Raw genomic sequence first — 56,478 nt, forward strand, 5'->3', positions numbered from 1 at the left:
CGAGGCGAACCCGTTGAGCTGGTCCACCATCGTGTTCATGGTCTCTTTCAGCTCCAGGATCTCCCCTTTCACGTCCACCGTGATCTTGCGGGAAAGATCCCCGCGGGCGATGGCGGTGGCCACATCCGCGATGTTTCGCACCTGCGCCGTCAGGTTGGACGCCATGGAGTTCACGTTGTCCGTCAGATCCTTCCACGTCCCAGCCACGCCACGCGCCTGGGCCTGACCGCCCAGCTTCCCCTCCGTACCCACCTCACGGGCTACACGTGTCACTTCCGAGGCGAACCCGTTGAGCTGGTCCACCATCGTATTGATGGTGTTCTTGAGTTCGAGGATCTCCCCTTTCACGTCCACCGTGATCTTCTTGGAAAGGTCCCCGTTGGCCACGGCTGTGGCCACATCGGCAATGTTACGCACCTGCGCCGTCAGGTTGGAGGCCATCGAGTTCACGTTGTCCGTCAGATCCTTCCACGTGCCCGCCACGCCTCCCACTTCCGCCTGGCCGCCCAGTTCCCCTTCCGTGCCCACTTCACGGGCCACGCGGCTCACTTCCGAGGCAAAGGAGTTGAGCCGGTCCACCATGGTATTGATGGTGTTCTTGAGTTCGAGGATCTCACCCTTCACGTCCACCGTGATCTTGCGCGAAAGGTCACCGAAAGCGATGGCCGTGGCCACATCGGCAATGTTGCGCACCTGCGCCGTCAGGTTGTTGGCCATGAAGTTCACGTTGTCCGTCAGATCCTTCCATGTGCCCGCCACACCGCTCACCTCCGCCTGACCGCCCAGCTTGCCCTCGGTCCCCACTTCGCGGGCCACACGCGTCACTTCGGCGGCAAAGGCGTTGAGCTGGTCCACCATGGTGTTGATGGTTTCTTTGAGCTCCAGGATCTCACCCTTCACGTCCACCGTGATCTTGCGCGAAAGGTCCCCACGAGCCACTGCAGTGGTCACGGCGGCAATGTTGCGAACCTGCGCCGTGAGGTTGGACGCCATGGCGTTCACGGAGTCAGTAAGATCCTTCCAGGTGCCTGCCACACCGGGCACCACCGCCTGCCCACCCAGTCGGCCCTCGGTTCCCACTTCACGGGCCACTCGCGTCACCTCAGAGGCGAAGGAGCGAAGCTGCTCCACCATCGTGTTGATCCCCTCCTTGAGCTGAAGAATTTCCCCACGTACGTCCACGGTAATTTTCTTAGAAAGGTCCCCATTGGCCACAGCCAGGGTCACATCCACAATGTTGCGCACCTGGGCGGTCAGGTTGCCGGCCATCTGGTTCACACTCTCCGTGAGGTCTCGCCAGACCCCGGACACCCCCTTCACCTGGGCCTGACCACCCAGCTTGCCCTCGGTACCCACCTCTCGGGCCACACGCGTCACTTCTGAGGTGAAAACTGAGAGCTGATCGATCATGCGGTTCACCAGCTGGGCAGAGTGCAGGAACTCGCCCTCCAGTCCCCGACCGTCGGCCTCCAGCGCCATGGACTGGCTGAGGTCGCCCTTGGCCACGGCACCAATGGTGCGGGTCACCTCCGTTGTGGGACGCACCAGATCGTCCATCAAGTCATTGAGGGCATCCACCTCCTCTGCCCACTCCCCGATCAGACCCGGCACGCGCAAACGTTGATTGAGTTTGCCCTCCTTCCCCACCACCCGACGGATTCGGGCTGTTTCCTTGACCCGTCGCTCGTTGATTCCCAGGATCTCATTAAACGCATCCGCCAGTTTTCCCTGAATGCCTGTCCACCCTGAAGGCAGGCGTTTTGAGAAGTCTCCGCTGCGCAAGGCCAGCATGGAGTTCAGAATTTCGATGAGGTACTCATCTCCGTGGCTGGAGACTCCAACAGGCTCGGTTGAGGCGGCGGACTTCATGGGCACACTTGCGGCAGCGGATGAGAGAGAGGACGAAGAAGCGAACGCGAAAAAACGGAATCGCGCGACGGGCGGCCGCCGCGCTGGCGGAAGAGAGCAAAGCTTTACCCCAATACGGCTGCCGTCGCCCAACACTTTAATTTGCAACACCCACAAAATAAACCCATCCAGTGAGAAACCGGTCTGCGAACCATGGTCCCAACCATCTTCAGACTCGGAGCCACAGACCCATTCACCAACCCCACCCGTTCATCGGACAGCCTATTCACGTGGCAGAAGGAGCACTCACAGACCGCATCCGAAACTTCGTCGAGCACTATGTGTTTGCCGTAGAGCATCTGGAAGTGATGCTCCTCCTGGAGGCGACACCCGAAACGGTCTTCACCGCGGATGAAGTGTACAGCAAGATTCTGAGCTCCCGCGGTTCCATCACCGCGTGGTTGGAGACCATGGTGGAGCATGGTCTGGCTTCGAAAAATGGGGCGGGCGGACAGACACCGACGACCTATCAGTTTGCCCCCCGCACTCCCGAACTGAGGGAATACATGCAGGAACTGGCCCAGGTCTATGGGGCCTACCCAGTGAGGGTCATCGAGGTGATCTACCACCCTGGACGACGCCAGCATTCACAAGACCCCGCTCAATCTTTTGCCAACGCCTTCAAATTTCGCCAGCACCCGTAAACCGCCATGGTGGAGACCGTTTACATCCTCTGCTCGCTGTCGGCTTTTGCCTGCGCCATCCTTCTCTTCCGCGGCTACCGGGAGACCCGCCTCCCTCTGTTGTTATGGAGTGCGCTTTGCTTCACTCTTCTGGCCGCGACGAACGTGGTGCTCATCCTGGACATGATCGTGTACCCCTCCAGAGACCTTTCTCTGCAACGGAACCTCCTGACTGGTGCGGCCATGGCCGTGCAACTCTACGGACTGATCTTCAATTCCCGCTCTTCGTAGCCTCCTTTCGCCCCCGCTCTTCTGACCATGTCCGAAGCTTTTCTTTCAGGAATGATTGCGGCCGCCAGCCTGACCATCGCTGCGTTCTTCTGGCGTTTCTGGCAACGCACAAGAGACCGGCTCTTTCTGTACTTCTGCACCGCCTTCGTGCTCATGATGTTGGAGCGCATCATGCGCACCCTGCTGCATCTGGACGATGAGATGGCCCCGCTGGTGTACGCTGTAAGGCTTGCCTCCTACCTCGCCATCATCGCTGGCATCATCGACAAGAACCGGCGGTTGAGGTGAGGACAGGTTCACGGAAGCTTCACGGCACGGGAGTGAACTTCCAGCCCCTGACCGACCACAGCCCATCAGGACCTCGGAGACAGACGAAGCAAGGCATAGTCCGGCACGAGATTCCGACTGTCCCCTTTGATCTCATCCTCCAAGCTCACCCTGGAGAGTGATTCCCCTGCCTGCCCTACCCCAACTTGGCGGATTCGCGGCCGATTTTGGCATTTTTGGGCCTGCCATCGAGCTGCAACCCTTGATTTTGCGAGGGTCCGTTTCAAAAACGGCTTGTAGTGCAGACCTTGGTGGTTGCACGCGCGTTTTGCTGGCTAACTTCTTGGGCCATCATGTTCCTGCGTTCCACCAAACGGCTCAAGGATGGCAAAGAGCACCTCTACTGGAGCATCGTCGAAAACCGGCGGATCAGTTCCCGGCAGGTGGTCCAGCGGCACGTCCTTTATCTGGGTGAACTCAATGGTCGTCAGGAAGCCTCCTGGCGCAAGACGGTTGAACTCTTCGGCAAAGACCAGAGCGCTCCTCAACAGGTGGCCCTCTTTGCCGAAGATCATGCTCCCGAGCAGGTCGGTGTTGATGAGTTGCCCATTGTGCGTCTGCGCCTTGCGGCCATGCGGCTGGAACGGCCCCGGCAATGGGGGGCCTGCTGGCTGGCCTGCCTGCTCTGGGAGCAGTTGCTCCTGGCTGACTTCTGGCGACCACGTCTGCCGCCCAGTCGTGAGGGCACCCGCTGGGATCTGGTGCTCCAGACCCTGGTGCTCTACCGGCTCATCGAACCGGGCAGCGAATGGCGGCTGCACCGCCACTGGTTTGACCAGACGGCCATTGCCGACCTGCTGGGCGCGGACTTCGCCCTGGCCGAGATCCACCGTCTCTACGAATGCCATGACAAGATCCTGGCCCACAAGCGTGCCTTGTTTGATCATCTCACCGAGCGCTGGCGCGACCTGTTTGGAGCCCGTTATGAGGTGCTGCTGTATGATCTGACCAGCACCTACTTTGAAAGCAACCCGCCGGACAACCCCACCGGTCTGCGCCGCTTTGGTTACAGCCGCGACAAGCGCAGCGACTGCGTGCAGGTGGTCATTGCCCTCATCGTCACCCCCGAAGGCTTCCCGCTGGCCTATGAGGTGCTGCCGGGCAACACCACCGACAAGAGCACCCTCAAGAGCTTCCTGGCCAGGATCGAAGACCAGTACGGCAAGGCCCAACGCATCTGGGTCATGGACCGGGGCATCCCGACTGAAGAGACCCTTGAACAGATGCGGCAGAGCACTCCGCCGGTGAGCTATCTGGTGGGCACGCCCAAAGGACGCTTGAGCAAGCTGGAGGAGTCACTGGCCCGGCAACCCTGGCAGCAGGCCCGCCCCCAGGTGCGCGTCAAACTGCTGCCGCATGAAGGGGAGACTTATGTACTGGCCCAAAGCCAGGACCGTGTGGCCAAGGAACGCTCGATGCGTCGGCGCCGGCTGCGCAAGTATCTGGATGCCCTGGAAGGGTTGCGCAAGCGCAAGCGCCCCCTGCACCGTGATGCGATGTACGAAGCGTTGGGTGCCGCCAAAAAGGAGGCGGGGCGGGATGCGCGCTTTGTCAAGGTCAGCGTGCAGTTGCAGCCAGCAACAGGCAAAGACCAGAGCAAGAGCAAGAGCAAGGGCAAGGGCCGGCAGCGGGCGACTCTGAGCTGGGAGCTGGACCGCAAGCTGTTGCGTGAAGGATGGCGGCGGGAGGGGCGTTACCTGCTGCGCACCAATTTGACGGAGACCGATCCCGCGAAGCTCTGGGAGTATTACCTGCAACTGGTGGAGGTGGAGCAGGCGTTCAAGGAGCTCAAACACGATCTGGGGATCCGGCCGGTGCACCACCAGTTGGACCATCGCATTGAAGCGCACCTCTTCGTGTCGTTCCTGGCGTACTGCCTGCAGGTGACGCTCAAGGCGCGCTTGAGGCTGACGGCCAGCGGGCTGACACCGCGAAGTGTGCTGGAGAAGTTCGCGACGGTGCAGATGCTCGATGTGCATCTGCCCACAACTGATGGAAGGGAGGTGGTGATGAGCCGCCACACGCAGCCTTCAAAGGATCTGCAACTGCTGCTGGACCAGCTCAAGATCACGCTGCCTGAACAGGCCCCGCCCAAAATCACTGGTTGAAGCAGACCCCGGAAGGTCGCGAAATCAAGGGCTGGAGGATCATCAACCCCGGCAATCCGCCAAGTCGGGCTACGGATTTCTCGTGAATGAAAGCCCCTCTGCCTGACCACGGTCCGGACAAGATCATGACACGTTCTCCCAACCGGTACGGCCCGCCATTCCATCGTTCACAAGCCCGCATTATCCGCCGTCCCATAAACCCCACAGCTACGACATATCCGACCGGCCAAAGGGCAAGCAGGCAGATCAAAAGCAGAACAACTGCGGTCCAGTCTGAACTCAAAAGTTCGATCACCCCATGCCCAGCAAGCCAAATCATGAGCGGTGCCCAGGTGATCAACGCCCCCAACATCCAGGCGATAATTATCGGCTCTGCGCAGAATCGATGAAAACAGTAGCGAAGGCGTTGCAGGTTCATAGGAAAGGGGCGCAACACGTACATAGTGGGCACAGAGGAACCTCCACAGGGAGGCTTCAATAAATCTTGGAGCCATTCCTTGCTCGAATAACTTGTCGGACAACCAGCAAGGATACGCCCGAAAAAACTCCCGCCAAAGCAAGTGCCGCCATCGCATTCCACAGCTTCGCCTGCGTTGGATGTTCAGTAAGTCCGCCTCGGCCATCACATGGACAGTTTTCGATCAGCCAAGGGTAGGGAAAACCGTAGGCCTTTGTCGTGCAGTACTCAAAGTAGCCATTCCGGGCATTGCGCTGGGAGCAAACGAGCAACGACCCGGCCAGCAGAGACGTTAGAAAAATGACGAGCGTCGAGGATTTCATGTAAAAAGCCATCCATTGGTCAGTGATCGTCAAATCTCTCATTCACACACTTCGATTCAACCCTTTTTCTCGAATGAAGCTTGCACCAAAAAGCTGGACTCACGATCGGTTGCAAGATGTCCGGTGGATGGTGCTGGCAACGTTATCTGGTAGCGCATCTCTTCCATTCTGGTCCCATTCATCACTTCGTGCTTCACGGCACCATCGTGTTCAAAGCCGATCGCTTCGTAGAAACGCCGCCCAAGATGGTTTCCCGACAACACCCAAAGCGTCACCCGTAAATAGCTGCGCTCTACGGCCGAGTGGAGGGCCGTCGTGCACAGTTTGCGCCCTATCCCCGTTCTCCAAGCTAAAGGGTTCACGTAGATGGCGGCAATCTCTGCCGTGCCCGTGGCACCAGGATCACGCGACGGGATGAGGTGACAAAAGCCCGCGACGCCGCCCTCAAGATCGGCGACATAGAGGTCCCCTTTCGCATCGAGTGAGAATCGTTGCCAGAGAGGAATGCGACTGGCCACATCGAGTCCGTCGAGGACCTCGTCGGGAACAATCCCGCGATAGGCGGCCTGCCAGCCTGCGACCTGGATTTCGGCGATGCCTGTCGCATCGGATGTGTTCGCCCGTCGGATCTCGATCATCATCTGGTGGGGGGTCCACTGCATGATTCCACGAGCCAGAGGCGATGTCCAATGCAACACCGACAAACGCAGCCAAGTCTGCCTTCCTTCGCCGACTCGACAGGGACTCGTCCAACGTTGGGCTGTGGGTAGAGTTCGATACATCCGCAGAGGCTCCCAGCTCTGTAAGCGTTGTGTAGATAGTCCATCTCCAGAGACGCATCGTTCCTGCCCCAGCTCATTTGCTCCACGCGACCAGGCAACAACATACACCCGCCAATTTCGACTTCCCTCTTGAATCTTTGCGCCATCCGAAATTCAAGGCATCCCTCGCACGCTTTGCCTGCGTAAGTCTCTAAAAATCGAGCACCTTGAGGGCTCACCATTTGCCCCTGCACTCTCTTGCTAACCCGGCGACTTTTCGCCCTCCGGCAGAAGAGCCCCGTCATTATTATTCCAGGCTATTGCTGATCCTCAATAAATCTGCAATGCTTATCCAAATAAAAAAGGAGGCACAGCCCAACCTGGTCTGAAAAGCCGCCTTTTTGCCAAATTGCAACATCATGAAAACGCTTCCTCTTGCAGCGCTTGCGCTGGGGCTCACAGCCCCGTTCGCCCTTTCCGCAGAAGTCCAACCGGCGCAACCCGGCGGCAAACTTCCCGGTAATCCCGCCATTCAGCTGGTCAAAGTTGCTGACGGACTCGTAGATCCGGTCCATGTGGCCTCCCCCAAGGACGGCACGGGCCGCCTCTTTGTGTGTGAGCGTCATGGCATCATCCGCATCGTCAACAAGGACGGCAAGCTGCTCGACAAGCCTTTCCTGGACATCCGGGACAAGACCATTAGTTCCTTCCTGGAAGTGGGGTTGTATGCCATTGAGTTTCACCCCAAGTTCAAGGAGAATGGCATTTTTTACATCTCGTATGCCGACCTCTGGTTCAACAGCTCCACGCTGATCACCCAGTACAAGGTCTCTGCCAAGAATCCAGACCGCGCCGATCTGGATAGTGCGAAGGTCATCATGCAGATTGACTTCCCCTACCCCAACCACCACGGTGGCAAGATTGCTTTCGGACCGGATGGCTACCTGTATGTTGGTGTCGGCGATGGCGGATGGGAAGGCGACGTTCTGGACGCGGGGCAGGACAAGAGCACGCTACATGGCAAGATGTTGCGGATTGACCTGTCGAACACCTCACCTGATCGCGCGTACTCGATCCCGAAGGACAACCCCTTCCTGACTCCGCTCCAGCAGATGACTCTGTTCGGCATCTCAGAGAAGCAATTCTCCCAGATCAAACCGAAAGCCCGCCCCGAGATCTGGGCCTATGGCTTGCGGAATCCGTGGACGTTTTCCTTTGACCGCGAAACGGGAGACCTCTACATCGCCGATGTGGGGCAGAACCACTGGGAGGAAATCAACTTCCAGCCCGCCGCGAGCAAGGGGGGTGAAAACTACGGCTGGAGCTTCATGGGCGGCAGTCACACCTTCCCCATTGAAGATGAAGCGACCAACCCTCGCGTGGGCATCCTGCCCGTGGCAGAGTACAGCCATGTGGACCAGGGCATCTGCGTCACCGGCATCGGCGTGTATCGTGGCAAGAAGTATCCCAGCCTGAATGGTATCTACTTTGTCTCCGACTGGGGCAGCGGGAAGATCTGGGGCATGAAACGGGATGATGCCGACAAGTGGCAGATGCAGGAGCTCCTGGATCTGGACACGCCCCTGCGCCCCACCAGTGGTGGGGAAGATGAAGACGGAAATCTCTACATCACCCATGCCACGGCCAACTATGGCGGCCCGGTGGATCCCACGGTGAGCGAGCGTGGAGCGCTTTGGAAAATTGTGGCGGCGGATGATGTGCCCAAGGGTGCCAGCCTGGCTCCGCTACAGAAGAAATAAGGACCCCGGGAGATCCTTGTTCAAACCATTGGCCCTCGCCGTGGCGTGCCCACGGTGAAGGCTGCTCCTTCTCCATCTATGAAAACCAGCCTTGCCGTGCTTTTTCACGGTTTACTCCTCGCACCCATGGCCCTGATCCAGGGCCAGACTCCGCCCCCCGCAGGACATGAGCATCACGCTCCCGCTACCGGGGGCGGACGAAAGATCGAGTTAATCAAAGACATCACCTCCGATGACTTCCTGCGCCTGGGCAAGGAGCCCAAGACGGTGGAGGTCACACTGGTGGCCGTGTACAACGACGACAACTATGGCATGAACTTCAACGGCTATGCCAAAGGGGCAGCCGTGTACACCATTCCGAAGGACTGGAAGGTCCACGTCACCTTCATCAACCCCAGCCCGGTCCCACACAGTTTGATCGTGGTGGAGAAGGACGATGTGAGAAAACTCCAGGTGGCGGAGCCCTACTTCAAAGGTGCCGGCATTGAAAAACACCTTCAGGGCATTGCCTTTGACAAGCGGACCTTTGAGTTCACGCCAGATGAGGCCGGTGAATTCGCATTCGCCTGTGGTTTTCCCGGTCACACCATGAACGGCCACTGGCTTACACTGCTTGTTTCTGACACCGCAGAGAAGCCCACGCTCAAGCTGGGCGAGGAGCCGGTCAGGGACGCAAGCCCTGCCAAATAACCTGCTCTTCTGCGATCCTGAGTCATCTGCTATTTCCATGAACTTTCTCAGCCGCGAAAGCACTGTCGCCCCGCCCGGCTACTCCCGCTGGATGGTGCCGCCTGCCGCCATCGCCGTGCACATGTGCATCGGCCAGGTCTATGGATTCAGCGTCTTCAATGTGCCCTTGACCAAGTTGCTCGGGGGCGATGCTTCCGTGGCTGGGGACTGGACCATTCCGCAGGTGGGTTGGGCCTACCAGATCGCGCTGATCATGCTGGGCCTCTCCGCCGCCGTCTTCGGAAAGTGGGTGGAACGCAACGGCCCCCGCATGACGATGGTGGCCAGTGCAGCCTGCTTCTGCGGCGGGCTCCTGCTGGCGGCCCTGGGGGTGAAGCTGCACCTGCTCTGGCTCGTGCTGTTTGGCTACGGCTTCGTGGGCGGCATCGGCATGGGCCTCGGTTACATTGGCCCCGTATCCACCTTGGTGAAGTGGTTCCCCGACCGCCCCGGCATGGCCACGGGCATGGCCATCATGGGCTTCGGCGGCGGAGCACTCGTGGGCTCACCGCTGGCCACGGAACTGATGGCCCACTTCCGCCCCGTGAGCAGCCAGGGTGTGGCTCCCACCTTCCTCACCATGGCAGCGATCTACGCGGTCTTCATGAGCTTCGGAGCCTGGCTGGTGAAGGTGCCCGCCGCGAACTGGAAGCCTGAGGGCTATGTCCCTCCAGTCAAGGCGCAGACCCTCGTCACCAATGCCAGCGTGGGGGTGGATCAAGCCTGGAAGACTCCCCAATTCTGGCTGCTGTGGATGGTACTGTGTCTGAACGTCAGTGCGGGCATCGGCATCCTGGGGCAAGCCTCGCTCATGTTTCAGGACATGTTTGGCGTCTCTGTCGCAGTGGGAGCTGGCTTCGTAGGCGTGCTGTCCCTCTTCAACATGGGCGGGCGTTTCATCTGGTCCTCCGTCTCCGACCTCACTGGACGCAAGGTGGTATATTGCATCTACTTCTTATTGGGTGCCGCCCTCTATGCCTCGCTCCCATTCGTCCAGAACACCGGGCAGAAGATGGTATTTGTCGCCGTGACTGCGGTGATTATTTCCATGTACGGAGGCGGCTTCGCCACCATCCCGGCTTATCTCCGAGACCTCTTCGGCACCGCCCAGGTGGGGGCCATTCACGGCCGCCTTATCACCGCTTGGTCCGCCGCCGCCGTCATCGGCCCCACTTTGATCAACTACATCTCCACGGCCAACAAGAAGGCCGGCATGCCCGCAGCGGAGGCCTACAACAGCACGCTCTATCTCATGGCCGGATTGCTTCTGCTCGGTTGCTTTTGCAATCTGCTGGTGCGCCCGGTCGATCCCAAACATCATCAACCCACTCCTCCAGCAAAATGAAGCCCTCCCAGATAAAGGTCGTCATCGTCTGGCTGATCGTGGCCATCCCTCTGGGCTGGGGCGTGCTGAAGTCCGTGCAGAAGGCCAGTCCTTTGTTTACTGCCGGACACGAGGCCGATGCCAAATGACCGTTGGCATCCTCTTCACTTCTTCGGTCCCGTATCAACCTCTCCTCCAGTAGCGATAGGCGATGGATTCACTCATCTCAGGTCCAGTCACGGTCCAACTCAACCTGATCTCATCCGTCAGGTTTAAAGTAGTTAGTTGGTGGTCTACTGCTTTACTGAGTCACCGAATTACCGGGTTACCGCCCTACCTTCCCGGCGCATACCGGTTCAGCTTCCGCTGCAGCGATCTGCGATGCACCCCCAGGATGGTGGCAGCCTTGGTGATGTTGCCTTCGCAGTCATGGAGCACGCGCTGGATGTGCTCCCACTCCACGAGATCCAAGGAAGGCACCGTAGCCGGGGCGGCCTCCGCATTGGCGGGGAGGCCCTCAATGGCAGCCACGACTTGGTCAGCGTTGACGGGCTTTGTGAGGTAATCCGCCGCCCCCACTCGCACCGCCTCCAGGGCGGTGGCGATGCTGCCATAGCCTGTCAGCACCAGGAGGCGAGCCCGAGGGGCAATCTGATGAAGAGCCTTCACCGTTTCAATGCCGGACATGCCCGGCATGCGCAGATCCACCACCGCGACATCCGGGGTCTGCTGTCGGGCCATGGTGACAGCGTCCTCCCCAGTGGGAGCCATCTGGCAGGCATAGCCCCGTCGCAAAAGCGCGCGGGAGAGCTGCTCGCGAAATGTCTCGTCGTCATCCACCAGAAGAAGGTTTTTCATCGCGAGGGTCAATCAACGAGTTCCGGGATCAAGATCAAGACCCTTATGCGCGCCGATCTCACGGGGCTCCAGCCAGCGCTTGATACGCGTCAAAATGCCGCAGCCGCCCTCCTGGCGAAAACTCCAACTCCAAAGTCCAAATTCTCAGCCTGTCGCGCCTACCGGAAGGACCAGAACGAAGCGCTCCCCTCCCCCATCTGCCGGGGTGGCCGTGAGATTGCCCCCCATCTGGTGCGCCAGCAAGCGAACGAGATGCAAGCCCAGCCCCATTCCCTGGCCGGGCGACTTGGTGGTGACAAAGGGCTCCCCAAGATGGTGCCGCATGCCTGCGGGCAGACCTGGACCATGATCGCGCACCTCAAACCGGATAGTCCCCGCCTCTGTGGTGGCTGAGATTTCCACAATCGAGGGAACAGATGCCGCCTGCAGGGCATTGCGCACCAGATTGGCCAGCGCCTCGCGAACGGCGTCCTTGGGCAGGAGAACGGTCTGCTTGGGAGCCCAGTGGAACCGCACCCGGGCCCGATCCTCCATTCCCAATGAGGCAGAGAGAGAGCCTTCCAGTTCCTCCAGGGTGAAGGGCTCCCTAGCGCCGGACGTATCCAGGGGGCGAAGACGCTCCAAGATGGCGCGACAGCGCTCCACCTCCTGCCGGATCGTGCGGGACATCTGGACCAGATCGGCGTCTTCGGCCCCCGTCGCCTCCAACTCCAGCTCCAGTTCCCGGCTCACCAGAGCGATGGTGGAGAGCGGGGTGCCCATCTCGTGCGCCGCGCCCGCTGCCAGCGTGGCCACGGCGTGGAACCGACGCTCCTCCTCCAACCGCAGGTGAGCACGTCGGCGTTCATCCGTCTCCGCCTGAAGCTGCCGCAGCAGCCGCTGCACAAAGTGGATGAGCGTCCCGCTGACAAGCACGAAGGACGTGATGCGCCCCACCCCCAGCACCTGACCAGGCAGTGGCCCGCCTTGAATCGTGCGCAACGGGTGATGATGGGTGAAAAGGAACATCATGCACACCAGCCCGAGTCCGAGGAGCAGCCAGGCGGCCACCCGCCCCAGCGTCACGGCGGCCAGCACGGCGTTCACCAGCAAGAAGAGGGCAAACGGATTCTGAGCGCCCCCAGTCCAGTACAGCAATCCTGCGAGCAACAGGGTGTCCCACACCATGACATGGGGTACCGCCGCATTGATCAGCCCGCTGCCCGCCCGGCGCAGGGCCATGAGCAGCCCGTTGGTGAGCACCGTCACCGCCGGAAAAACGAGCACCGCCCCCCAGGGAATGGACACCTCAAACTGGCTCCGCGCGACGAACAGAGCCCCCAACTGCCCCAGCACGGCCACCCAGCGCAGGCGCACCAAGGCATCGGCCGAGAACGAAGAAGGGGCGTAAGTCATGCTATACACCGAGATTCCCGGCCCGGCCAATAAACCCGGCGAATGCCGACCCGCAATAATATGAATTGGCCCTTCGGCGAAGTTCGGCAAGAGTACGTAGCCTCAATCCTATTCCCGTTCACACGATCTATGCCCACCAGCCCGCTCCTCGACTACATCGCCCAGACGCCCGCCGACCAGCTCGACAATGCCACGGTGGCCTACTTGGCCAATCTCACGGAAACTGCCAAGGTGGCCCCGGGTCTCGCGGGCTCGATCGTCCAGGAACTGGCCGACCAGCGCAGCCACCTGAAGCTCATCGCCAGTGAGAACTACTGCTCCCTGGCCACGCAGCTCACCATGGGCAACCTGCTCACGGACAAGTACGCCGAGGGTTTTGTTTTCTCCCGTTTCTATGCCGGCTGTGACAACGTGGACCAGATCGAAGACTACGCCTGCCAGCAGGCGAAGCAGCTTTTTGGCGTGGAGCACGCCTATGTGCAGCCCCACAGCGGTGCGGATGCCAACATGGTCGCCTACTGGGCCATTCTGAGCGCCCGCGTGGTCACCCCGAAACTGGCCGAGATGGGTGAGCCCAATCCGAGCAAGCTGAGCGTGGAAGACTGGAACAAGGTCCGCGCCATCACCGGCAACCAGAAGCTCCTGGGACTGGACTACTACTCAGGCGGCCACCTCACCCACGGCTATCGCCACAACCTCTCCGCACAGATGTTTGAGGCCCACTCCTATGCCGTGGACAAGGCCACCGGCCTCCTGGACTACGATGCGATCGAGAAGCAGGCAGAGGAAATCAAGCCGCTCATCCTTCTCACCGGCTACAGCGCCTACCCGCGCAAGATCAACTTCCGCCGCATGCGTGAGATCGCCGACAAGGTCGGTGCCGTCTTCATGGTGGACATGGCCCACTTCGCCGGCCTCGTGGCCGGTGGCGTGTTCAGTGGCGACTTCAATCCCGCTCCTTTTGCTCACGTTCTGACCACCACCACGCACAAGACCCTGCGCGGCCCCCGTGGCGGCATGGTGATGTGCACCAAGGAATTCGCCGAGTACGTGGACAAGGGCTGCCCCCTTGTGCTGGGCGGTCCCCTGCCCCACGTCATGGCTGCCAAAGGCGTGGCCTTTACCGAGGCCAACCAGCCCGAGTTCAAGGAGTACGCCGCCAAGATCGTGGAGAACTCCCAGGCCCTCGCTGAGGCCCTCGTCGCCGAAGGCATGACCATTCCCACCGGCGGCACGGACAACCACCTCCTGCTCATCGACGTGCGCTCCTTCGGCCTCACCGGCCGCCAGGCAGAGACGGCGGTGCGCCGCTGCGGCATCACCCTGAACCGCAACTCCCTCCCCTTCGACCCCAACGGCCCCTGGTACACCAGCGGTCTTCGTGTCGGCACCCCGGCCATCACCACGCTGGGCATGGGCCCGGCCGAGATGAAGGAGATCGCCGCCGTGCTGAAACTCATCCTCAGCAACACCGAGGCCGACATCGTGAAGGCCGAGGGCAAACCCGACGCCCGCAGCAAGGCCAAGTTCACCATCAAGCCCGAGGCTGAGAAGGAAGCCCAGGACCGCATCCACGCCCTGCTTTCCCGCTTCCCCGTTTATCCGAATCTCGACCTGGGCCTGCTGCAGAAGCACTTTGCCCCGGCCGCGGCCTAGTCCAGACAATCTCCGTTGCATGGAGTTGCAGTTTACAGATCGTGAGAAGCTCCGGCCGCCCATCGAGGGCGGCCGGGTGCTTTTGCACTCCTGCTGCGCCCCCTGCTCCGGAGAGGTCATGGAGGCCATCGCCGCCTCTGGCATTGAGTTTTCGATCTACTTCTACAATCCCAACATCCACCCGCGTGAGGAGTATGAGCTGCGCAAACAGGAGAACATCCGGTTCGCGGAGAAACACTCCATCCCGTTTGTGGATGCGGACTATGACAAGGACAACTGGTTCCAGCGTGTGAAGGGTCTGGAATGGGAGCCCGAGCGGGGAGCCCGCTGCACCGCGTGTTTTGACATGCGTTTCGAGCGGACGGCCCTCTATGCCCACGAGCACGGCTATCCAGTGATCACCAGCTGTCTGGGCATCTCCCGTTGGAAGAACCTGGCTCAGATCAACGACTGCGGCGTCCGCGCCTCCGCCCGCTACCCAGGGATGAAGTACTGGGAGATCAACTGGCGAAAGAAAGGCGGCTCCAGCCGCATGCTGGAGATATCCAAGGAAGAGCGCTTCTACCAGCAGGAATACTGCGGCTGCATCTACTCCCTGCGGGATACGAACAAACACCGCCTGGCCCAGGGCAGGTTAAAGATCGTGCTGGGGGAGAAATACTATGGCCCCGAAAGCACCGGGGAGTAAGGGGGGAATGCGAGATGGCGAAGGCGGAAGGCGGAATGTTTTTTGAAGCGTAAGGACACCACAAGGGCCATGGAATGTTCGGCGAAGCATCCGTCTCAGTTCGTTCGTCACGCCCCACTGACGGGTAACAGGAAGCCCCTGTCCCGGAGGGACGCCAAATCGCCTCAAAATATCACATCAGTCCGCAGTCGATCCACTCATCGGCAAGTAGATGTCTAAGGGCTTGCTCCCGCCAGGCCTCGCGGCAATAGGGCACCCCTTGGGCACTTGGCAGCACTCCACGTGCAAAACATCGCATACCGGGAAGCTAGTGCCTCCTCACGTCGACAACTACGACCGGTGTTGTTGGCCTCATGGCAGAGGGCATCCTCAAACACCCTCTGTCTCCGCGCCCCCCCGATGGCTCCCGCCACAACTCCCACCCACTGGTATTTGATCACCAACCACTCAGCGCCCCTGTAGTTGTTGACGTGAGGATAACGGACCAACCGCGCGCGTTTTTGGGTGGATGCCAAGGAACCAGCCTTGAGGCGACCGCCCCAGATCGAAGCTGATCCCCAGCGGGGATCTCTAACACAGCCCAACGTTGGACGAGCCCTAAGCGAGTCAACGTTGGGTACCCCCAGCAGAGGAGGATCAGGTGGGAAGGCCGACAGCATCCGATTCCTCCCCACCGCCATCAACACCTCCACGTCAGTTGGGCCTGATGTCATGCCCTGACTGACGTTCGCGGCAAGATGCCGCAAACAGCACGCAGGATGCGTGTGCTCCCCGAGCTTCCCGGGCACAGGCCATCTGAAGCCTGTCAGTCTATGCTTCCCCCCAGTTTCCTTGGCAGGCACTAGCTGAAGCGTCTGCAAGCTACTCCTTCAAGCCTTCCGTCGCCAGCAGCCCCTGCTCAGCCCTCCTGCGGCCGGTCCACCATGAGCGACTTCCGCACTTCCTGCAGACAGCGGATCCACACCCCACTGCTCAGCGGGACGTAGTAGCTCTTGCCATCAGAGCGGGTCACGATGTCAAAAATGTTGCTGGGCTGCTGCACGAGCTCATCATAGATCCCGCTGAGAAAGACGCCCTCCACGGTTTTAGGAAACTTCGCACGATACTCCAGGTCAGAAGCTTCTTTGATAGCCTCATCAATCACAATGACCAGGGATGAAAGCGGCAGGCCCACTCCGCTTTTGTTGGCCTCTGCCAGAGCCTCGCCAAGCAGAACCCCCAGCTTGCGGATGACCGGACCCAGATCGCGTCGGGACACAGGACGAGCCTCTTCCTCCATCACATCCTTGTCGGACTTCACGGCGGCGGGAGCCAGGGAATGGAGGTGTCTGTCGGAGCTCACGGGAGTGGGGGTTTGAGGCGGAGCGGAGGTGCCACAAAGACCCGGAGAGGGTCGTGGGAGGGACAACTCCATGTGCCTGGACTGTCCGAATTGTACCAGCACCGTGCCGAAAGTTGAACTTCACCGTTACCTGCGGGAGCCGGGAGGACAGGGGTCGGACGACTCGACAAGCAGGCTCAGAAATTCCTTTATGGTACTGGGCGGGGAACCGCTGCGCCGACAGGCAAAAGCATGCTGTAGCCTTGGGACCGGCCGGGACAATTTTAAAAACACCACGCCATGGGTGATGATGCGCCCCGCCCCCTCCGGCACCAGAGTGATGCCGCTTCCCACGGCGACCATGGCCAGGATGGCGGTGACGCGTTCCGACTCCTGAACGATCCGCACCGGGCCCAAGCCGGTCTGCGCACAGAGCCCGGCAAACTGCTGACGGAAAGCCGGCGCAGCCTCCCGGGAAACCATGACCCAAGGCTGACCACGGAGAGCCTTCCACGAAACTCCCGTGCGCGCCCCTGCCGCAGCCCCCGCAGCGAGGGGATGCCCCTCAGGCACCCCGAGGAGCAACTCCTCCTCCCGCCACAGGATGAGTTCCAGCTCCCTCGGGACCTTCTGGGGGCGTGCCCCAATGAATCCACCATCCAGCTCGTCAGATAGAATAGCCTCCACCTGGTCAGCGGGTGCCAGATCGGTGACTTCCAAGTGACACTTTGGGTGGGTCTCCCGGAACTTCTGGAACAGTCGAACAAGAGGCTCATCCAGCAAGGCCCCGACGAATGCCAGACGGAGCCGTTCCGTCACCCCCTCTCTGGCGAGTCGCAAACTCGCGGCTGCCCGATCCAGCATGACCAGGGCCGCACGGGCATCCTCCAGATACCGGCGACCCGGCTCAGTGAGTGAGACCGAGTGAGTGTCCCGCTCCAGCAGCCGGCAACCCACTCTCCCCTCCAGCGCCTGAATGTGCCGCGTGAGGGGCGGCTGGGACAGCCCTAGACTCCGGGCCGCACGGGAGAAGTTCAAATGCTCTGCCACCGCCACGAAGCACTCCAGCTCCCGCATTTCCGGCCGTTCCAACCTCGTCATACGCAGATAGTATCACCATGATAGAGTCATAGCAATTCCACATCACAAGATGCGGTGCAGCATACCAGTGGGCATTGGATACCCCCCTTGAACCGCCCCCCCTCTCCACTCCTTCCTTCCATGCATCCTCACCCCTCATCCCCCACCCCACTGGCAGAAAAATCCACCCTGGAGGAGATCCGCAACCGCTTTGATCATGATGTGGAGCGGTTCAGCAGGCTGGAAACCGGCCAGCAGGCCACGGTGGATGCACCGCTGGTGCTGGAGCTGATTGCAAAGGTGGCGGGCAGTCACCTGCAGACAGGTGATTCCCTGTTGGATCTGGGTTGCGGAGCGGGGAATATGACGTTGCGCATCATGCAGGAGACGGGCCCTCTGCACTGCCATCTGGTGGACTTGAGCCAGCCCATGCTGACCCGGGCGCTGGACCGCGCCACGGCAGCGAACGCCGCCAGCGTGCACCCCACCCAAGCAGACTTGCGAACGCTGGAGTTCGAGGCATTACAATTCGATGCGGTGGTGGCTGGCGCAGTGTTGCATCATTTGCGAGACGACGCAGACTGGGAACACGTGTTCCGCCAAATCCGCCGGTGGCTGAAGCCAGGCGGACGCCTGTATGTGGCCGACCTCATCACCTTTGACGACCCCACCATCCAGAGAATCATGTGGGACCGCTACGGCGAACACCTCACCGGTCTGGGCGGCACAGGTTACCGGGACAAGGTCTTCGCCTACATCGACAAGGAGGACACTCCAAGATCCCTGCCCTATCAGTTGAACCTGTGCCGCAAGGCGGGGTTCACCTCATGGGAGGTGCTGCACCGCAACGGCGTCTTCGCCTGCTATTTGGCAGAAGTGTAGCGCATCAGCACACTAGAGATTCGCCAGGATGATCGCGCTGCCCACTGCTGTCGCCATCTGCCTCCAAGACAACTGCCACGCAGTGCGCCAGCCCAGTTCCCGGCCCACCGTCCACAGCGTCACCAGGCAGGCACTGAAGGTGGACATGAGCCAGACCGCTATGAAAACCTGCATCCCGCTCATGCCATGCAGGATGGCTCCATCCGCCGCATTGAGGGCCAGCATGCCATCTTTGCGAATGATGGAAAAGACCAGAGCTGGGGCGGCGTCAACAGGCAGCCCCACCCATCGGAGCGCCGGGGCCAGCCATTGCCCAAGATGAGCCAACACCCCTAACTGCTCCAATGCTGCTGCCACCACGCAGATTCCTAGAAACAACGGCATGGCCTGCAGGAGAAACTGCTTCAGGATCGCCCGGACACGCCAGAAGATTGCGCGAGCAGACGGCCATTGCAGAAAGGCCCGCTCGGTCAGTGGGGACGTGGACTGCCGCTGGTCGTGACCTCGCCCATGCCAGAGCCGGGTGTGGACGCCCCCCACCAGAAACAACAACAGCAGATACGGGAGGAAAAGCCCCGGCCTGCCCGCGGAACCAAACAGACTGAGCGAGGCTCCAATCTGATAGGAACAGGCGCTGCCAAACGCGATGAGCGAGACACAGGCACGGCGCGAACACGCCCCACAGGCGCGGCTCTGATGCACGGCAACGACATTGCAGCCATAACCCGTAAGCACCGGCATCAGATCCCGGCTGTCGAGCCCGATGCGGCGCAGCCAGGGATCCAGCGCGGAGGCCATGCGGTCCTTCAACCCTGTCTCCTCCACCATCGCCACGCTGATACCGACCAGCAACACCACGGGGAATGCCCAGAGGAAGGAGTACACACCCAGGGTCAGCAAACCATAGCCGCCAGTGAGCGGAGCCTGTAGCCAATGAGGCAGGGACAGCGCCACCGCCAGTGACTGCAAGGGAGCGATCAACTCTCTCTCCACCACCGGCTGCAGCCAGGTGGCTGCCAGCCACGCCAGATACACCGGTCCGGCAAACATACCAACGGCCAGCAGCGCTGCGAGCACGGGGCCGATTGTTGCGTGCTCGAACCAAGTTGCGGCCGGATCCCGCTCCCCCACCAGCCCGCCAGCCGTGACAGGATGCTCCAACAATCTGGCACCGGGCGGGCGGGCTTGCTCGATGGCCACCAGCAGCGCCCGACGTTCCCCGGCTGCCAGTTCGCGGGCATTCACCAGCACCACGGGCACCTGTAGCCTCTGCTGGTAGTGCTCCACCATGGCATGCACCGAAGCAGGAGCCAGATCCCTGAAGGTCACCGCCACGGCACTGCGCCTGCCTCGCAGGTCCAGCTCCCGCAGCAGGGTTTCCATCTCCCGCATGAGGTGGGTTCCCCGCACCACGAGCAGCACGACGTCGGCCCCTTCCGTCTCAGCCAAGGCCACGCGCGTGGTTTCGGCATCTGCCACGGTACGGATGCCGGGCGTATCCACAACCTCGCACGTGCAATCAGGCACGCGACAACGTCGGCAGACCACGGTGGATCCCCGGTAGTTGGCCTCGTCTCCGGCCGCGTGTCCGGTAAGACCGCGGAAGAGAGCACTCTTCCCCGCAGACTCCAGCCCTGCCAGCACGACGGAGGGGGATGCAGGGGCGGCGGAACGGTTCATGAGCCCACCTCCCGGCTCCCGCGTCCCCAGGCTCGAGCCCTGGGCACAGTGCCCGTTTCTGCCACAAAGGCGGCATACCAGCAACGCGCTGTATGCGGCGGCAGCCACCAGTATCGCTTGGGAAGCATCTGATACTCCCGGTACTGAGCGGCACGATGAGAGCTCCCCAGATGGGAGGAAATCCACCCCTCGTACTCGACGAGCCACTTTAGGAGTATGCAGGTGGTGTCGGCCAGCTGGGCCCACTCTGCAGCACCCGATGGCGTCCAGATGCGCGCCGTCTCCACCCGATCCGCCCGCACTGGCAAGACCTCCCCGCAAAGCTGGCAAACCCGCCGCTGCCGCACAAAGATCATTCCCGGTCCAGCTCCCTCTACAGGATACCAGCCCACCAGGTGGCCGTGTAATTCGAGGATCCCACCGTCGAGCTCCCGTTGATAGCGGCTGGTGCCATGCACCCCTTCTTTTGCGATGCGGCGGAACCCATGCTCCACCAGTAGATTTCCCCCAGGGTGCACCACATCCCTGCCCCAGTAGTACATCTGCAGGTACAATCCTGTGGCCACGTCCTTGAGCCGCGGCGGCAGCCCATTGGGCACGCGGCCTGCGTGCCGTGCCAACTCAACCGTCCGATCAGGCTTGTACATGTGCAGGCACCTCCCTACCGTTCAGGGTCTCATACTCCGCGACCTCCGGGGCCTCCCGCCCTGCGGCACCGACAGCACACTGACAGTCCACGCAGCAGGACAAGTCCTCCAGCATGAACCCATGCTCCTGCCAGGGACGCAGCGCAGTCTCCCACGGCAACCCGAGGCGCTGGGCGATGGCTCGCGCCACCACCCCAAATCGCGAGCGGAACTTGTAGATGAAACAGAAGCTGCTGCCACGATGCACCAGCGAGGGGCCGCTGTAGAACAAGCCCGGTGTGAGTGTGCTCTCATCCGCCTCTTCACTGAAGATCAGGCGCCCTTCCGCTTCATGAAACAAGTGGCGCACCGGTTGCAGCGCCCCATGGAAGCCAGTGCAGAGAATCGGCGCCGTCTCCGATTCATACACACCCCCTGCCCGATCATGCACCCGCCACCGGCCTCGCTGACGGGTGACTTCAGAGATGTCTGCGTTCTTGTAGAAGTGGATGCTGCCCGGAGCCTCCAGCAACGCCGCTTTGAGCCGGTCAATGGTATAGGGGCTGAGCGCCACACTGGGGTCCGGGCTGCTCACATGCCACGGTTCACCGCGGGAGAGCACCTTCACATCCCTCCCCAGCCAGGCGAGATTCACCGCCGCATCGATGCCGCTCTCATAGCCGCCGATGATCGTGTGCTCCGCCCCCTGCAGAAGCTTCCAGTCCACCACCTCACCATTGTGGCGGCAGTGGTGGGCACCTTTGATGCCCCCATGGTCCGGCCGGGAAAACTCACCGGCCGCCCAGATCACGTTCCGGGCACGCACCACCCCCTTCTCCGTAATCACATCGAACTCAGCGCCGGTTGACATTATTTCCTTCACCCCCGTTCCGTCCCGGACCGGCAGCGCATAGTGCGTGGCCACTGCCTTGAGATACAGCGCATACTCCCGGCCGGTGGGGTGCTCCCCGTGCAGGAAGTCTGCCGGCGATGTCTTGGGCGTGATCGCATTCAGATCCGGCTGGCGGAAGGGGTTGCTGTGGAAGCTGGGTGTGATGAGCCGCATCTGGCGCGGCCATCTCGCAAAGGACGCCCCCACTTCACACCGGTCGAAGATGGCCATGCGCTGCACGCCGCAGGCCTGGAGCGCCAGGGCACACCCCAGCCCTGCGGGCCCGGCCCCGATCACCGCCACATCCAGACTGGCCTCGGATTCCCCATTCTCAACCGATACGCTTCTCGCCGTCATTAATGCAAATTCATTGCACCTAACGCTTGATGCAAGAGAATTGCAGGAGAAAGTGGACGGCGATAACGAAACGCACTATGATTGCATCTACCGACACCTCCCGACCTGCCTTCGCGATGAGACTGCCCACCCTGATCAGCGTCCTGACCCTCTCCACACTGGCCCATGCTGGCACGCCAGTGGAGAGCCCGTCCCACTCCACCCCCACCAAGCCTGATGTCAATTGGCTCACGGGGGAGGGCGTGAACATTGGGGGATTCCTCTTCCCTCATGTGCACTTCCAGAGCGTGTACGGCGGCACCACGGCGGATGATGTGGACCACCTCGGAGCCGGCCACCATGACCCGCAGCGCGATGGCTGGACCATCCAGGGCTTCGAGTTTGGCACCTCCCTGCGGGCAGGTGAGTATTTGGAGGGCTTCGGCACCTACCACCTCTACTACGACCGCGCCACGGACGACTGGGACGGCGAGTTCGAGGAATGGTTCGGCAAGATCAAGAACCTGCCTGGTGGTCTGGAACTCCGCGGGGGTCGCTATCTGAGCCGCTTCGGCCTGCAGAACCCCGTTCATATGCATGGCTGGGACTTTGTGGACAGCGCACTGGTCAACGGCCGGTTCCTGGGTGATGACGGCCTCTACACCATCGGCGGAGAAGCGAGCTGGACACTTCCCGTTTCCTGGACCTCCGTCCTCAGCGTCAGCGTAGGCGTAGCCCCTGAGCACGAGCATGAACACGAGGGACACGAACATGCCGAGGAGGCCCTTTTCGAGGCAGAAGGCAGCCTGTTCAGCGATACCTTTGTGACCGCCAACTGGACAAACCAGTGGAACTACAATGACTTCCACCAGTTCCGCTACGGTGTCAGCGGTGCCTGGGGGGACAACGAGTTCGGCCGCACCAGCCAGGTCTATGGCATTCATCTTGAGTATCTGTGGCGTCAGAACGGTCTGGAGGCTGGTGGCAGCTACTTCCGCTGGCGTACGGAGGCGATGTACCGCCGCTTCGGGGCCGTGGCAGAGGCTCATGAGCATGAACACGAGCATGAGGAGGAAGAAGGCCACCATGCTGAGGAGGATCATGACCACGATCACGAAGCCCCCGCTCGTCGCACCCTGGATGAGTTCGGCATCTACACCGCCCTCGCCTACGGCTTCGACAGCGGCCTCGAGTTCGGTTTGCGCGGAGATTATGTCCAAGGAATCGCCGCAGCGGGGTTGGATGAACGATTCCGTTTAAGCCCCTCCGTCACTTGGTACCTGAACAAGAACCGCACCCTCTACTTCCGCACCCAGTACAACTATGACCACTCCAGCGACTTTGGTGATGAACACAGTCTGTGGGGACAGGTCGGGTTTAACTGGGGCGGACCCGAAGTGCGTTAAACTTTAATTTTCAATCGTTTATGACACCCCATGGCAGGCTGGAGCATCTCTGGCCTGCTATTTTTGTTCCCGTAAATCGTATCCTTTAATCCCCACCCCCTATCCCGATGAGAATTTCCCTTCGCAGCATGCTTTTCCCCGTCTTGGCGATGCTTTTCGCCGCCCTGCCTTCCCAGGCGGCATTGAAAGTGGCCGCTCTGCACCCTCTGCTGGGTGATCTGGCCCGCCAAGTAGGCGGCGACAAGGTGGAGGTCATTGATCTCCTCAAGCCCGGTTCTGATGCACACCATTTCGAGCCTACTTCGAAAGATCTGGCCTCCATCAAGGGCACGACACTCATCCTTGCCAGCGGCAAACACCTGGAAAGCTACCTGGACAAGCTCAAAGACTCAGTCGGCCCCGCCACCAAGATCGTCGAGGTCGGCAAGCCCATCCCCTCCATCAAGATTGAGGCTGGCAATGAACTCTTCCTCTGCTGCCCCGCTCACGCCGCTGGCGGCATTGATCCCCACTGGTGGCATAGTGCCGATAACATGAAAAGAGCTGCCCGGGTGCTGGCTGACGAGTTCTCCGCCGCCGATTCTGCCAACGCAGCCGCTTACCGAGCCAATGCAGAGGCTGCCCAACAGAAACTCACGGCCCTGAAGAGCTGGGCACAGCAGCAATTTGCCGCCATCCCCAAGGCTGACCGCAAGCTGGTCACTGCGCACGCTGCGTTTGGGTACTTCTGCAAGGAGTTTGGCTTCAAAAGTGTGCCGGTACTGGGGGTCGGACGCGAAGACGAAGCCACACCCAAGTATATGGTGGAAACCATCAAGACCATTCGCGACAACAACATCCGCGCCGTCTTTCCGGAGGACCAGGCCAATCCCAAGGTACTTCAGGAGATTGTCCGTGAAACAGGCGTGAAGGTCGGCAAGCCGCTCATCGCGGACGGCACCTCCAGCAACGCCACCACCTTTGAGGCCATGCTCCGCCACAACGTGTCCGCCGTGGTCGAAGCGCTCAAACCCTGATAGGTCTGCGACTGGACAACAGGCCGTTTCATCGGATTCTCCATTCTTCATGCGAGGCTTCCCTCCCCTTCATCTGCTGCTGTTTGCCATCGCGTTCGGCCTCGTCGCTGTGCCGCTGTCTCACCTCACCTTTGCCCGCCCAGTGGTCGCGCGAGCCCAGACTGCGAAGCCCGCAGCGATACCCGATGGCATACACACGTACGTGCGGCTGCGATTTGCCCATGTGCCGGAAAAAGTGTCGGTGAGACTGGGTGACCAAATGCTCCTGGATGAGAAGACCACCGCCCCCTCTGCCACCATGACGACAGAGGTGGGCTTGGTGATTCCGAAGGAAGGGCTGGAACTTCTGGTGCAAGCCACCTGGCCGACCGGCACTCCAAGCACCGCCATCACGGTTGAGCTGGAGCCTGACGAGAAAGAAACCCGTACGCAAACCCACTGGTCTTCTGACTTGGCCTTTTCGCAAATTTATTCCTTCGTCTGGTGATCCCCGAACCGTCCTGATGCACGCCACTCACGACCCCAAACACGACCACGAGCACACACATGCTCAGGGTCATGATCACAGCCACACCCACGAGCATGTGTGCTGGGGCCATAGCACGCACAGTCCCGTGCATCATCGACTGGAGATCTCCAATCTCAAGGTGAGCTACCGCGAGGTGCTCGCGCTGGAGGGCATCAACTTCGCCACAGAGTGCGGTCGCAGCCTGGCACTTGTGGGCCCGAACGGTGCCGGCAAGAGCACCCTGCTAAAGTCCCTGGCCGGCCTGCTCAAGGCTGACTCGGGCCGCATCCTCTGGCGCGGCAGCCCTCTCGTGAGCAGCAGCCATGAGCTGGCCTATCTGCCTCAGCGCGGTGATGTGGACTGGAACTTCCCTATCACCGTCCGCGGTCTGGTAGAGATGGGGCGCTACCCTAATCTTGGCTGGTGGAAGAAGTACTCCACCCATGATGAGGAGATCGTGGAGCGGGCCCTTTCCGCCATGGACCTGAAAGAGCTGGAGAAACGCCAGATCAGCGCCCTGAGCGGCGGGCAGCAGCAACGCGCTTTCATCGCCCGTGCGCTTGCCCAGGAGGCCCACGTCCTCCTGCTCGACGAGCCCTTCACCGGTCTTGACCGCCCCGCCCAGGAAACGCTCGTCCGCCTCTTCAAAGAACTCACTCGCGAAGGAAGGCTCCTCATTGCCAGCCACCACGATCTCAAATCCGTGCCCGACATCTTTGACGAGGTGCTGGTCATTAAGCGGAAACAATTCGCCTTCGGTCCCGTGAAGGACGTCTTCTCAGAGAAGCTCATCGAGGAGACCTACAACAGCTGAATGCACCGCCTGAAGGCAGAACTCCACCCCAGCCTTCGACCGCTCCTCAGCCGATACTGACCTTGTCTTCCCAACATCATTTCCAATTCATCACTCCTCGATTTCTGAAGTGAGTACATTCGCCGATTTTATCTCCGAAGCCCCCGCCAAGCGGGCCCTGCTGGCGTGCGCCATGATTGGGTTTTCCAATGGCTTTGCCAGTGCCTTCGTGGTACTGCGCAAGAGCGCACTGAAGGTGGGCACACTGTCGCACGGGCTGCTGCCGGGCATCGCACTGGCTGTGTTGTTCTTTGGGTTGAGCCAGTGGAGCGCGCTGGCAGGAGCCGTTTTTGCCGCCATGTTCATCGGGCTCGGCTCGCTGTTTGTGGCTCGAACCTCACGCCTGGACCAGGACACTGCCCTGGGCATCCTCTACACGGCAGGCTTTGCCGCAGGTTACATCGTGCTCACCCGCCTGAATATCCGCCAGAAACTGGATGAGTGGCTCTTCGGGAGCATCGTGGGCATGGCGGACTCGGATCTCTGGATTGCCTTCGGCATCAGTGTGCTGGCTGTGCTCATGCTCACGGCCATGCAGCGCCCGCTGCTGATCTTCCTGTTTGAGCCCAACGTCGCAGCCAGCCTGGGCGTGCCCGTTCGTTTCCTGAACTACGCCACCTTCGGGATTGTGATCCTCGTTCTCATCTCCTCCCTGCAGGCTGTAGGTTGCATCCTGAGCGTCGGCCTGCTGGTGGCCCCGGCCGCTACCGTTTATCTGTTTTCCAACTCCGCCCGGGCCTTGTTCCTCGGGGGCGGCATCATCGGCATGCTCGGTTCGGTCACTGCATTCTTCCTGAGCTATCCCCTGGGCTGGCACATCAGCTCCACCATCGTGCTGGTGCTGGGCGTCATCTTTGCCCTCGCCTATATCTCCAGCCCGCGCTACGGCTTGTTCAGCAAGCGCAAGCAAGGGGCATAGCTGAGGCTGCACGTTTCATCTCAACGCCCCACCACGGCACGTTGAGCCCTCCTTCCAGCGCCTGTATCCAGCCAGCGGCACGGACTGGGTTCGCTTTCAGCAGAAAGCACCGACATGTGCATCCCCACCTAAATCATCTTCCGAGATCGCAACTCTGACACCAGCATCTGAACCATTGCATCGGGGATGCTGGTCCGGTTTGAGAGATTCCGATACATGGGGACCTGCTTGAGCAGAGCTTCGACGTAGGCATCAAACAGCTTCAGCAATCGCTCATCCTCACTGCCCGAAACAGGAACCGGAATCGTCGGTTGTCCCAGTGAGGTCAATATTCCATTCACAGTGGTGTAGCATTGCTCAGTTGTCATTTGTTTCTCACTTCACACACACACGATTGGGGAAAGCAGGCTGATCGTACGGTTGAGCACATTTGCCGTCAACCGGTCACTTGGCACGCCTTGCTCGTCACTTTTCCGGCTCCCGACGGACGATGTCCAGGAGTGACTGATTGTCATACTCCGTGAGCCGGAACCACCCAAAGTGCAAGCCCACCAGGCCCGTCATCAGCCCGGTCAACAGGCCGCCGATGTGCGCCCAATAGGCGACACCTTCACCACCTCCTGCTGCGCCCCAGATGTCAAAGACAAACCAGGCGAGGATGAGCACCCAGGCCCGACAGGACGTGGTGCCACCACGAATCATGAAGACCCAAAAGAGGTAAACCCGGTTCAGCGGATACATGGCCAGAATCATGCCCACCATCCCGTTAACTGCGCCACTTGCGCCAATCGCGGGACTGCCATCCATCAGCACATGGACGGCAGCCGACATCAACGCACAGAGCGTGAAGACACCAAGGTAAATCCAGTTGCTCGTGTTCGTGCAGATGGCATTTCCAAACACCCAGAGGAACACCATGTTCCCCAACAGATGGAAGATATCCCCATGGAGCAAAACATGCCCCAGGATGCCCGGAAATGAAAAACCATCAAGAACCAGGGAGTCAAACTCACCAGAATCCAGCCCCGGCCCGAACAACGCAAACAGAGAAACGAGGGAACACGCCGCGACGATCAGCCAGTTGGCCCAAGGGCGTTCTTGCTGCAACGTTTCAATCTCGTAGGGGATCAAGATGAACATGAGAGCAAATGGTACATTTACCCCAGGTTTGCGCAAGCGATTGCATAATGACACGCGGCTATGGAAAGCTTCCTGTCCGCTCCGGGTTCAATGCAGGATCAGCGAGCCAGCACCACATCCCGCACCCCTTGATACTCCGGCCCACCCGCTCCGAGGTATCCGTTGCTGGCACCATCAGCATCCGGGGTGATCCAGAAGGCATACAGCCTCCCTTGGGTAAGATGAAAACGCAGGCGCACTGGCTTGCTGGCAAATGCCAACACATCCTCACGATCCACCCAGTCCAGCTTCTGCTTCGTGGAATCGCCCGACGTTTTCCTGGACACCGCGAGAACCTTGCCCGTTTCATCCAGCAACTCCGCCCACAGTTCCCCTTTTTCCGTCGCAGCATTTACAAACAATTGGCCGCCCTGGAACGAGACCGGGCGGGTCGTGAGGACACCGGCTTCATTTCCCGACTCCACATCCATGGAGGCAAAGCCATCCCGACGCAGCGTCGCCAACCCCACCGAGCCTCCCGTGTACATCCCGCGATTCCCATTGGGCGCGATGCCTGATGCACCCATGTACGGGAAAATGAGCTGATCTCCCAACACCACAAACACCCCGGTCGTGCTCTGCAAGTAACCACGATCCCATGAACCCTCAGTTCGAGACCCGACAATGAAGCCCCGTCGATCCGGGCGGTCCCAATGAAAACCATCCCGACTGAATCCCAGTTCGAGGTCGATCAGTTTCGGGAACTTGCCCCGATCACAGATCTCGTTCTTCGGCCCGCGATGGATGTAGTGCACGCCAACCATGAGACTTTCATACGCCACGGCATTGAGGCCGTAGAGTTGCGGAGTCTCCCCTGCTCCGGGGTAGCGCCCTTCCGGCTCCGGCGCGTCCAACCGGTCGGCATTCGTCCAGTACACCGCCGCCGACCAGTCCGCTCCGCGCATGAAGTCGCTGTTTTCCGAGTACCAGCGGGACCGCCCCCGAGGGCCGCCGCGTTTGATGCTGTAGCACCACTTCTGGCGGAAGGGATTGTAGAAAAAGGAACAATAGTCGTCGGCATGGCCGGTGGGGGCTCCATCAGACCACTTCTTGGCACCGTCGGAGACATGCAGCGTGTGCGTCACGCCGGTCACCCGTTGGTCCTTCGGCACCTGGGTCCAGCAGGTCATGTACTTCACCCGTTCCTCAGGCTTGGCATCCAGATCAAACCAGACGCTGTTGTCCGCCCCGCCCGTGGTCAGAGCCGCACCTGTCCACCGCAGCCCGTTCGGGAGCAGGGTATTTCCTCCGGCCAGTCCCAGCTCAGGTCGCTGCCAGCGATGCATGTCCGTGCTGGTGGCCAGCGCGAGCGGGCCCCGCCAGCCCGCGTTGTAGTACATCTTGAAGTGCTTTTCCGCAGGATCGTAGAACACGCCCCCCTGGCCCAAGAAGGTCATCGCCTCCTGATCCTTCTCCCATTCAGAGGAGGCGGCGAGTTCACGCAGCGTCTCCGGCTTGAAGACGGGATTGCCTTCGTACTTCTTCGCCGTGTGAAACGTGCGCTTCAGGTTCGTGCTCTCTACAAGAAAATCATCCACAAACAGCTGCCGTCCCACATCGATGGCGATCACCTGCGGAGGATGCCGTAGATAGGGCACCTGCATCGGTTCGGGGGAACGCGCATCCATGTTGCGCGGCGGCCAGACGTCGGGAAGCTCGATGTTGTTGTACAACTTTTCCGCTGCCACTGCCTGTCCGACGACAGTGAAACTGATGGAGAGAAGGAGGGCGCTGCGCATCACCATGAAAAGAGCTTACCCCTCCCCGGTCACGAGGTGCAATGGTGCCGCCGCGGTTTTCGATGATATGGTAACATCCCAGGCTTCGCCGATGCGCAGAGATCAATGCCTCGTCCGCACCTGTTCCCACTCGCTCACATTCTAGTTTTTTCACACATCACCGGCCGGGCAAAAATTGCTGCACGCTGCTACTTAACGTTTTCTTCACTTTTTTCGTTACTTTGAAGTTCGCACGACAAGACAGTGAATGAACGCCTTCGCTCCCCCCGCCATCACCGTCTCTCCGCCCCCCCTTCTCCATGATCGACGACTCTGCCACTACGACGCTCATCTACTTCCAGCAGTTGCTGACAGAGTTTGGCCTCCCCGTTGACGCTGGCGAACTGAGTGCCTCCATCACCGTCGATGACAGGCTCACCCTCCAGATCACGACATTGGACGACGGCCAGATGACGCTGACCACCCCTCTGGCGGGAGAGGAGAAAGAGCTTACCCCAGCCTTTGCCCGTCGGCTTCTGGAGGCAAATTTCCTACGCCGCGGCACCCGGGAAGCGGTGTTGGGCCTGGCCGAAGGCAAGCCTGTCCTGCTGCGCACCCTCAAGCCAGGACAGTTCACCTACCCGGAGTTCCGCCAGGTGGTGGAGGATTTTGTGAATACGGCAGACACGTGGTCTGCGGCAAATGCTGCTTCTGACATGCCGTCAGCAAATCCCCCTGCGCACGACACGGCGCACTATCTCTGCGCCTGAACCACCCGCAACGCGCACTTAGCGAAACACCCATCACTCATCTCTGACCTTACCAGCCTTATGAACGTCGGCGCTCCCCGTACCGGATACGGCACCACCCAAGGTGCCTCCCCTGATCAACGCATGCAGGATATCCAGACTCACATTGGGAATCGCAGCGTAGGCGGTCGGTTTGTCTCCTGGCTGAAGAACAAGGACGGGATCACGCCCAAGGAGCAGCGTTACATGAATAGCTTCCAAAAAGCCCTAACAGACAAGTTGGGCAGCCGGGAAGCGGTCAACGTGCTTTTCAAGGAACTGCAGCTCTCTCCAGACAGACCTCTAAGTGTCCGCAAGATGCAGGTCGCCATGGATACCGCAGACCAGATGGTCGCGGATCGGGACAGTTACACAGCGGCCCGTGACAAACAGGTGGCCACCAAACTCGCCAATGATCAGAAAACAGCTGCCGCAGTAGCGGCGGCCAAAGCCAAGGCGGCAAAAGAAGGACGGGGGTACGTGCCCCTCGTTGCCAAGGTCAACACCAGTGACACGCCAGACAAGGCACTCAGCCCGTCGGCAGCGGCGTTGCGGAGCTCCATTAGCACCAAGTTGAGCGGCACCCCGGACGAGAACTTAAAGGCATCCAGAGCCATCATCAACTCCCTCGGCCTGAAGGACAATGAAGAAGTCACCGACGCCCACATTGCCACTGCCAACAAACTCGCCCAAAGGTACGAGGAAAGTCGGGGCTCGGCTTTGTACAATGACATGGGAGACAAGACGTTTGCGAAGTACTTTGAGGCCGCCTTCACAAACATTGTCGCCAATGGCTGGGACAACCGTGCGGATCTGCTTTCCACCGATGAACTCGTCGCCCTGAACGCCTACACTCAGATCGACTACGCAACCATCAACAAGCAGCTTCGGGATGGCGACCCATCCCCCCTGACCCAGACCATCACAAATCTGTGCCTTCAAGGCCTGGGCAAGCTGCCTCCCTACGATGGCCCCGTTTCAAGAGGCACCGACCTGCCCTGGGACAAAGATCAAAACTGTGTCCGCGGCGGCACCATGACGGACAAGGGCTTCACCAGCACCTCTGCCACAAAGTCGTTCGAGGGCAGTCACCAGTTTTCCATCACCAGCCCCGGCGGGCGGGACGTCAGCTTTCTCTCCAAGTACCCTGAAGAGGTGGAAGTGCTCTATCCGCCCAACCACCAGTTCCAGATCGTGTCCCGCATTGGAACGGTTGACTACGGAGGCTCGACCGACCCGTCCGGCAAGACGGTCAACCCCGGGGTCACCCAGGCATCGATCATCCTCAAGTAAGAACAACTCGTTATCATCCGGCATTTCTCCGTCACCGCATCGCCATGGAAATCATCCCTCCCAGCACTCCTCCTCCGCCGCCCACCGCAGAGGAACAGGCCCTGATCGATGAAGCCAGCAAGATCTTTGCCGCTCTGAAAGACCGTCCGCGGGTTTCTCAATCTCTGCAAGAAAGGGCTTCAGACGGATCCTCCGACGCAAACGAGGAGAGCGAAGACTCCCCTCTGATCTGATTCAATCCAGCCCATCTCTACGCCCCCGCTCCTCCCCATGTCGTCCCTTCAAACCGCCCAATCACTGATCGAACAGTTCTCCCACTCCGTGGGCTTGCCCGGCCTGGCTCTGGATGCCGAGGGCAGCTTGAGCCTCCGCGTGGGCGAAGGCCAGCTGGTGCAGGTCGCCCACGATCCGTCCACTGGTGAACTGATTCTCAGTGCGCAGGTTCATCCGGATGCGAACGAACTCCCGCCCGCCGCGCTCCGTCGGATGTTGGTCACCAATGTCAAACTCCATGCCGAATCCGGCCCCGCCTTCGCCATTGCCCCAGATGACGGCACCGTGGTTCTAGAACATCACCTCTCACTCGCGAACCTGGAATACAGCCAGTTGGAGGCCGCCTGGACCTTGTTCCTGGACCAAGTGGAGAGAGCCAGCGCCAAACTCGCCCAGCTGACGGACTCCCACACCGCTGCGGCATACGACGGCGAACCTCTGAGCAGCGAGCAATTCTTCGTGGTGAGGGCTTGAGATAAAAACAAGGTTTTATGGAGCAAAATCATTTGCATCGCCGGGTCCCGCAAAGATAGCATCGTCCTCTGCGACCCGCGGCAAATCCACACTCCTCTACCATGTCCCCGCCGAACCTGCTTTCCGCCTCCCCACTCCTTCACGTCTCCTCTTCGGAAGTCGCGGAGATTTACTATGGCACTCAGCTCGGCTTTACCTTGGCCTGGCAGTACCGCCCCCATGCACCTGCTGCAGATCCCGGCTATCTCGGATTCGAGCGTGACGGCGTGAGACTACACGTCTCCTCCTTCTCAGGGGACGGCGTTGCGGGAGGGGTGGCGTCCTTTGAAGTGCGCGACGTTGACGCCCTCTACGAGGAGTTCAAAGCCAGGGGAGTCGCCTTCGAGCTCCCTCCCCACGATCAATCGTGGGGCAATCGCGAAATGTACCTTCGCGATGCAGATGGGAATTCGATTCGTTTTATCCAACCGGGGTGATGAACGCCTCGTGAGAGCCATCTCCAGCCTGCCCCGGCCAGCCCCCTGCCCGCCCCTCCATGAGCACCACACGCGTCAGCCGTCTCATCCTTGCGCCACGTGCCGCAGTTTACCGGGCGCTAATAGATCCTTCCGCCATCCCCCGCTAGAAGGTGCCCCATGGCATGACGTGTGAGGTGCACACCTTCGAGGCACATGAGGGAGGCAGCTTTCGCATCTCCCTCACGTACGATCAGCCCACTGACACCGGCAAAACCACCCGGTAAACGGACACCTATCATGGTCGTTTTGAGAAGCTGGTTCCCGATGAAAATGTCGTTGAAGTGGATGTTTTCGAGACAGCAGACCCCACCCTGCAGGGAGAGATGACCATCACCTACACCCTCGTCGAGACAGACGAAGGCCCCCTCCTTCACGCCGTTCACGAAGGGGTGCCAGACGGCGTGTCCCCGTCCGACCATGAGCTTGGCTGGCAGATGTCACTTGGAAAACTGGCGGCGTTTGTCGAGGGGAGTTGATTGCGGGGAAGGTCGCATTCAGAGGAAGCTCATAGCTGCGTTCGTCAGAACGCGGTCTCGGTTGGCACGGCGGCCGGCGAAAGCGGCGAGATTGCATGAAATAACTCCACCTGTTGGACCACTCCGCATTCTCACGAATGCAGCCACGAGCTTCTTTTCCCGGCGCAACCATAATTACATCGAACCCTGCCCACTGCCCACTGCCCACTGCCCACTGCCCCCCCTCACCGCCGCTCCACTTCCACCTTCTCCACCCTGCCAGTCCCACCGACCACGATCACGGTCACGAGGTAGGTCCGCCCGATCGAATGGATCGATCCATCCGTACGCTTGCCCTCCCAATACTCATGCTGGCGCAAGATCAGCCGCTGGGGTGATTCCCACTTCAGAGGTTCCACATGAGTGTAGATTTTCTTGGCCCCTTTGAGTTCGGCGTCGTCAGCTCTTCCGGGCAGGTCCGGTTCAGACACCTCCACGCGGGAAAATTTTGAGGCTCCCGCATTCTGATAGACCACGGTCTGCGCCGACTGCCCTGCCACGCAGAACATCGCCAGACGGCGCGAGTCAGGACTCCACAGCACCCGTCCTTCACGATCAAGTCCCTCTCCAGAATCATCTGGTGTCAGGTCCGCCATCACTTTCCCATTATCTTTGAGCACCAACTCCGCTCGCTCCACCTTCGAGTTCTCACGCGGCTCAGCAGAACTGAACACCTTGCGCACGGCGTACCTCCCATCTGGAGACGTCCAGTCCACGATCTCCTTGCGGAACAACAATGCCGCCGTTTTTGGAAAGTGCCGGGTCAAATACCCCATTGGCTCGAACACACTCATCTCCATGGCTTTTACATATTCACTCCGTACGGCGAGCCGGTAGTCCAAAGGTTGCCCCGCCAGGAAAGTGCTCCACTTTGCATCCCCGAGGAGATGCACCACATCGTTGAAATAGCCGCAGTGCATCTCCGCCGCGCCGCCATCCGTGTCGGTGATGGCAAAGTAGGCCTTCATCGCCTCCGCATCCCCTTTCGCGGCACCGCGCGCCAGCTTGTAGTAGTTGATGCCACGCCCTTGGCCATAGAGGGCGAGTTCATCACCCGGCCCACCGTCTTTCAGGTCCGCCATCTCCACATGCATCACGATGCGGCTGTGGTGCATCCAGCCCTCCTTGCCCGACGCCAGAGTCACGCGCCACCATTCCGAGCCCTCGCCAGGCTCGAAGTCAAAAACTTCTCCCGCAGGCACTTTGGCGACCACCGCAGCGTCTGACGATTGTCCGCCACGCAGATTGGAATGACCATCTGGATCGTGGATCTGCCCCCGCTGCGCTGCCGCCGCCCCTGCCACGCCGACGGCCCACAGGCACGCCAGCACCAACACCTGGAACGTCTTCATATGGTTGATATTTGTGCCCCGGAAGTCCCGCGTGACAAAATACTTTCGCCCGGCAGGTGATCTCCCTGTCTGACGAGACTTCCCAAACAGGTCCCCGGTCGCTAGTCTGGGTGGCTATGGAACGAAAAATCGCCTCTGAATTCGACCAGGAACTGCTGGATCTGTACGACGATTTCGCCCACAGCCGTATTGACCGGCGGGCCTTTATGGACCGGGCATCGAAATTCGCAGTAGGCGGCATCACCGCAGCAGCCCTGCTGGAGGCCCTCAGCCCCAAGTACGTTTTCGCCGCCCAGGTGGCCAAGGACGATCCGCGCATCACCTCCAGTGATGAGGAGTATGCCTCACCCAAAGGGGCTGGAAAAATGCGCGGCCTTCTGGTGAAACCTGCCAAGGCCACGGGCAAAGTGCCCGGCATCGTTGTAGTGCATGAGAACCGCGGTCTCAATCCTTACATCGAAGATGTCGCCCGCCGACTCGGTGCCGCCGGTTTCATTGCCTTTGCCCCGGATGCTCTCTTCCCCATGGGAGGCTATCCCGGCGATGACGAGAAAGGCAAGGAGATGCAGGCCAAACGCGATGGCAAAGAAATGGTGGAGGACTTCATCGCGGCGGCCGAGTGGCTGCAAAAGAACCCTGCCACCGATGGCAAAATCGGCGTGGTCGGCTTTTGCTTTGGCGGCCTGATTTCCAATACCCTCGCCTACCGGATCCCGGATGTGATCAAGGCCGCCGTGCCTTTCTACGGCCGTCAGCCCGCCGCCGAAGAGGTGCCCAAGATCAAAGCCCCGCTCCTCCTTCACTACGCAGAACTGGACACCCGCGTAAACGAGGGCTGGCCCGCCTACGAGGAAGCGCTGAAGAAGGCCGGCGTCACCTACACTGCACACATTTATCCGAAGGCCAATCACGGCTTCCACAACGACACCACCCCCCGCTACGACGAAGCTGCAGCGAAACTCGCTTGGAACCGTACTCTGGAGTTCTTCAACAAGACGTTGAAGGGAGCTTAACCCCCTCTCCCCCTTGCCTGCCAAAAAGAAACCCTCTGACAAACCGCTGACGGGAGCTGACCTGATCAAGGAGGTCTCCCGTCGTATTCGTGCCGCGCGCAGCCTGTGGGACGCCCATCGCAATGCTGCGTGCCGGGGCGAGCGAACCAAGGCTCTGGCTCTCTACGAAACACTAAGTGATGCTGAGAAGGAAAAGATTCCTCAGGAGCTCCGCGTCTGGTTGCGATACCGCAGTGAGAAATACTTCGGCGACGGACGCACTCCGCCCAAGTGAAGTCATGCAGACACCATCGCGACGATCTAATAAAGCACCACCGAGCCAGTGACGGGATCCAGCACGACAGACCGGTAGTCTGCCGGGAGATCCTTGGGCGAGCCTTCCGGCATCTCTCTCACCAGAGTGAACACCGTCTTGGCATCGCGAGGCAGGTTGGTGCGACCATCTGGCCGGATCAGGTAGGACACGTACTCATACGCCATGCCCAGATCCGCATCCTCAGGCCCGCTCTTCACGGGTATCTTGCTCAAAAGGGTGCTGTACTGCGGATCCCTCATCATGATCACACCGCCCGTCAGCTTCTGCGCCTCAGTCGTAAAGTGCAGCTTGGGTTTCCCATCAGAAGCCCATCCCGTGATCTTGGCAATCTGATAGCCACGGTACTCCTCCCCACCGAGCCCTTCCTTCTCCTGATAGCGGTAGAACCTCACCTCCACAGGCACGCTCTCTTTTTGCGCCAGCAGCGCCGCATGCTCCAGGTCCGCCGCCAGCTGTCTGGCCATGCCGCCCAGTTGTTGGGTCGCCATGGAGGCAGGCACGGTCAGCCCCGCCAAGGCCATGAGCAGCGCCATCACCGCAATCACCACCAACAGCTCCACCAGGGTGAACGCCTGCCGGCGCAGCCTGATTCGATGCAACAAGAGTTTTTCGTTCATGGTGCCACCTCCGTGATCCACTTGCCGCTGCGCAGGGTGACCGTGACGCTCAAGGCCTTGAAATGCAGCCCCAGTCCGCCCAGCGCCTTCTCCACCTCTGTCATGTCTTTTTCGTAGTCGGTGTATTTGGTGAACCGTCCCTTGAAGACATCGCGAACCTTCTGGGCGGCGGCGTCCTCATCATCGCCTGAGTTCGCCACATATTTGTCGTATGACTTCTCCTCAGAGGCGAAGAGCGTGACCACCACCTTGGGGGGCAGTTGATGACGCCGGGAACTGCTGATCGCATTGCTGCCGTTCCACTGGAAGTCGCGGCTGTCGTAGGCGTAGAGGGGATCAGGCTCCACTTTCACATCGGAATAGCCTTCAGTGCTGTTGGTCACAGTGACGTTTGCGGAGTAAGGGACCAGGACCATGGCCAGAATGTTTTCGGCCACCGGGCGGGAATTGGCAGCCAGATCCGCCTGGTACCATTGCAGCGCCTGCGCCTTGGCTGTCTTGCGGTTCAGGGCAAACGTCTTGCTGTAAAGAATGCTTTTCTCCGCAGGTTGGGAATACTGCATGAGGCGGAAGCGCTTGCGCTCCGGATAGAGCTTCTTGGCCGTCTCATCCGTCAGGAAGCCCGGACGGTGAATGAGATCTGTGTCGTATTTTATGTAGAAACCCCAGGCATTCACCAGTGTGTGCAGCCGTTCTGTTCCTGCCACAGCGGGCGCCCCGGAACCCGGGGCGTCCGTGAACGAACCCGCAAAACCCAGCGGTGCCTGGAAGAACATCGCCTGGCCAGACTCCGCCCCCGCCCCCACCAGATCGCCGGCCGGGCCGAGGATGAAGTGATGATCCGACACCCGCTCGTACCCGGTGGCGACGCCGCTGGCATTCCTTTTATAGCTCCAGCTTGCATCCATCACCGCCTGGGAGAGGGAACTGCTCACCGCGTCCAGCGCGGCCCGGGCCTCTTGAAACTCACCCACATGCGCCGTGGCCTGGCTCATGGTGTTCTGCGTGCGGACCACGACATCCGCCATCAGCACCATGATGATGGCCAGCACGCTCATCGAAAGCAGCAGCTCCACCAGCGTGAAGCCGCGTCGCAATGGTTTCAGGAAATTCTTCATGGGCCTGCCATTCAGGGTTTTCGCAAGCTCGTTGCCATCACTTTGTCTTCGTCATGGGGCCGGTCTGCTCCACATTCACCACCCACGTAGGACGCTCGGTGTAGCGCCCAGAGTCCTCCAAGAACGCCTTGTCCGGATCACGATCACCGGTGAACCGCAAGTTCAGCCGGCGCAGATAGGGATTGGTCAGCGAATCGCCGGTGAGCTTGGGTTCCGTCTTGTCCACAGTAGCCTGCACCGCGTACATGCGTGCGGGGTCGGTGACGCTCGCAACCGGCGTTCCGGTCTGGTCAAAGTAGAAGGTTTTGTCCGCCAGAATGACGGATCTTGCCCCTCCCCCGTCCTGTTTGATCCAGGTGGCCGTCTGGTAGTCTGAAACGATGGCCTGGATCATCCGGGCCTCCGCCTGCCGGTTTGCGGAGCTGCGCAATGTGTCCAGGCCAAACGGCACCAGCCCGAGCAGAGTGAGCAGGCAGATGGTGGCGATGCCCACAGAGATGGCCACCTCTGCCAGCGTGAAGCCCGCTGGCCCCCGGCCGCGGCCATAGTATGGAGGGGTTGATTTCATGAGTCGCATTTGTCTGGGTTTGGAGGGAGAGATGGGGTTCAAGGAGCAAACTGCTTGCGCTCCACCACACGGAACCGGTAGTGCTGGTCCCAGCTGCGGAAGAAATCCCCGCCGCCCACCATGATCGCCTTCAGTTCCTGGTCATTGGGGTCCATGTATCGCTCCAGCGTGGCTGAACCACGGTGGTTTGAGAGCACAGCATCCTTTGCCTCCACCCACCGGCTCGGGTCGGAGGAGCGGGACTTCTTCAGCATCTGCACCCGGTAGTGCACCGTGAAGGTGTTCGACTTCGTGGTGAGCCGTGGGTAGAGCTGGCCATAGGGAGCTTCACGGGAGTTGTCCCCTGTAAGTTCAAAGCCATTGGGCGTGCCACTGCTGGGGGACTCCAGTCCGCCCGATCCATTCCACCACTCCACCATGTCCGCATATTTAGTGGGAGGCACCTTGGCATCGGTATTGTAGCTGGCCCCGGGAAGCCGGCGCGGCACCAAAAAGATCTCACAGATCTCGGACGCGGACCGGAACACATCCCCCTTGGTGAAGCGATTCTCAAAGCCTTCCAGCGTGGCGTCGGTATTCACTGCGTAGCGCAGCTCATACTTGTGGCGGGTGCCTTCTTTGTAGTTGTTGCCACTCCCGTTGCCCAGACCGGCTGAGGTGGTTCCGCCTGCTGACAACGGGGTGATGGCTGTAAGAACAGTGGACTTGAAAGCCGCATGCAACCCACTGGTGCGCCGGATATGGCGGAACGGCAGCATCTCATAGTTCATATTGATCTTGCCCGCCGTGGAGAAGGCTTCGCTGATGGCATAGGGCTCCACCACCGGCATCCACCACAGGTCCAGCCAGAGGTGATCCCGAGGCCCCTTGAAGCCCTCATGATCCGCCGCGACGGGCTCATTTAAAGCCACCGTCGAGCGAGAGGCGGGGTTCGGACAAAACAAGAGGGTCTGCCATGGCCGGGGCACCTCCGTAGTCGGTGATAACTCGGAAGGGTTCGATCCAAAAATCCCAGAGGGCAGGGAACCAAAGGCCACGGCTGAGGCAATCTGGCGGTTCGGGCTGTAGGTAGGTCCGGCCTCCACATTGAAAGATCCGCGCGAGAAGTATCCCAGGTCCGTGTCATTGGCCTGATTGTTCGTGGAGGCATTGCCCTCGTCTGCCTTGTTGATGTAGGGACCGTCTTCGATCCGGCCGGTACCGTTGTCCCAGTCCCCGGGGCGGTTGTCCGCATTGAAGGCACCCGCCAGTCCACGCGTTACCGCGGGTGGGCAGTCGCGGAAATAAGTCATGCCCTTCACCAACACACCGGCGGTGTTTTGTGTAGAGGGACGATTGGTTCCGTTTCCCTTGCCGATGGTGTCATCACTGCCATAGAACCCAATCTGGCCGGTGTGAGTCTGGCTGCCCTGCCGGAGAAAATGCAAGGCCCGCACATTCGTGTCAGTGTATTTCGGATGCGTGGTGAACCAGGTGGCAGGCACCTGTTCCGTGGCGGCAAGCAGACGTAGATCGCCCTTTGTGGGGCTTGTCGCCGCAGCGTTGATCTCCACGCTGCGGGTCACATCGCCTTCCACGATGAGGCAATTGAAGATCCCCCCGTCCACTTTTTTGTAGAAGCGCTTTGTGATGTCAGTCAGTCCTTTGGTGGTGGCATCTCCAGGCTTCATCTTCGGCACCTGCAAGGTGGCGGGCGGGAAGTTCAGCGTCAGCCGTTGCACGATGCGGGCGTTGGCCTGTGCGCCAAATCCGGTCTGAACCTCCACCTGGATGTTGCCGCCGCTGAAGAGGAATTTGTCTTTACCCGTCACATCCACGAGTTCGCTGTAAAACGGGAACCCCTTTTTCTCATCACTTCGATCCAGGATCTTGTTGCTGCCGGCGGCATCCACGTCCCCACTCCCACCCAGATCAGCGTTCACAAACTGGGCACCCAGGCCCGTAAAAGCCGTGCTATGCCCGCCATCCACCCAGCCGTTGGGCGTACTTGCCCGATTGACTCCAGCGGAGGGAAAACCCATGCCTGCACCGTCCGCCTTGAAGTTGTCCAGACCGGTGATCTTATAGCGGACATTCGCAGACCAGCTCGGCATGCCCACCGTGGGGGAGAATGGCTCCAGCACCATGAAAGCTCGCATCTGCTTCGTTTTCAGGAATCCGTCAGGCAGCGTCTCGCCGGTGTTCTCTGCGGCGACAAAGACTATCGCGACCTCGGTGATCGTGGGGAATCGTCCGAATCCCTTAGTGGATTTGGTGACCGTGGAAGGCACATCGTTCTTGATCCCCGGGATCAGGGGCACCGCCGTGGATTCCCCGAGATTCCCGCCGCCCCGTTGCGGCAGGTACGTGTACTTCGGCTCCATGCCTGTGCTGTAGCTGTTCACCGACCAGCGGAGGAAGTCGAACATCTCCGTCAGAATCTGGTCGCGCCGCACCGGGGTGTACTTGGTTTTGAAGTTGCCCCCAAATCCAGGGACCTCATACGCCTTCACCGCCCCCCCTTCCGACGTGGGCGAGTTGTTTCCCGTAAGCGCCTTGAGGTAGCTCTCATACATGTCCGCATTGCGGCCCGGTGCGGTGACCAGAGGCTTGTTGCCGAAGGAGTCCTCACCGATCCTGAGGTCTCCTTTGGGGTCCTGGCTGGATCCTGGGTTGTCCTTATTGGTGAAGTTCGCCGCCCGTTGAATGTACCAGGTGCGGCCACCGCCCGTTCCCAGGAAAAGCAGAAGCTTGTCCATCGCGTTACGTTGCGAGGCATTTGCCGAAGTGGGCCAGAGTAGAATCCGCGGCTTGTTGAAGAGATTCAGCTCTGGTGCCCTGCTGTGCGCCGTGAGGAAGAAACGGCCAATCTCAATGTCCCGCCAGGTGAGAGCAGGATTCTGCGCGGCCCGGTTCCGATCGTACACCAGCTCATCCAGCGTGGCATAGAGCCGGTCGTCCTTGACGGGTGCCCCGGTGTTGTCCACCAGCGGGATGGCCACCGTGGGAGCCACCGTCCCGCCCATGCTTCCACCCCAAGGGATGCGGGGGCTGATGGCATGGTACCGCTGCACCCTTGCCGAGACCTCTGCATCGGCCATGCCCAAGTCCATTCTCCAGGGTTCGCCAAACGCCTGAAACACGGGGCTCAACGATGTCTGCGCCGGATGGCCAGGATAGCGGGAGAACTCATTCTGCGCCGGCTGTTTCCGCGCGTATTTCGCGTCAGAGTCGGTGTACGCCCGGGGCATGTCCCAGGCGGTGCCTTCGGTGGCGGTGTTGATGTTGATCTTGGTGGAGTCATCATCTGTCCAGAATGCCAGCCGCCCCACAATGGGGTTCGCTTCCGTGGGCCGGTCAGTCTCGGGAAACTCCAAACCTGCCTCCGCCGTGCCGCCCGTGGGGGCCAGGAGCCTGCCGTCAGCCAGCTGATAGAGCCAGCGAACAGGCATGGGAAGTCGAGCCTCCAGATTGTTCTCATCGGCCGGCATCAAGGTTCCCGGCACGACAGCGCCAGCCAGCGGCACGGCCGCCTTCGTGTTGCCACGGAAGTTGAATCCCTCCACCGCCACTCCGCCAGCACGGGGAAAGATGGCCCGGGGATCCGCGATCGGAAACTGAATGCCGACTTTCTGACTGTCGGCCAGCACCACCGGGGCCGGTTCATTCAAGTCCACATACATCCCCGGCACCTTTTGCCAGTTCGCCAGATCAGCTTCGTCCGCGTTCAAGGCGGTGGCCACCTCTGTGGTGGTCAGGCCGCCAGAGGTGGAGGTCACGCCATCCTTCATCACCACCATGCGGTCGTCGCTGTACAGTTTGTACATGGCCACCATTTTGGAGCGGGCATTGCTCGTCGTGGCATCCTTCTCCGTGCCGTACACACGGATCATACCCGGCTGCGAGGCCCAGGTCTGCGTCACCCCGTTTTGCTCAGTAGCCCGTCGGATCTGCGCAATGGCGAGATTCAAGGGCATCTCAGAGAGGTTCCGCGCATCCGCTGTGTCTGAGAAAGCCGCCGCCGCGCGCTGCTCTGTCCGCGCCAAGGTGAGGAAGGCCACGACCAGCATGGAAACCAGGGCAACCGACCCCAAAACCAAGACAAGCGCAATGCCGGACCGACGCCCGCAGAATGCCAAAGCATGTTTAAATTTCATAGCGGAATATTAAGCATTCACATTGTACCCACATCCCCATCTCAAAATGAGTCCTCCAGCGGCTTCGGGCGAACATCATGGCTCCTCTCAGTACAAACGAAATTGACCGCACCAAAGCGCGGGTCCATCTTCCATAATCCAATGCTAAAGACCTGATTTTGAATCCTCAATAAGGAAAGCCATCAGTCACATTAGTAGTTTGTTTTATAGGCATCGCCCGGTTGCTTAGCCACACCCACCGGTCTCCCGATTCCACGCGCGCCATCAAATTCGCAGTATCGGTATCTACATTGTAAACCTATTTACCTTGATGGGTGACATTGGGCTGTCTTCGAACAAGCCCAAAAAATTTGCCCCCCAGCGTCGGGCCGGGCCATGGGGTGGACGCCATTCCACGGCAGACTTTCCCCTTGCACGACTTCCCAGACGCATGTCTAGGGAATCGGCGAAACGCTGGAACAACTGCCCCCCTCTGTTACCATGTTGGAAAACTCCTTATCCGTATTCTCATCCATCAGTCTCACTGACGTCCTGGTCTTCATCGTTCCGTTCGTGCTGGCGGTTCTGGTTGACTTGTTGACCCACAAGAGCGGTCATAAGATCACCATGGGCAATGCCCTGCTGTGGTCCATCATCTGGGTGCTTTGCTCCGCTGCCTTCGGGTACTACATCTGGCTTTCAAGAGGAGCAGAGGCTGGCAGCCTCTATGCGACAGGCTATGTGCTCGAGAAGGCCCTGGCGCTGGACAACCTTTTTGCCTTCTACCTGATCTTCAAATCATTCGGTCTGACACAGGAGAACCGGCAGCACTTCCAGCACCGCATCCTCTATTGGGGCATTTTGGGAGCAATCGTTTTCCGCTTCGTGTTCCTTGGCTTCGGCGCACTGATTGTGAACGTCAGCCCCTACATCCTGATTCTCTTCGCCCTCGTGGTTCTCTGGACCGTGTGGAAGATGTGGAAGAGCTCTGAGGATGATGAAGAAGTGGACTACACCAGCCACTGGTCCGTGCTTGCGGTTCGCAAGTTTGCCTCCACCAATCCTTCCATTGAGAGCGGCAAGTTCTTCCACCATGGCGTCACTCCCCTGTTCCTGTGCCTGATCTGCATTGAGGTTTGTGACGTGATTTTCGCGTTCGATTCCATGCCGGTGATCGTGGCTGTCGTTCGTGATCCGTATCTGATGATCACCTCCAGTCTCTGGGCAGCCGCGGGTCTGCGCAGCTTGTACTTCCTCCTCGTAGCGGCCCAAGGACTGTTCTGGGCTCTGGACAAGGCAGTCATGGTCTTGCTCATCTTCGTCTCTGGCAAGCTCATTGGGAGCGCGTTTGGCTTCCATCTTCCGAATGTCGTCAGCCTTTCCATCGTCGCAGTTGTCCTTCTTACCGGAGTGGTTTGGTCCCTCGCGGTCAAGGCACCTGAAGACGGGGAAAACGGCGACATAGCTGAGAAGTAACCGTCCCCCCAGGACAACTTCCCACACCCTCAAGTGCCAGCGCCATCGCGCTGGCACCAGGATCATCACAACCAAAACCTCTTTTCTAGAAAAGACAGCGATGGCCATCAATCTAAGCAAGGGACAACGGGTAGATATCGGGCTGCAGAAAATCGGCGTCGGCCTCGGCTGGGATCCGGCCAAGACCGGCCAGGATTTCGACCTGGATGCATCAGCATTCCTGCTGGGTGCCAACAACAAGATCCCCGCAGACGAGTTCTTCGTTTTCTACAACAACACCCAGTCGCCAGACGGTGCGGTCACATCCTCAGGAGATGATCGCACGGGCGGCAATTCAGACGGGGACGATGAAACCCTCACGCTCGATCTGGGCAAGGTGGATCCGCGCGTGGAGCAGATCATCTTCACCGTCACGATCCACGATTACGAATCCCGACGTCAGAACTTCGGTCAGGTGCGCAATTCGTTCATTCGCATCTATGACGCCGCCTCCGGGGATGAGATCTGCAAGTATGAGCTTGATGAAGACTTCTCCGTTGAGACCGCCGTCGAATTCGGACGCCTCTACAAACGGAACGGTGCCTGGCGCTTTGAAGCCATGGGCCTGGCCACCACCGGTGGTCTCCAGGCCTATGTGAACAAGTACGCTTAGCCATCCACCCCTTCACCCATCCCCAACATGGCCATCAACCTCCAAAAAGGCCAGACCATCAGTCTGGAAAAAGATACCAACGATCTCAGCCAGATCACCATCGGGTTGGGTTGGAAGATTCGTAAAAAAGGCTTCTTCGCCAAGCTGACCGGCGGCAGTCAGGATCATGACCTGGACGCCATTGCGTTTGTGCTGAATGAACAGGGCAAGGTGCGCAACCTTGGCGAGAAGCTCATCGGCAGTGATGTCATCTTTTTTCAGAACCTTCGTCACCCGAGCGGGGCCATCTACCACTCAGGCGACAATCGGGTGGGGGGCAGCGGCGACAATGACGATGAGCAAATCGTAGTACGCCTGAACTCGATGCCCCCCCAATATCACCGCATTCTCTTCCTCGTGCAGATTTACCAGGGGCGGAAAAACAACCAGCACTTCGGCGAGGTGGAAAACGCCTACATGCGGGCCATCGACGCCAAGGGGAAGGAGATCGCGCGCTACAGCCTGGGAGCTGATCCCAACTACAACGGCAAGTGCATCATGGTCTTTGGTGAAGTGGCCCGCCAGGGCAGCGGCTGGAAGTTCAGCGCCCTGGGTGAAGGCCATGCCACTGATAACTTTGTGGAGATCTTGAAGACGCTCATTTAACCTCCTTTCATCCTATGAGACGACTCCCTGTTTTCCTCCTTCTCGACACCTCAGGCTCCATGTTTGGCGAGCCCATTGAACAGGTGAAGAACGGTGTGCAAATGCTGGTCTCCGCACTGCGTCAGGACCCCTACGCTCTGGAGACCGCTTTCCTCAGTGTCATCACGTTCGACTCGAATGCCACCGAAAAGGTTCCACTCACAGAGTTGACCGCCTTTCAGGTGCCTGCCCTCACCGCCCAGGGAGCCACCTCCCTCGGCGACGCATTGACGCTGGTCGCTGATGTCGCCTCCAAACAACTGGCCAAAACCACCGCCACCACCAAGGGAGACTGGAAGCCCATGGTGTTCATCATGACGGACGGTGCCCCCACAGATGACTGGAAGAAAGGCCTCGGCCGTTTCCAACAGGAGAAATGGGGTGTGGTCGTGGGATGCGCCGTGAACAAGGGAGACGCCACCGTGCTCAAGCAGATTGCTGGCGAGGCAGTGGTGCGCCTGGACACCTCAGACCACACGGCTATGGCCAAGTTCTTCAAGTGGGTGTCCGCCTCCGTCAGCAGCAACAGCAAAGCCGTCGAGACTGCTGGCAAAGAGGTGGAAGGGCTGGATCAACTGCCGCCCCCACCGCCCGAGATCAAAGTGGTGGTCTAGCCTGCCAACCTCCCCAGAAACCCCTACATCCCTCACCTCATGCGACGCCTGCCTGTTTATCTCCTCATCGATACATCTGGTTCGATGAAAGGAGAACCCCTGGAGTCTGTGAAAGTCGGGCTTCAGGCCATGCTCAGCGGCTTGCGGCAGGATCCCCATGCGCTGGAGTCCCTGCACCTCTCCATCATCACTTTCGACAGGGAAGTGAAGGTGGTGCTGCCTCTCAGCAGTCTGGAGACTCTCCAGCTCCCTCCCATCGTCTGCCCTGACTCCGGACCGACCAACCTTGGAGCCGCTCTTGAGGTCCTGTGCCAAAGGGTGGACACAGAGGTGCTCAAATCTCAGGGGGAGAACAAAGGAGACTGGAAGCCGATCCTCTTTGTCATGACCGACGGTTCCCCGTCCGACATCATGCTCTACAAGGAGACCGTCCCCCAGGTGAAGAAGCGCGGATTCGCCAGCATCATCGCCTGCGCGGCCGGCCCCAAGGCCAGGAAGGACGAACTCCTCCCGCTGGCCGACCATGTGGTGACGCTGGACACAATGGACAGCGGTAGTTTCCTCAGCTTCTTCCGCTGGGTTTCATCCAGTGTGGCTGCGGGAAATGTGAGCATGGGCGCCAGCACGGAGATCCACCTGCCCCCTCCGCCACCTGAAGTGAACCTGGTGTTCTAACCTCCCTGTCCTCTCTGCATGGCAGCCATCAATTCCCTCGGCACAAGGAATGAGCAGCGGCAGCCGCTGCACAAGTTTTTGCTGGGAAACCGGCACCTGATTCAGGCCGATCCGGCAAGGATCGTCCTTCCCCTTCTCCAGTGCCTCGCAGAGATTCATGCAGAGGGCAAGTCGCATGGGGCGGTCTGCGCTCAGAGGCTCATGTGCGCCCCCAATGGAGATTTCGATGTGGCCTTCTTCCGCCACCGCATTGGCTGGGACGAGGGGCTGACGGCTGCGGAGACCTACTACGGCTACCCTAGCGGCCAGGGCGAGACCATGGAGGAACAGCAACAGCGCGACAAGCAGGCGCTGGCCAATGTGCTGCACCTCCTGATGCTGGGCCACGAAGCACCTCCCCCTCCCGCGAGACTGACAGCCAGCATTGTCAGCAGACTGGGTGAAGACACCCCTTGGCCGCAAGGATTTGTGTCCCTGGTCGAGCACTTGCTGACCATGGAGGGGCACGAGCCCACGCCAGAACTGGATGCCTTGATCCACGCCCTGGCACCTACAGCCCCTCTGCCGCCCGCGGAGGCGGTGGCGATCTCCTCCCTGCCGGAAATTCCTCCGAGCCCGGCGAATGAGGAGCTTGTTCCCGCTCCCGCGGAGATCATGGTGCCAGAAGTGGCAGCCTCCGATACGGAGGCTCCACCTCCTCCCCTCTGCATTGAAAAAAAGTTCGAGGCCTCGCCCGCGGCTCCGTCTCAGGCAGCCCCCACCCCTGTTTCTCCTGACGTGAATTTCCGTGAACCTCCCACCCCGTCCCCCCTGCCCTCCTACCCGGTGCGGTTGCCCAATGCCACGGTAGGTCGGGATTACACAGCCAACGTTCTGACGCACCTGGCAACCGGCGCACTGACTTTTGCTTCTTTTGAACCAGCCGCTGCCCTGCCAGATGGCTTGGCCACCGATGGCATCACCATCACAGGCAGCCCTCTGCTTGCAGGTGAGTACGAGATCCCTGTCGCCTGCCTGATTCAGGGCGCCGATCCTGACCGTCCCGACAAGCTGTTGAGGACGCTGCAGATCACCATCAACGCGGATCCACGCTCCCTCTGGAAGAATCAGGAGTCCGACCCCACATCTCCCTTTTGGAAGCCGGATGCCGAGTCTGCCGCTCTCACAGACACGCCCAGGCTTGTAGCCGCCGCAAGCTTGCGCGGCCGCTCCCACGCCCATGTAGGGAGCTGCCGGGATGATGATTTCTCACTCGCGTGGTTTCCTGCATCCGGGTGGTATGCCCTGACGGTGGCTGATGGCGCAGGCAGCGCCAAGTATTCCCGGCAAGGCTCCAAGATTGCCTGTGCCAAGGTCAAAGAACACTTTGCCAGCCTCTTGGGGGAGAATGGCCAGGATACCCTGACTCCGCTGACGGAAGCCTGGGCTGCTGACGCGGAGGCGGTGGACAAACGCAATGCCGTGCGCAGTGAGTTGTACAATCAGTTTGGCCGGGCGGCGTACTCAGCCCGCAAGGCGATTGAAGACCAGGCCAATGAAGCCCAGGCCACTCTGCGGGACTTTCACACCACGCTCATCATCACGCTCGCCCGTCCCATGCCCACCGGCAGCTGGTTCATCGCCGCCTTCTCAGTCGGTGACGGTGGGGCCGCGGTCATCGGCGTACCGGACGGGGCTACGTGTCTGCTAACCCAGCCGGACGGCGGCGAGTTCGCCGGGCAGACCATCTTCCTCACCATGAAGGAAGTTCTGGCCACAGGGGAAGGCATCATGAACCGGATCAAGTTCGCTCTGGTCCCGCAGTTCGATGCCCTCGTCCTGGTCACCGATGGCATCTCAGATCCCAAGTTCAACAGTGAAGTGGCTCTGGCGGATCCAGCGGCATGGCAGGAACTCTGGACGGAACTGCGCCCGCTGGTGGCGGGGGCAGGCTCACGTGATGGGGCCGCCGCAAGCCTGCTCCAGTGGATGAACTTTTTCTCCCCCGGTCACCATGATGATCGCACCATCGCGGTCCTCTGCGAAACCCATCTCCCCTCCCCATCATGAGCATCGTCAAACTGAAAGCCACCGACGGCACAGAATTTGAGTTCGACAGCGCCAACCCGGCGGGCTCGGGCGGGATGAAGGACGTGTACTTCTCCAAGGACAAGAAGCAAGTCGTGGGCTGGTACCGCAAGAAGCCGGACTACAACGCCATGGAGCGGCTGCGGAACATCGTCGGCGTGTACCGGGAGCGCATCTTCCAGCAGGAGGGCGGGGCTTATTGGGAGCCTTTGTTCTGCTGGCCCACCCACATCATCGAAGACCAGGGCCACATTGGCATTGTCATGCCGACCTACAAGTCTCACTTCTTCTTCCAGTATGGGTCGAAGAACGACGACTTCCTGAGCATCAAGGGAAAGGAGAAGGAGGGCAAGTGGTTCGCTTCAGCCAATCACCAGCAAAAGCACCTCGACCCCAGGGAGCGAGGAAACTGGCTGAGCTACTTCACCACCTGCATCAAGATCGCGCGGTCCGTGGGACGTCTGCACATGGCGGGATTGGCCCACTCAGACCTCTCCTACAAGAACGTGCTGGTCGATCCTGCCGGTGGAAATGCCTGCATCATCGACATCGATACCCTGGTCGTGCCCGGCCGCTATCCCCCCGATGTGGTGGGCACGCCGGACTTCATCGCCCCGGAGGTGATGGCGACTCTCAAACTGCCTGTGGGGGACCCCAAAAAGCACCTCCCCCGCATTGAAACAGACCGCCATGCCCTGGCTGTGCTGGTCTATATGTATCTGCTCTATCGTCACCCTCTGCGCGGGCGGAAGATCCACGATGCGGATCCGCAAAAGGACGAGGAGCTGGGCATGGGGGAAAGGGCACTCTTCATCGAGCACCCCTCAGATTCCTCGAACCGGAGTGATCCCACGTCCGTCAAGCCGGGTTTCCTCCCCTTTGCGGACACCACGAAGATCCCCTACACCGTCTGCGGCCCCTACCTAAAGGAGGTCTTTGACAAGGCTTTCATCACCGGCCTGCATGCTCCGGACCATCGTCCCACGGTGCAGGACATGGAGACAGCACTGGTCAAGACAGTGGATCTGGCCCAGCCCTGTGCAAACCCCAACTGTGACCAGAAATGGTTCGTCTTTGACAACAGCACCAAGCCCCGCTGCCCCTTCTGTGGCACCGCCTTCGTGGGGCCTCTGCCCGTGCTGAACCTGTACTCCTCCCGCGGAGGCGGGAAGTTCCTGCCGGACAACCACCGGCTCATGGTGTACTCCAACCAATACCTCTATCCCTGGCATGTCTCGAGACTGGTGTTCCCCAGCGCCAGACTGACCGAGGCCCAGCGCAAGCCCGTGGGCTACTTTGTCTTTCACGGCGGGAAGTGGCTGCTGGTGAACCAGTCGCTTCCCGGGCTCAAAGATGTCGGCACGGGTGAAGCCATCCTGCCCGGGAACCGGGTGGAGCTGAAGAACGATCAGAAGCTGCTGCTCAGCCCGGAAGAGGGCGGCCGCCTGATCCACATCCAGATGGCCAACGTGTAGCCGCCGCCCACGGGCACAGTCGTTTCATTCATCCTCATCCCCCGGTTTCAAAGCCCACCCCTTCTCCATCCCATGCGCCGTCTTCCTGTCTATGTCTTGTTGGATTGCTCCGAGTCCATGATTGGAAACGGTCTCAGGGGCATGCGCACCGGCATCAGCAGCATGTTGAAGGCGCTGCGCCAGAACCCGCATGCGCTGGAGACCGCCTGGATCTCCTTCATCACCTTCGACAGCCGGGCCGAGCTGAAGTCTCCTTTGCAGAGCCTTGACGAGGTGCAACCGCCCCGCCTGCTGGTGCGACCCGGCACCTCGCTGGGCAGTGCTCTTTTGCTGCTCTCTGAGCGCATCCTGCAGGAGGTCAAACGCACTCAGCCCGGCACACTGACCAAAGGGGATTTCCGGCCCATCGTCATCCTCATCACCGATGGACAGCCCACGGACGACTGGCGCTCCGCCCTGCGTGAGATGAACAGCACCGTTAAGATCGCGAACCTCTACGCTGTGGGCTGCGGGGACGACATCGACTTTGCCGGACTGCGGGAGATGACGGACGTGGTGCTCAACCTGCAACAGACGGACGAGCAGGGCTGGGCCAAGCTGTTCGTCTGGATCAGTGAAACCGTCTCCACCGCCAGCCGCGGGGTGGCTGATGGCGATGAACGCGAGCTCATGCTGGCCAAGCTGCCCGATTCCGTGGAGAAGATCGAGGACGAGGACATCCCCTCCTACAGCGGAGAGTATGGCCGCGCCCGCCAGCTCTTCCTCACGGCCCTCTGCGGTGAGAATAAGCAGCCCTATCTCATGCGCTACCGCTGGGAGCCTGACTATCGTGTCTATATTCCCGCAGCGTCCCACATCATGGACGCAGAGACCTGCGACTTCAGCACCCGGGGTGGCACCGGCCTTCCCGCCGTCAATTCCCATGAGGTGGATGGCTGCCCCCCATGCGCTCACTGCGGCAATCCTTCCGCCGGCTCCTGCGGCAATTGCGGCACGGTCTTTTGCGGCTCTTCCCGGCAAAAAGACGGCTCCAGCATCTGCCCCGGCTGCGGGGCCATCCTTCGCCCTGGAGGCAGCGGGGAGTTCAAAATCAAGGCCAGCGAAGGCTGAACGCCTCGCGTCAGACAATATCCAACCAGTCTCTCTATTTTTCCTCCCATGCCCACTTTCCAAGTCGTTGGTAACGTTGATCCCTTCCTGCATGTCTCCATGACTCGTGGCGAGTCCATCTATGCCGAACGCGGCGCGATGGTCACCATGGATGGCACCCTGGAGTTAAAAGGAGAAGTCCGTGGAGGCATCATGCGTGCACTGGCCCGGCGTCTGGCGTCTGGCGAGTCCTTCTTTCAGCAGAGTGTGGTGGCCACCAATGGCGATGGCGATGTGTTGCTGTCTCCCAACATGCCGGGCGACGTGATGATCCTCGACTGCGGGGCCAAACAGTACCGGCTCAATGACGGCGCCTTCCTCGCCGCGGAGAGCACCGTGGAGATCAAAACGACCACTCAGGGGATCTCCCAAGGCCTGTTTGGCGGCACGGGTGGCTGGTTCATCATGGAAAGCGCAGGTCGCGGCAAGCTGGCCATCTCAGGCTTTGGTGCCCTCTTTGCCATCGACGTCAACCCCACCACGGGAACGATTGTGGACAACAGCCATGTGGTGGCATGGGACTCTACGCTCCAGTACAACATCACCGCATCCACAACGGGACGCGGCTTCTTCAGCAACATCATGAACTCCATGACCAGTGGTGAAGGGCTCGTGAACCGCTTCAGCGGCACCGGTCAAGTGATCATCGCCTCACGCAACCGCGCTGGTTTTGTGGACTGGATAGCAAGCCTGATCACTCCCGCTCGAGGGTAAGGACTGGATCACGGGGGAGCCCAAAAGCTCCTCCGCTTCGCGGTGCAGGACATCCCGCAAGACGAGACGCCGCGCCCACTCCGCATGGCACGCGGTTTCATGCATGGAGCCGTTGAGACCAAACACCGCCGGGGAGTCTGGATGCAGGATGAGCCGGGCTTCATCCAGCTCCTCCTCGGAAGGACGGTAGGCAGCCCAGATGGCAGCCACCTGAGTGGGATTGAGGGCAGTCTTGCAGAAGATGCCACGATGAATGTCCTGCTCCACTTCACGACGCAGGGTCTCCAAATCATCCAGGCGGTCAAACACCGGTCCGCACAGCGGCAGATCGTGTGCGCAGAACACCTCGATCAGCTCATCAATAATCCGGCCCAGCGGTGTTTCATAAACCGTGAAACCCCGCGGACGGCGAAGCCCCCCGAGCTGGGCAAAGAGATCATTGGCACCGATACGCACCCGCAGGATGCTCTCGCGATGTTCTGCACAGACGGCAGCCAGCTCACGTCGGCCACCTGCGTCGAGCGTTTCCCGGGACTCCAGAATGGGCACCAGAGGAAACCGGCCGTCGAGGATCTGGATCCAGTGATAGATGGTGGCTGAAGTAGCCTTGGGCAACACGAACGCCGTGATATGGTCCAAATGCGCAGTGTTCAGCAAGCGGGAAAGCATGTCCGAATCCGCCGGTCGTACCAACAACGCCCGCGGAGGCGCAGACTCGATGCGGTGCAAAACTTCACACAAGTCCGTGGCCGCGCGGGAGCGATCATCCGGGCGGACGGCATCCTCCAGACAAACTGCCAACGAACAAATGCCGAGGTTCTTCCTCCCTCCCAAGATATCCTGGAGACCAGGCCGGGAAGCGGGAACATAGAGCAAAGGAGCCAGGCTGAGGGGGGCAGTCATGTGAGGCTAAAGTAGCAGTTATTGAGCAACATTCGCGATTAAAGCAACCGCGGCAAACGGCATCTGGCGCACCTCCAGGGGCACACCCCGAAGCTGGGCCAGCTGTCGGATGAGCGCGGCGTCCGCCTCATGAGCGTCTGGAGAAAGCAATACCACCCGTGGCAAACGGCGCAGCAGCACACGCACCGTCTCGCCAATGCCGAGCTTGATCCGGTTGCGATCCGTCATGCCATGTTCCTCCAACAAGGCGGAGAGAAAAGCATGGGCGGCAACATAGCGGGGCTGACCGCCAGAGGAGTTGCGAGGAGATTGCTGGGCGGGGTCCAGGGCGGCCATCTTCTCAAGCATCACGCGGACAAACCACTGGCTCACATCGTAGCGCCGCAGATGACGCAGTTCAACGCAGCCATGCCACTCACTGCCCCCCTCTTCCCCACGAGGCAGCACTGACCGCGAGACCAGTCCGGAAACTGTACCCCCCAGCAGAGTGGAGGGGATCAGGTAGTCCCGCGCATTGGGGGCATAACAGGCCGCTCCACACACATCGAGCGGGGTCCACAGACCGTCATTAATTTCCTCAAACTCCGGCTTCCCTGCCAGGGACTCCCGCAGCTCTGTGGCGATGGTCCCCTTCCCCGTCCAGCCGTCAACAAAACGCAGGCTCTGGGCCGGGTGATTCTCCAGCATGGTGCGCAGTGCTGCATAATCCACACCGCGGTCACGTATGATGGAGATCGAATAGTGAGACACACGCAGGTCCGGCCTGGTCTGGCGCAAGCGGTGCCAGAGAAGCGTGCCGATGGGGGTCCCCGCCCGGGCAATGGAAGCGATGACCACCTCCCCCTCGTGCGCGCTCTCCGCGAGGGCCGCAGCCAGTCCGCAGATGTCCTGTGCCAGCTGGGCACCATTGGTGCGCAGACTCTCCCGAAACAATCGCAACCTCTGCCGGGTAGGAGCATCCTCCGGACCGATCATCTCACTGTAGTGCCGCTGTCCGCTCTGAATAAGGCGCTCCCGCTCCTCCAATGGGGTGGCAGACACCTCAATCCTCCGGAGCAAAAAAGTCACCTCCCCGGGCAGATAACTGCCGGAGAAACTGGCTTGGACGGGTGGATCAAGGGTCATCATTGTTAGGGAACCGTAATGCATTGCTCCAGCTTGCTTCCCGCTGGAATGCCGAGAAACGAACAGGCTTTCATAAACTCAAAATCCGCAGGCATGTCCCCCAGTCCCATCAGGGGTGGGACGCCACCGGCAAACCGATCTCGGTAGGCAGCAAGCCCCAGCAGTTTTGATACCCCGGGCGGCAGGACCTGCAGTTCGTTCTTCAACAAAGCAGCCCGGCACTGGCGGACCTGCAACGTGGAGAGCAGGTTCACGCCAGCGTCCGTCCGCCACCATTCCTCGTCGGCCTTGGCAACCAGATAGGCAGGCAGAGGCGTGCCGCTCGCGACGAGACGGGGACGGGCTGCCCCTTGCGACATCTCCGCGATTTGCAGCCGGACGGCCTCCAATTCCTCACCCGCGGTCGAGAGCACAATTGACATGTGGTCGTTCCACTCGGAGTCAAGGTCGCCGTCCTGCCCCACCATGATGGCACCGTTGGCGAGGATGGCTCCGCGGAAACTGATCCCTTCAATGGCAACTCGGGAGAAAGAGTCCAGATCACGGGCTGTCACGGCCACAATATCAAAGTGGTTCGCCAGGGCTCGCATCAGCACATACGTGGCGCGAGGCATCCATGACGATGCAACCGGACCTGCATCCGTCTCCCTCCAGGTGGCTGGCACAGCCTCAGTCCCCGCGAATGCGCGGGCAAACAACGTGCCGTCCAGGTCTGTCGCAATCCAGTCGCGGTGACTCATGGGTTCAATGTGCCGGGAAGTGGCAGAACTTCCAGCCGGGAAATGTGATGAATCGGGTGCCAGGGAGGCGGGAGAACGTCTTCACAGCACAGCAGAACCCGGTCATAACCATGGTCCTCCGGCACGTTGTAGAGAAACTCCGTGTGACTCTCTCCTGTAAGAGCAGGAAACGACCTGACATGACCTATGGCGCCGCCAGGCAGCACCGGAGAGCGGGTGGTGGCCTGTACCCAGGCAATGACCCCTCTGGCCTCCAGATCAGCCGCCAGAAGCAGTGGCTGATAGCCATACTCGCCTGTCCCGATCACGAGTATGCGATGCCCTGGATTCACTTGCACCTGCCAGGGCAGATGCTGTGGGTGAGACAAGCCGTGCCGGGTTCCCCGACGTGCCAGCCCCGCACGATCTGGATGAGGGACGGCAGGAGGAGCTTGTCCAAAAGCGCCTGTCTCGACAAACTCAAATCCCCCTTCCACCAAAGAGTGGAAAGCAGCAAATTCCGACTCCGTTGACTGGGCATCGGTCATCCATCGCGCGAGCACCGCAAGCTCACGCTGCAACGAGTCGGGGGCTATACCCCGCCAGCCGGCATAACTGGCGACCAATCCCAATGCAGTCCGTCCCGTCGTCGCCTCGTCATCCACCACCACCACTCTGCGAGCGGTCGTGAAAAGGTTCTCAGGATCATCCTCAGGTGACGGGAGGTGCACCAGATGCGCCATGGCGTGGGAGTGACTCTCCACGAACTCAAAGGCAATGCCCCCCCCCGTGGGTCGCCGGGTGCTCTCTATGTAGAACCCCTGCCCTCCCCTCTGGCACCAGGCGGCATACACCGCCTGGGCGAGCGTGGTGGCAGTCTCAGCCATGCCCACGAACAGGACGGGGCCATCTGCAGGGTCGATGGAAATCTTGTCCGCCAGACGGCTTGCGACATCCTGCATGGCCACGGGCCGGGTGGGCATGTGCCTGCCCAGCACCTTGCTGACGAAGAGGAACCGACGCCGGGCATTGTGTCTCAAGGCAAAGTCGCAGATCTCCGGCAGAGGGAGTTCCTCCTTCCGCATGGACATGCGCAAAATCCCACCAGGAAGAGTGGCCTCGTAATGCCCCGGAGCTGTCCGGACCACGTGAGGCGGAAGCGCTTCTGACTCCATCACGACGGCAAGTCCTGAAGGTTGAGGGCCGACCGGTCCGCCAGAAAGGCGCTGAACCCCTGCTGAGCCCGCACCGTTTGAACCGGCCTGGCCAGCAATGCGGCCACAACCTCGTCTTGCCCCAATTTGAGCGCGATGGCGAGTTCGAGGAGATTCACACCCGCCAGACAGGCAAGCGCCAGCCCACCGGACATACGGCCGTTGATCTCCAACAGCCGGAGCGAACCGCCATTGCTGGTCGTGCGGAACTGCATGTTAAACAGCCCATCCAAGGAAAACCGGGCCACCAGACGGCGGGCCAGGGCTTCAATGGCCTCGTTGCGCCCTACCGTCTGAGAAGTGTCCTTTGAAACAGAGCTCTTCGGCTTCATGCGCACCACAGACGCCACGAGTTCCCCTGTCTGACCCACACAGTCCACGCTGTATTCCACTCCGTCCAGGTACTCCATCACCATGACGTCGCGAA

General features: G+C 60.3%; 55 protein-coding genes and 1 pseudogene (2 of these 56 cut by a window edge). 33 read left to right on the top strand and 23 right to left on the bottom strand.

The genetic code is table 11. The features are described from left to right. Window positions 1-1,869 carry the 5' portion of a HAMP domain-containing protein gene (locus tag VSP_RS23965; protein ID WP_009963887.1) on the bottom strand. Its footprint begins 4,668 nt before the window's first position, so only the first 1,869 of its 6,537 coding nucleotides appear in the window; its start codon is at window positions 1,867-1,869; the stop codon falls past the left edge of the window. A 269-nt stretch (window positions 1,870-2,138) separates the two neighbouring features. Between VSP_RS23965 and VSP_RS23970 the strand changes: the two genes are divergently transcribed. The 4 genes from VSP_RS23970 to VSP_RS23985 all read left to right on the top strand — a co-directional run bounded on the left by VSP_RS23970 (window position 2,139) and on the right by VSP_RS23985 (window position 5,257). Further along, window positions 2,139-2,552 (top strand): hypothetical protein, encoded by a 414-nt coding sequence (locus VSP_RS23970; protein ID WP_009963888.1) that lies wholly within the window; start codon window positions 2,139-2,141, stop codon window positions 2,550-2,552. 6 nt (window positions 2,553-2,558) lie between these two features. Next, complete coding sequence (locus VSP_RS23975) at window positions 2,559-2,822, top strand: DUF5985 family protein (protein WP_009963889.1); 264 nt, start codon at window positions 2,559-2,561, stop codon at window positions 2,820-2,822. A 27-nt stretch (window positions 2,823-2,849) separates the two neighbouring features. Continuing rightward, window positions 2,850-3,110 carry a DUF5985 family protein gene (locus VSP_RS23980; protein WP_029190713.1) on the top strand — a complete coding sequence of 87 codons (261 nt, stop codon included), beginning with the start codon at window positions 2,850-2,852 and terminating at the stop codon, window positions 3,108-3,110. Window positions 3,111-3,442: 332 nt separating this feature from the next. Beyond that, complete coding sequence (locus VSP_RS23985) at window positions 3,443-5,257, top strand: IS1634-like element ISVsp1 family transposase (protein WP_009959415.1); 1,815 nt, start codon at window positions 3,443-3,445, stop codon at window positions 5,255-5,257. A gap of 474 nt (window positions 5,258-5,731) precedes the next feature. On the opposite strand, the gene VSP_RS23995 is transcribed toward VSP_RS23985, so the two are convergent. Continuing rightward, window positions 5,732-6,037 (bottom strand): hypothetical protein, encoded by a 306-nt coding sequence (locus VSP_RS23995; protein ID WP_157211029.1) that lies wholly within the window; start codon window positions 6,035-6,037, stop codon window positions 5,732-5,734. A gap of 56 nt (window positions 6,038-6,093) precedes the next feature. Beyond that, a complete protein-coding gene (locus VSP_RS37190; protein WP_157211030.1) occupies window positions 6,094-6,678 on the bottom strand; it encodes a GNAT family N-acetyltransferase in 585 nt (194 codons plus the stop codon). 539 nt (window positions 6,679-7,217) lie between these two features. Between VSP_RS37190 and VSP_RS24010 the strand changes: the two genes are divergently transcribed. The 4 genes from VSP_RS24010 (at window position 7,218) to VSP_RS43670 (ending at window position 10,760) form a co-directional block, all read left to right on the top strand. Then, window positions 7,218-8,558 carry a PQQ-dependent sugar dehydrogenase gene (locus tag VSP_RS24010; protein ID WP_009963897.1) on the top strand — a complete coding sequence of 447 codons (1,341 nt, stop codon included), beginning with the start codon at window positions 7,218-7,220 and terminating at the stop codon, window positions 8,556-8,558. Between the two features lie 78 nt (window positions 8,559-8,636). Beyond that, entirely contained in the window at window positions 8,637-9,248 is a 612-nt protein-coding gene (locus VSP_RS37195; RefSeq protein ID WP_081452690.1) for a sulfocyanin-like copper-binding protein, read from the top strand. Window positions 9,249-9,285: 37 nt separating this feature from the next. Continuing rightward, on the top strand, window positions 9,286-10,632 hold the full coding sequence (locus VSP_RS24020; protein WP_009963899.1) for an OFA family MFS transporter: 1,347 nt from the start codon (window positions 9,286-9,288) through the stop codon (window positions 10,630-10,632). After that, entirely contained in the window at window positions 10,629-10,760 is a 132-nt protein-coding gene (locus VSP_RS43670; protein WP_009963900.1) for an MFS transporter small subunit, read from the top strand. The genes VSP_RS24020 and VSP_RS43670 overlap by 4 nt, the downstream gene beginning before the upstream one ends. 184 nt (window positions 10,761-10,944) lie before the next feature. On the opposite strand, the gene VSP_RS24030 is transcribed toward VSP_RS43670, so the two are convergent. Beyond that, the gene (locus VSP_RS24030; RefSeq protein ID WP_009963901.1) at window positions 10,945-11,469 is read right to left on the bottom strand and encodes a response regulator transcription factor; all 525 of its coding nucleotides are present in this window, start codon (window positions 11,467-11,469) and stop codon (window positions 10,945-10,947) included. A gap of 144 nt (window positions 11,470-11,613) precedes the next feature. Next, window positions 11,614-12,864: an ATP-binding protein gene (locus tag VSP_RS24035; protein WP_009963902.1), complete on the bottom strand. Its 1,251-nt coding sequence runs from the start codon at window positions 12,862-12,864 to the stop codon at window positions 11,614-11,616. Window positions 12,865-12,993: 129 nt separating this feature from the next. Here VSP_RS24035 and VSP_RS24040 point away from each other — a divergent pair, with 129 nt between their 5' ends. Further along, window positions 12,994-14,520: a glycine hydroxymethyltransferase gene (locus VSP_RS24040; RefSeq protein WP_009963904.1), complete on the top strand. Its 1,527-nt coding sequence runs from the start codon at window positions 12,994-12,996 to the stop codon at window positions 14,518-14,520. Between the two features lie 19 nt (window positions 14,521-14,539). Then, a complete protein-coding gene (locus tag VSP_RS24045; RefSeq protein WP_009963906.1) occupies window positions 14,540-15,208 on the top strand; it encodes an epoxyqueuosine reductase QueH in 669 nt (222 codons plus the stop codon). Between the two features lie 898 nt (window positions 15,209-16,106). Here VSP_RS24045 and VSP_RS24050 read toward each other — a convergent pair. Together VSP_RS24050 and VSP_RS24055 are read right to left on the bottom strand one after the other, a co-directional pair. Continuing rightward, window positions 16,107-16,550 (bottom strand): hypothetical protein, encoded by a 444-nt coding sequence (locus VSP_RS24050; RefSeq protein WP_044133650.1) that lies wholly within the window; start codon window positions 16,548-16,550, stop codon window positions 16,107-16,109. Between the two features lie 126 nt (window positions 16,551-16,676). Beyond that, window positions 16,677-17,630, bottom strand: a complete 954-nt coding sequence (locus tag VSP_RS24055; protein WP_009963908.1) for a LysR family transcriptional regulator — start codon at window positions 17,628-17,630, stop codon at window positions 16,677-16,679. 120 nt (window positions 17,631-17,750) lie between these two features. Between VSP_RS24055 and VSP_RS24060 the strand changes: the two genes are divergently transcribed. Further along, window positions 17,751-18,491, top strand: coding sequence for a class I SAM-dependent methyltransferase (locus VSP_RS24060; protein WP_009963909.1), 741 nt, complete (start codon window positions 17,751-17,753; stop codon window positions 18,489-18,491). Between the two features lie 12 nt (window positions 18,492-18,503). On the opposite strand, the gene VSP_RS24065 is transcribed toward VSP_RS24060, so the two are convergent. The 3 genes from VSP_RS24065 to VSP_RS37200 are packed head-to-tail and all read right to left on the bottom strand — an operon-like array spanning window position 18,504 to window position 22,046. Further along, window positions 18,504-20,171, bottom strand: a complete 1,668-nt coding sequence (locus tag VSP_RS24065) for a nucleoside recognition domain-containing protein (RefSeq protein ID WP_029190718.1) — start codon at window positions 20,169-20,171, stop codon at window positions 18,504-18,506. Beyond that, window positions 20,168-20,818 (bottom strand): hypothetical protein, encoded by a 651-nt coding sequence (locus VSP_RS24070; RefSeq protein ID WP_009963912.1) that lies wholly within the window; start codon window positions 20,816-20,818, stop codon window positions 20,168-20,170. The genes VSP_RS24065 and VSP_RS24070 overlap by 4 nt, the downstream gene beginning before the upstream one ends. After that, window positions 20,805-22,046: an NAD(P)/FAD-dependent oxidoreductase gene (locus tag VSP_RS37200; RefSeq protein WP_009963913.1), complete on the bottom strand. Its 1,242-nt coding sequence runs from the start codon at window positions 22,044-22,046 to the stop codon at window positions 20,805-20,807. The genes VSP_RS24070 and VSP_RS37200 overlap by 14 nt, the downstream gene beginning before the upstream one ends. Before the next feature lie 116 nt (window positions 22,047-22,162). Between VSP_RS37200 and VSP_RS24080 the strand changes: the two genes are divergently transcribed. The 5 genes from VSP_RS24080 (at window position 22,163) to VSP_RS24100 (ending at window position 26,727) form a co-directional block, all read left to right on the top strand. Next, entirely contained in the window at window positions 22,163-23,431 is a 1,269-nt protein-coding gene (locus VSP_RS24080; RefSeq protein WP_009963914.1) for a hypothetical protein, read from the top strand. Between the two features lie 107 nt (window positions 23,432-23,538). Next, entirely contained in the window at window positions 23,539-24,447 is a 909-nt protein-coding gene (locus tag VSP_RS24085; protein ID WP_081452691.1) for a metal ABC transporter substrate-binding protein, read from the top strand. Window positions 24,448-24,496: 49 nt separating this feature from the next. Continuing rightward, window positions 24,497-24,934 (top strand): hypothetical protein, encoded by a 438-nt coding sequence (locus VSP_RS24090; protein ID WP_009963916.1) that lies wholly within the window; start codon window positions 24,497-24,499, stop codon window positions 24,932-24,934. A gap of 16 nt (window positions 24,935-24,950) precedes the next feature. Beyond that, window positions 24,951-25,769 (top strand): metal ABC transporter ATP-binding protein, encoded by an 819-nt coding sequence (locus tag VSP_RS24095; protein WP_009963917.1) that lies wholly within the window; start codon window positions 24,951-24,953, stop codon window positions 25,767-25,769. A 109-nt stretch (window positions 25,770-25,878) separates the two neighbouring features. Next, window positions 25,879-26,727: a metal ABC transporter permease gene (locus VSP_RS24100; RefSeq protein WP_009963918.1), complete on the top strand. Its 849-nt coding sequence runs from the start codon at window positions 25,879-25,881 to the stop codon at window positions 26,725-26,727. 128 nt (window positions 26,728-26,855) lie between these two features. Here the strand turns inward: VSP_RS24100 and VSP_RS24105 are convergent, their stop codons facing one another. The 3 genes from VSP_RS24105 to VSP_RS24115 form a co-directional block, all read right to left on the bottom strand. Then, entirely contained in the window at window positions 26,856-27,095 is a 240-nt protein-coding gene (locus VSP_RS24105; RefSeq protein WP_029190720.1) for a hypothetical protein, read from the bottom strand. Between the two features lie 97 nt (window positions 27,096-27,192). After that, window positions 27,193-27,867 (bottom strand): rhomboid family intramembrane serine protease, encoded by a 675-nt coding sequence (locus VSP_RS24110; RefSeq protein ID WP_009963922.1) that lies wholly within the window; start codon window positions 27,865-27,867, stop codon window positions 27,193-27,195. Window positions 27,868-27,965: 98 nt separating this feature from the next. Continuing rightward, on the bottom strand, window positions 27,966-29,651 hold the full coding sequence (locus VSP_RS24115; protein ID WP_053332380.1) for a hypothetical protein: 1,686 nt from the start codon (window positions 29,649-29,651) through the stop codon (window positions 27,966-27,968). Between the two features lie 293 nt (window positions 29,652-29,944). Here VSP_RS24115 and VSP_RS24120 point away from each other — a divergent pair, with 293 nt between their 5' ends. From VSP_RS24120 to VSP_RS43865, 6 genes and pseudogenes are all read left to right on the top strand, one after another. Beyond that, window positions 29,945-30,394 (top strand): type III secretion system chaperone, encoded by a 450-nt coding sequence (locus VSP_RS24120; protein WP_009963925.1) that lies wholly within the window; start codon window positions 29,945-29,947, stop codon window positions 30,392-30,394. Window positions 30,395-30,454: 60 nt separating this feature from the next. Further along, window positions 30,455-31,705 carry a PAAR repeat-containing protein gene (locus tag VSP_RS24125; RefSeq protein ID WP_009963926.1) on the top strand — a complete coding sequence of 417 codons (1,251 nt, stop codon included), beginning with the start codon at window positions 30,455-30,457 and terminating at the stop codon, window positions 31,703-31,705. Window positions 31,706-31,749: 44 nt separating this feature from the next. Further along, window positions 31,750-31,938 (top strand): hypothetical protein, encoded by a 189-nt coding sequence (locus VSP_RS24130; RefSeq protein WP_009963927.1) that lies wholly within the window; start codon window positions 31,750-31,752, stop codon window positions 31,936-31,938. Window positions 31,939-31,975: 37 nt separating this feature from the next. Further along, window positions 31,976-32,452 carry a type III secretion system chaperone gene (locus VSP_RS24135; RefSeq protein WP_009963928.1) on the top strand — a complete coding sequence of 159 codons (477 nt, stop codon included), beginning with the start codon at window positions 31,976-31,978 and terminating at the stop codon, window positions 32,450-32,452. Window positions 32,453-32,553: 101 nt separating this feature from the next. After that, window positions 32,554-32,928 carry a bleomycin resistance protein gene (locus tag VSP_RS24140; RefSeq protein ID WP_009963929.1) on the top strand — a complete coding sequence of 125 codons (375 nt, stop codon included), beginning with the start codon at window positions 32,554-32,556 and terminating at the stop codon, window positions 32,926-32,928. Between the two features lie 59 nt (window positions 32,929-32,987). Further along, window positions 32,988-33,446: pseudogene (locus VSP_RS43865) on the top strand (SRPBCC family protein). A 224-nt stretch (window positions 33,447-33,670) separates the two neighbouring features. Here the strand turns inward: VSP_RS43865 and VSP_RS24150 are convergent. Further along, entirely contained in the window at window positions 33,671-34,837 is a 1,167-nt protein-coding gene (locus tag VSP_RS24150) for an SH3 domain-containing protein (protein ID WP_009963932.1), read from the bottom strand. 116 nt (window positions 34,838-34,953) lie between these two features. Between VSP_RS24150 and VSP_RS24155 the strand changes: the two genes are divergently transcribed. Both VSP_RS24155 and VSP_RS24160 read left to right on the top strand, forming a co-directional pair. Beyond that, entirely contained in the window at window positions 34,954-35,850 is an 897-nt protein-coding gene (locus VSP_RS24155; protein ID WP_009963934.1) for a dienelactone hydrolase family protein, read from the top strand. A 13-nt stretch (window positions 35,851-35,863) separates the two neighbouring features. Then, window positions 35,864-36,124 carry a hypothetical protein gene (locus VSP_RS24160; protein ID WP_009963935.1) on the top strand — a complete coding sequence of 87 codons (261 nt, stop codon included), beginning with the start codon at window positions 35,864-35,866 and terminating at the stop codon, window positions 36,122-36,124. 26 nt (window positions 36,125-36,150) lie between these two features. On the opposite strand, the gene vccD is transcribed toward VSP_RS24160, so the two are convergent. From vccD to vccA, 4 genes are read right to left on the bottom strand one after another with little or no spacing between them, the layout of a single operon-like run. Beyond that, window positions 36,151-36,783, bottom strand: coding sequence for a Verru_Chthon cassette protein D (gene vccD / locus VSP_RS24165; protein WP_009963936.1), 633 nt, complete (start codon window positions 36,781-36,783; stop codon window positions 36,151-36,153). Then, window positions 36,780-37,901: a Verru_Chthon cassette protein C gene (vccC, locus tag VSP_RS24170; protein WP_009963937.1), complete on the bottom strand. Its 1,122-nt coding sequence runs from the start codon at window positions 37,899-37,901 to the stop codon at window positions 36,780-36,782. The genes vccD and vccC overlap by 4 nt, the downstream gene beginning before the upstream one ends. Before the next feature lie 37 nt (window positions 37,902-37,938). Then, on the bottom strand, window positions 37,939-38,469 hold the full coding sequence (vccB, locus tag VSP_RS24175; RefSeq protein WP_029190722.1) for a Verru_Chthon cassette protein B: 531 nt from the start codon (window positions 38,467-38,469) through the stop codon (window positions 37,939-37,941). 38 nt (window positions 38,470-38,507) lie between these two features. Next, complete coding sequence (gene vccA, locus VSP_RS24180; protein WP_009963940.1) at window positions 38,508-42,605, bottom strand: Verru_Chthon cassette protein A; 4,098 nt, start codon at window positions 42,603-42,605, stop codon at window positions 38,508-38,510. A gap of 480 nt (window positions 42,606-43,085) precedes the next feature. Between vccA and VSP_RS37205 the strand changes: the two genes are divergently transcribed. The 9 genes from VSP_RS37205 to VSP_RS24225 all read left to right on the top strand — a co-directional run bounded on the left by VSP_RS37205 (window position 43,086) and on the right by VSP_RS24225 (window position 52,090). After that, window positions 43,086-44,060 (top strand): TerC/Alx family metal homeostasis membrane protein, encoded by a 975-nt coding sequence (locus VSP_RS37205; RefSeq protein ID WP_009963941.1) that lies wholly within the window; start codon window positions 43,086-43,088, stop codon window positions 44,058-44,060. 100 nt (window positions 44,061-44,160) lie between these two features. Beyond that, window positions 44,161-44,712, top strand: a complete 552-nt coding sequence (locus tag VSP_RS24190; RefSeq protein ID WP_009963942.1) for a TerD family protein — start codon at window positions 44,161-44,163, stop codon at window positions 44,710-44,712. 27 nt (window positions 44,713-44,739) lie between these two features. Beyond that, window positions 44,740-45,357, top strand: a complete 618-nt coding sequence (locus tag VSP_RS24195) for a TerD family protein (protein WP_009963943.1) — start codon at window positions 44,740-44,742, stop codon at window positions 45,355-45,357. Window positions 45,358-45,371: 14 nt separating this feature from the next. After that, entirely contained in the window at window positions 45,372-46,010 is a 639-nt protein-coding gene (locus VSP_RS24200; RefSeq protein WP_009963944.1) for a vWA domain-containing protein, read from the top strand. Between the two features lie 39 nt (window positions 46,011-46,049). Continuing rightward, window positions 46,050-46,685 (top strand): vWA domain-containing protein, encoded by a 636-nt coding sequence (locus tag VSP_RS24205; RefSeq protein ID WP_029190724.1) that lies wholly within the window; start codon window positions 46,050-46,052, stop codon window positions 46,683-46,685. 18 nt (window positions 46,686-46,703) lie between these two features. Beyond that, window positions 46,704-48,734, top strand: coding sequence for a protein phosphatase 2C domain-containing protein (locus VSP_RS39960; RefSeq protein WP_009963947.1), 2,031 nt, complete (start codon window positions 46,704-46,706; stop codon window positions 48,732-48,734). Further along, window positions 48,728-50,227 (top strand): helix-hairpin-helix domain-containing protein, encoded by a 1,500-nt coding sequence (locus VSP_RS24215; protein ID WP_029190725.1) that lies wholly within the window; start codon window positions 48,728-48,730, stop codon window positions 50,225-50,227. The genes VSP_RS39960 and VSP_RS24215 overlap by 7 nt, the downstream gene beginning before the upstream one ends. Window positions 50,228-50,299: 72 nt before the next feature. Next, entirely contained in the window at window positions 50,300-51,337 is a 1,038-nt protein-coding gene (locus tag VSP_RS24220) for a VWA domain-containing protein (RefSeq protein ID WP_009963951.1), read from the top strand. 48 nt (window positions 51,338-51,385) lie between these two features. Beyond that, window positions 51,386-52,090: a TIGR00266 family protein gene (locus tag VSP_RS24225; protein WP_009963952.1), complete on the top strand. Its 705-nt coding sequence runs from the start codon at window positions 51,386-51,388 to the stop codon at window positions 52,088-52,090. On the opposite strand, the gene VSP_RS37215 is transcribed toward VSP_RS24225, so the two are convergent. The 5 genes from VSP_RS37215 to VSP_RS37225 form a co-directional block, all read right to left on the bottom strand. Then, window positions 52,028-52,993 (bottom strand): HpcH/HpaI aldolase/citrate lyase family protein, encoded by a 966-nt coding sequence (locus VSP_RS37215; protein WP_009963953.1) that lies wholly within the window; start codon window positions 52,991-52,993, stop codon window positions 52,028-52,030. The genes VSP_RS24225 and VSP_RS37215 overlap by 63 nt on opposite strands. 18 nt (window positions 52,994-53,011) lie before the next feature. Beyond that, window positions 53,012-54,121 carry a cysteine protease StiP domain-containing protein gene (locus VSP_RS24235; RefSeq protein WP_009963954.1) on the bottom strand — a complete coding sequence of 370 codons (1,110 nt, stop codon included), beginning with the start codon at window positions 54,119-54,121 and terminating at the stop codon, window positions 53,012-53,014. 2 nt (window positions 54,122-54,123) lie between these two features. Continuing rightward, complete coding sequence (locus tag VSP_RS24240) at window positions 54,124-54,858, bottom strand: HAD family hydrolase (RefSeq protein WP_009963955.1); 735 nt, start codon at window positions 54,856-54,858, stop codon at window positions 54,124-54,126. Next, on the bottom strand, window positions 54,855-55,928 hold the full coding sequence (locus tag VSP_RS37220) for a phosphoribosyltransferase domain-containing protein (RefSeq protein ID WP_053332381.1): 1,074 nt from the start codon (window positions 55,926-55,928) through the stop codon (window positions 54,855-54,857). Before VSP_RS37220 ends, VSP_RS24240 begins: the two co-directional genes overlap by 4 nt. A gap of 83 nt (window positions 55,929-56,011) precedes the next feature. Further along, window positions 56,012-56,478, bottom strand: partial view of an ATP-grasp domain-containing protein gene (locus VSP_RS37225; RefSeq protein ID WP_009963957.1) — the final stretch only. It continues 616 nt past the right edge of the window; only the last 467 of its 1,083 coding nucleotides appear in the window; the start codon falls outside the window, past its right edge — the gene reads right to left on this strand; it ends in the stop codon at window positions 56,012-56,014.

It is taken from the genome of Verrucomicrobium spinosum DSM 4136 = JCM 18804, from assembly GCF_000172155.1.
In the GTDB taxonomy this organism is placed as follows: domain Bacteria; phylum Verrucomicrobiota; class Verrucomicrobiia; order Verrucomicrobiales; family Verrucomicrobiaceae; genus Verrucomicrobium; species Verrucomicrobium spinosum.

What these genes read in the sequence shown, in the direction of transcription:
- VSP_RS23975 (WP_009963889.1), top strand. Translation starts at nt 2,559, where the DNA reads ATGGTGGAGACCGTTTACATCCTCTGCTCGCTGTCGGCTTTTGCCTGC.
- VSP_RS23980 (WP_029190713.1), top strand. Translation starts at nt 2,850, where the DNA reads ATGTCCGAAGCTTTTCTTTCAGGAATGATTGCGGCCGCCAGCCTGACC.
- VSP_RS23985 (WP_009959415.1), top strand. Translation starts at nt 3,443, where the DNA reads ATGTTCCTGCGTTCCACCAAACGGCTCAAGGATGGCAAAGAGCACCTC.
- VSP_RS23995 (WP_157211029.1), bottom strand. Translation starts at nt 6,037, where the DNA reads ATGAAATCCTCGACGCTCGTCATTTTTCTAACGTCTCTGCTGGCCGGG.
- VSP_RS37190 (WP_157211030.1), bottom strand. Translation starts at nt 6,678, where the DNA reads ATGATGATCGAGATCCGACGGGCGAACACATCCGATGCGACAGGCATC.
- VSP_RS24010 (WP_009963897.1), top strand. Translation starts at nt 7,218, where the DNA reads ATGAAAACGCTTCCTCTTGCAGCGCTTGCGCTGGGGCTCACAGCCCCG.
- VSP_RS37195 (WP_081452690.1), top strand. Translation starts at nt 8,637, where the DNA reads ATGAAAACCAGCCTTGCCGTGCTTTTTCACGGTTTACTCCTCGCACCC.
- VSP_RS24020 (WP_009963899.1), top strand. Translation starts at nt 9,286, where the DNA reads ATGAACTTTCTCAGCCGCGAAAGCACTGTCGCCCCGCCCGGCTACTCC.
- VSP_RS43670 (WP_009963900.1), top strand. Translation starts at nt 10,629, where the DNA reads ATGAAGCCCTCCCAGATAAAGGTCGTCATCGTCTGGCTGATCGTGGCC.
- VSP_RS24030 (WP_009963901.1), bottom strand. Translation starts at nt 11,469, where the DNA reads ATGAAAAACCTTCTTCTGGTGGATGACGACGAGACATTTCGCGAGCAG.
- VSP_RS24035 (WP_009963902.1), bottom strand. Translation starts at nt 12,864, where the DNA reads ATGACTTACGCCCCTTCTTCGTTCTCGGCCGATGCCTTGGTGCGCCTG.
- VSP_RS24040 (WP_009963904.1), top strand. Translation starts at nt 12,994, where the DNA reads ATGCCCACCAGCCCGCTCCTCGACTACATCGCCCAGACGCCCGCCGAC.
- VSP_RS24045 (WP_009963906.1), top strand. Translation starts at nt 14,540, where the DNA reads ATGGAGTTGCAGTTTACAGATCGTGAGAAGCTCCGGCCGCCCATCGAG.
- VSP_RS24055 (WP_009963908.1), bottom strand. Translation starts at nt 17,630, where the DNA reads ATGACGAGGTTGGAACGGCCGGAAATGCGGGAGCTGGAGTGCTTCGTG.
- VSP_RS24060 (WP_009963909.1), top strand. Translation starts at nt 17,751, where the DNA reads ATGCATCCTCACCCCTCATCCCCCACCCCACTGGCAGAAAAATCCACC.
- VSP_RS24065 (WP_029190718.1), bottom strand. Translation starts at nt 20,171, where the DNA reads ATGAACCGTTCCGCCGCCCCTGCATCCCCCTCCGTCGTGCTGGCAGGG.
- VSP_RS24070 (WP_009963912.1), bottom strand. Translation starts at nt 20,818, where the DNA reads ATGTACAAGCCTGATCGGACGGTTGAGTTGGCACGGCACGCAGGCCGC.
- VSP_RS37200 (WP_009963913.1), bottom strand. Translation starts at nt 22,046, where the DNA reads ATGACGGCGAGAAGCGTATCGGTTGAGAATGGGGAATCCGAGGCCAGT.
- VSP_RS24080 (WP_009963914.1), top strand. Translation starts at nt 22,163, where the DNA reads ATGAGACTGCCCACCCTGATCAGCGTCCTGACCCTCTCCACACTGGCC.
- VSP_RS24085 (WP_081452691.1), top strand. Translation starts at nt 23,539, where the DNA reads ATGAGAATTTCCCTTCGCAGCATGCTTTTCCCCGTCTTGGCGATGCTT.
- VSP_RS24090 (WP_009963916.1), top strand. Translation starts at nt 24,497, where the DNA reads ATGCGAGGCTTCCCTCCCCTTCATCTGCTGCTGTTTGCCATCGCGTTC.
- VSP_RS24095 (WP_009963917.1), top strand. Translation starts at nt 24,951, where the DNA reads ATGCACGCCACTCACGACCCCAAACACGACCACGAGCACACACATGCT.
- VSP_RS24105 (WP_029190720.1), bottom strand. Translation starts at nt 27,095, where the DNA reads ATGACAACTGAGCAATGCTACACCACTGTGAATGGAATATTGACCTCA.
- VSP_RS24110 (WP_009963922.1), bottom strand. Translation starts at nt 27,867, where the DNA reads ATGTTCATCTTGATCCCCTACGAGATTGAAACGTTGCAGCAAGAACGC.
- VSP_RS24115 (WP_053332380.1), bottom strand. Translation starts at nt 29,651, where the DNA reads ATGGTGATGCGCAGCGCCCTCCTTCTCTCCATCAGTTTCACTGTCGTC.
- VSP_RS24120 (WP_009963925.1), top strand. Translation starts at nt 29,945, where the DNA reads ATGATCGACGACTCTGCCACTACGACGCTCATCTACTTCCAGCAGTTG.
- VSP_RS24125 (WP_009963926.1), top strand. Translation starts at nt 30,455, where the DNA reads ATGAACGTCGGCGCTCCCCGTACCGGATACGGCACCACCCAAGGTGCC.
- VSP_RS24130 (WP_009963927.1), top strand. Translation starts at nt 31,750, where the DNA reads ATGGAAATCATCCCTCCCAGCACTCCTCCTCCGCCGCCCACCGCAGAG.
- VSP_RS24135 (WP_009963928.1), top strand. Translation starts at nt 31,976, where the DNA reads ATGTCGTCCCTTCAAACCGCCCAATCACTGATCGAACAGTTCTCCCAC.
- VSP_RS24140 (WP_009963929.1), top strand. Translation starts at nt 32,554, where the DNA reads ATGTCCCCGCCGAACCTGCTTTCCGCCTCCCCACTCCTTCACGTCTCC.
- VSP_RS24150 (WP_009963932.1), bottom strand. Translation starts at nt 34,837, where the DNA reads ATGAAGACGTTCCAGGTGTTGGTGCTGGCGTGCCTGTGGGCCGTCGGC.
- VSP_RS24155 (WP_009963934.1), top strand. Translation starts at nt 34,954, where the DNA reads ATGGAACGAAAAATCGCCTCTGAATTCGACCAGGAACTGCTGGATCTG.
- vccD (WP_009963936.1), bottom strand. Translation starts at nt 36,783, where the DNA reads ATGAACGAAAAACTCTTGTTGCATCGAATCAGGCTGCGCCGGCAGGCG.
- vccC (WP_009963937.1), bottom strand. Translation starts at nt 37,901, where the DNA reads ATGAAGAATTTCCTGAAACCATTGCGACGCGGCTTCACGCTGGTGGAG.
- vccB (WP_029190722.1), bottom strand. Translation starts at nt 38,469, where the DNA reads ATGAAATCAACCCCTCCATACTATGGCCGCGGCCGGGGGCCAGCGGGC.
- vccA (WP_009963940.1), bottom strand. Translation starts at nt 42,605, where the DNA reads ATGAAATTTAAACATGCTTTGGCATTCTGCGGGCGTCGGTCCGGCATT.
- VSP_RS37205 (WP_009963941.1), top strand. Translation starts at nt 43,086, where the DNA reads ATGTTGGAAAACTCCTTATCCGTATTCTCATCCATCAGTCTCACTGAC.
- VSP_RS24190 (WP_009963942.1), top strand. Translation starts at nt 44,161, where the DNA reads ATGGCCATCAATCTAAGCAAGGGACAACGGGTAGATATCGGGCTGCAG.
- VSP_RS24195 (WP_009963943.1), top strand. Translation starts at nt 44,740, where the DNA reads ATGGCCATCAACCTCCAAAAAGGCCAGACCATCAGTCTGGAAAAAGAT.
- VSP_RS24200 (WP_009963944.1), top strand. Translation starts at nt 45,372, where the DNA reads ATGAGACGACTCCCTGTTTTCCTCCTTCTCGACACCTCAGGCTCCATG.
- VSP_RS24205 (WP_029190724.1), top strand. Translation starts at nt 46,050, where the DNA reads ATGCGACGCCTGCCTGTTTATCTCCTCATCGATACATCTGGTTCGATG.
- VSP_RS39960 (WP_009963947.1), top strand. Translation starts at nt 46,704, where the DNA reads ATGGCAGCCATCAATTCCCTCGGCACAAGGAATGAGCAGCGGCAGCCG.
- VSP_RS24220 (WP_009963951.1), top strand. Translation starts at nt 50,300, where the DNA reads ATGCGCCGTCTTCCTGTCTATGTCTTGTTGGATTGCTCCGAGTCCATG.
- VSP_RS24225 (WP_009963952.1), top strand. Translation starts at nt 51,386, where the DNA reads ATGCCCACTTTCCAAGTCGTTGGTAACGTTGATCCCTTCCTGCATGTC.
- VSP_RS37215 (WP_009963953.1), bottom strand. Translation starts at nt 52,993, where the DNA reads ATGACTGCCCCCCTCAGCCTGGCTCCTTTGCTCTATGTTCCCGCTTCC.
- VSP_RS24235 (WP_009963954.1), bottom strand. Translation starts at nt 54,121, where the DNA reads ATGATGACCCTTGATCCACCCGTCCAAGCCAGTTTCTCCGGCAGTTAT.
- VSP_RS24240 (WP_009963955.1), bottom strand. Translation starts at nt 54,858, where the DNA reads ATGAGTCACCGCGACTGGATTGCGACAGACCTGGACGGCACGTTGTTT.
- VSP_RS37220 (WP_053332381.1), bottom strand. Translation starts at nt 55,928, where the DNA reads ATGTCCATGCGGAAGGAGGAACTCCCTCTGCCGGAGATCTGCGACTTT.